Annotated in this window: 58 protein-coding genes and 1 pseudogene (2 of these 59 only partly in view); 31 read left to right on the top strand and 28 right to left on the bottom strand. The window is 61.4% G+C overall.

Going from position 1 to position 55,531, the window contains the following annotated elements; all coding sequences use genetic code 11:
- On the top strand, nt 1–204 hold the end of the coding sequence (locus ACKAMS_RS10550) for a DNA alkylation repair protein (protein WP_408988995.1). It extends 468 nt beyond the left edge of the window; the window shows 204 of its 672 coding nt (coding positions 469–672); its start codon lies beyond the left edge, outside the window; it ends in the stop codon at nt 202–204.
- A 5-nt stretch (nt 205–209) separates the two neighbouring features.
- On the opposite strand, the gene ACKAMS_RS10545 is transcribed toward ACKAMS_RS10550, so the two are convergent.
- The gene (locus ACKAMS_RS10545; protein WP_019745972.1) at nt 210–1,154 is read right to left on the bottom strand and encodes a GlxA family transcriptional regulator; all 945 of its coding nucleotides are present in this window, start codon (nt 1,152–1,154) and stop codon (nt 210–212) included.
- A gap of 205 nt (nt 1,155–1,359) precedes the next feature.
- Between ACKAMS_RS10545 and ACKAMS_RS10540 the strand changes: the two genes are divergently transcribed.
- The 4 genes from ACKAMS_RS10540 (at nt 1,360) to ACKAMS_RS10525 (ending at nt 4,335) form a co-directional block, all read left to right on the top strand.
- Entirely contained in the window at nt 1,360–2,034 is a 675-nt protein-coding gene (locus tag ACKAMS_RS10540; protein ID WP_021346037.1) for a DJ-1/PfpI family protein, read from the top strand.
- 34 nt (nt 2,035–2,068) lie between these two features.
- Nucleotides 2,069–2,539: a DUF2269 family protein gene (locus tag ACKAMS_RS10535; RefSeq protein ID WP_134999361.1), complete on the top strand. Its 471-nt coding sequence runs from the start codon at nt 2,069–2,071 to the stop codon at nt 2,537–2,539.
- An 82-nt stretch (nt 2,540–2,621) separates the two neighbouring features.
- Complete coding sequence (locus ACKAMS_RS10530; protein WP_176450556.1) at nt 2,622–3,287, top strand: HEAT repeat domain-containing protein; 666 nt, start codon at nt 2,622–2,624, stop codon at nt 3,285–3,287.
- A 13-nt stretch (nt 3,288–3,300) separates the two neighbouring features.
- Entirely contained in the window at nt 3,301–4,335 is a 1,035-nt protein-coding gene (locus ACKAMS_RS10525) for a MerR family transcriptional regulator (protein ID WP_408988994.1), read from the top strand.
- 44 nt (nt 4,336–4,379) lie between these two features.
- Here the strand turns inward: ACKAMS_RS10525 and ACKAMS_RS10520 are convergent, their stop codons facing one another.
- Nucleotides 4,380–4,751, bottom strand: coding sequence for an SdpI family protein (locus tag ACKAMS_RS10520; protein ID WP_084324725.1), 372 nt, complete (start codon nt 4,749–4,751; stop codon nt 4,380–4,382).
- A 356-nt stretch (nt 4,752–5,107) separates the two neighbouring features.
- Between ACKAMS_RS10520 and ACKAMS_RS10515 the strand changes: the two genes are divergently transcribed.
- Both ACKAMS_RS10515 and ACKAMS_RS10510 read left to right on the top strand, forming a co-directional pair.
- The gene (locus tag ACKAMS_RS10515; RefSeq protein ID WP_408988993.1) at nt 5,108–5,602 is read left to right on the top strand and encodes a hypothetical protein; all 495 of its coding nucleotides are present in this window, start codon (nt 5,108–5,110) and stop codon (nt 5,600–5,602) included.
- 132 nt (nt 5,603–5,734) lie between these two features.
- Nucleotides 5,735–6,229 (top strand): DinB family protein, encoded by a 495-nt coding sequence (locus tag ACKAMS_RS10510; RefSeq protein WP_047889414.1) that lies wholly within the window; start codon nt 5,735–5,737, stop codon nt 6,227–6,229.
- A 33-nt stretch (nt 6,230–6,262) separates the two neighbouring features.
- On the opposite strand, the gene ACKAMS_RS10505 is transcribed toward ACKAMS_RS10510, so the two are convergent.
- The 4 genes from ACKAMS_RS10505 to ACKAMS_RS10490 form a co-directional block, all read right to left on the bottom strand.
- Nucleotides 6,263–6,724 carry a DUF6389 family protein gene (locus ACKAMS_RS10505; RefSeq protein WP_408988992.1) on the bottom strand — a complete coding sequence of 154 codons (462 nt, stop codon included), beginning with the start codon at nt 6,722–6,724 and terminating at the stop codon, nt 6,263–6,265.
- Nucleotides 6,725–6,954: 230 nt separating this feature from the next.
- Nucleotides 6,955–7,983, bottom strand: a complete 1,029-nt coding sequence (dmpG, locus tag ACKAMS_RS10500) for a 4-hydroxy-2-oxovalerate aldolase (RefSeq protein ID WP_020971280.1) — start codon at nt 7,981–7,983, stop codon at nt 6,955–6,957.
- Nucleotides 7,980–8,924 (bottom strand): acetaldehyde dehydrogenase (acetylating), encoded by a 945-nt coding sequence (locus ACKAMS_RS10495; RefSeq protein ID WP_020909649.1) that lies wholly within the window; start codon nt 8,922–8,924, stop codon nt 7,980–7,982. Before ACKAMS_RS10495 ends, dmpG begins: the two co-directional genes overlap by 4 nt.
- Nucleotides 8,921–9,748 carry a 2-keto-4-pentenoate hydratase gene (locus tag ACKAMS_RS10490; RefSeq protein ID WP_029256641.1) on the bottom strand — a complete coding sequence of 276 codons (828 nt, stop codon included), beginning with the start codon at nt 9,746–9,748 and terminating at the stop codon, nt 8,921–8,923. The genes ACKAMS_RS10495 and ACKAMS_RS10490 overlap by 4 nt, the downstream gene beginning before the upstream one ends.
- Nucleotides 9,749–9,817: 69 nt before the next feature.
- On the opposite strand from ACKAMS_RS10490, the gene ACKAMS_RS10485 reads away from it, so the two are divergent.
- On the top strand, nt 9,818–10,579 hold the full coding sequence (locus ACKAMS_RS10485; protein WP_020909647.1) for an IclR family transcriptional regulator: 762 nt from the start codon (nt 9,818–9,820) through the stop codon (nt 10,577–10,579).
- Here ACKAMS_RS10485 and helR read toward each other — a convergent pair.
- The gene (helR, locus tag ACKAMS_RS10480; protein WP_408988991.1) at nt 10,541–12,763 is read right to left on the bottom strand and encodes an RNA polymerase recycling motor ATPase HelR; all 2,223 of its coding nucleotides are present in this window, start codon (nt 12,761–12,763) and stop codon (nt 10,541–10,543) included. The two genes, ACKAMS_RS10485 and helR, sit on opposite strands and share 39 nt — an antisense overlap.
- Nucleotides 12,764–13,036: 273 nt before the next feature.
- On the opposite strand from helR, the gene ACKAMS_RS10475 reads away from it, so the two are divergent.
- From ACKAMS_RS10475 to ACKAMS_RS10460, 4 genes are all read left to right on the top strand, one after another.
- The gene (locus ACKAMS_RS10475) at nt 13,037–13,501 is read left to right on the top strand and encodes a hypothetical protein (RefSeq protein ID WP_408988990.1); all 465 of its coding nucleotides are present in this window, start codon (nt 13,037–13,039) and stop codon (nt 13,499–13,501) included.
- A gap of 177 nt (nt 13,502–13,678) precedes the next feature.
- Nucleotides 13,679–13,915: a CsbD family protein gene (locus tag ACKAMS_RS10470; protein ID WP_029537228.1), complete on the top strand. Its 237-nt coding sequence runs from the start codon at nt 13,679–13,681 to the stop codon at nt 13,913–13,915.
- 143 nt (nt 13,916–14,058) lie between these two features.
- Nucleotides 14,059–16,227 (top strand): catalase, encoded by a 2,169-nt coding sequence (locus ACKAMS_RS10465; protein WP_029537226.1) that lies wholly within the window; start codon nt 14,059–14,061, stop codon nt 16,225–16,227.
- A gap of 104 nt (nt 16,228–16,331) precedes the next feature.
- Nucleotides 16,332–16,601, top strand: a complete 270-nt coding sequence (locus tag ACKAMS_RS10460) for a Rho termination factor N-terminal domain-containing protein (protein WP_019745956.1) — start codon at nt 16,332–16,334, stop codon at nt 16,599–16,601.
- A gap of 57 nt (nt 16,602–16,658) precedes the next feature.
- Here ACKAMS_RS10460 and ACKAMS_RS10455 read toward each other — a convergent pair whose 3' ends face one another.
- The gene (locus ACKAMS_RS10455) at nt 16,659–16,943 is read right to left on the bottom strand and encodes a hypothetical protein (RefSeq protein ID WP_037120632.1); all 285 of its coding nucleotides are present in this window, start codon (nt 16,941–16,943) and stop codon (nt 16,659–16,661) included.
- A 181-nt stretch (nt 16,944–17,124) separates the two neighbouring features.
- Here ACKAMS_RS10455 and ACKAMS_RS10450 point away from each other — a divergent pair, with 181 nt between their 5' ends.
- Entirely contained in the window at nt 17,125–18,273 is a 1,149-nt protein-coding gene (locus tag ACKAMS_RS10450; protein WP_408988989.1) for a glutamate--cysteine ligase, read from the top strand.
- A gap of 77 nt (nt 18,274–18,350) precedes the next feature.
- Entirely contained in the window at nt 18,351–18,878 is a 528-nt protein-coding gene (locus ACKAMS_RS10445) for a CinA family protein (protein WP_021333286.1), read from the top strand.
- Between the two features lie 8 nt (nt 18,879–18,886).
- On the opposite strand, the gene ACKAMS_RS10440 is transcribed toward ACKAMS_RS10445, so the two are convergent.
- Both ACKAMS_RS10440 and ACKAMS_RS10435 read right to left on the bottom strand, forming a co-directional pair.
- A complete protein-coding gene (locus ACKAMS_RS10440) occupies nt 18,887–19,099 on the bottom strand; it encodes a hypothetical protein (protein WP_021346022.1) in 213 nt (70 codons plus the stop codon).
- Between the two features lie 73 nt (nt 19,100–19,172).
- The gene (locus ACKAMS_RS10435) at nt 19,173–20,024 is read right to left on the bottom strand and encodes a PHP domain-containing protein (RefSeq protein ID WP_408988988.1); all 852 of its coding nucleotides are present in this window, start codon (nt 20,022–20,024) and stop codon (nt 19,173–19,175) included.
- A 551-nt stretch (nt 20,025–20,575) separates the two neighbouring features.
- Between ACKAMS_RS10435 and ACKAMS_RS10430 the strand changes: the two are divergent.
- The 3 genes and pseudogenes from ACKAMS_RS10430 to ACKAMS_RS10420 all read left to right on the top strand — a co-directional run.
- Nucleotides 20,576–21,148 (top strand): annotated as a pseudogene (locus ACKAMS_RS10430) (GTPase); the annotation flags it as partial.
- 117 nt (nt 21,149–21,265) lie between these two features.
- Nucleotides 21,266–24,409 (top strand): LeoA/HP0731 family dynamin-like GTPase, encoded by a 3,144-nt coding sequence (locus ACKAMS_RS10425; RefSeq protein WP_408989048.1) that lies wholly within the window; start codon nt 21,266–21,268, stop codon nt 24,407–24,409.
- Nucleotides 24,406–26,013, top strand: a complete 1,608-nt coding sequence (locus ACKAMS_RS10420) for a GTPase domain-containing protein (protein ID WP_197941512.1) — start codon at nt 24,406–24,408, stop codon at nt 26,011–26,013. The genes ACKAMS_RS10425 and ACKAMS_RS10420 overlap by 4 nt, the downstream gene beginning before the upstream one ends.
- A gap of 65 nt (nt 26,014–26,078) precedes the next feature.
- On the opposite strand, the gene ACKAMS_RS10415 is transcribed toward ACKAMS_RS10420, so the two are convergent.
- Both ACKAMS_RS10415 and ACKAMS_RS10410 read right to left on the bottom strand, forming a co-directional pair.
- Nucleotides 26,079–26,315: a hypothetical protein gene (locus ACKAMS_RS10415; RefSeq protein WP_020971272.1), complete on the bottom strand. Its 237-nt coding sequence runs from the start codon at nt 26,313–26,315 to the stop codon at nt 26,079–26,081.
- Nucleotides 26,316–26,649: 334 nt separating this feature from the next.
- Nucleotides 26,650–27,375, bottom strand: coding sequence for a TetR/AcrR family transcriptional regulator (locus ACKAMS_RS10410; protein WP_408988987.1), 726 nt, complete (start codon nt 27,373–27,375; stop codon nt 26,650–26,652).
- A gap of 97 nt (nt 27,376–27,472) precedes the next feature.
- On the opposite strand from ACKAMS_RS10410, the gene ACKAMS_RS10405 reads away from it, so the two are divergent.
- On the top strand, nt 27,473–27,850 hold the full coding sequence (locus ACKAMS_RS10405) for a VOC family protein (protein WP_408988986.1): 378 nt from the start codon (nt 27,473–27,475) through the stop codon (nt 27,848–27,850).
- Here the strand turns inward: ACKAMS_RS10405 and ACKAMS_RS10400 are convergent.
- Entirely contained in the window at nt 27,838–29,451 is a 1,614-nt protein-coding gene (locus ACKAMS_RS10400) for a helix-turn-helix domain-containing protein (RefSeq protein WP_408988985.1), read from the bottom strand. The two genes, ACKAMS_RS10405 and ACKAMS_RS10400, sit on opposite strands and share 13 nt — an antisense overlap.
- Before the next feature lie 103 nt (nt 29,452–29,554).
- On the opposite strand from ACKAMS_RS10400, the gene fepB reads away from it, so the two are divergent.
- The 5 genes from fepB to ACKAMS_RS10375 are packed head-to-tail and all read left to right on the top strand — an operon-like array spanning nt 29,555 to nt 34,383.
- Nucleotides 29,555–30,568: a Fe2+-enterobactin ABC transporter substrate-binding protein gene (gene fepB, locus ACKAMS_RS10395; protein ID WP_029256619.1), complete on the top strand. Its 1,014-nt coding sequence runs from the start codon at nt 29,555–29,557 to the stop codon at nt 30,566–30,568.
- A gap of 4 nt (nt 30,569–30,572) precedes the next feature.
- Nucleotides 30,573–31,619: an iron ABC transporter permease gene (locus tag ACKAMS_RS10390; RefSeq protein WP_244891438.1), complete on the top strand. Its 1,047-nt coding sequence runs from the start codon at nt 30,573–30,575 to the stop codon at nt 31,617–31,619.
- Between the two features lie 2 nt (nt 31,620–31,621).
- Entirely contained in the window at nt 31,622–32,671 is a 1,050-nt protein-coding gene (locus ACKAMS_RS10385) for a FecCD family ABC transporter permease (RefSeq protein WP_408988984.1), read from the top strand.
- Nucleotides 32,672–32,694: 23 nt separating this feature from the next.
- Nucleotides 32,695–33,519 carry an ABC transporter ATP-binding protein gene (locus tag ACKAMS_RS10380; protein ID WP_408988983.1) on the top strand — a complete coding sequence of 275 codons (825 nt, stop codon included), beginning with the start codon at nt 32,695–32,697 and terminating at the stop codon, nt 33,517–33,519.
- A 21-nt stretch (nt 33,520–33,540) separates the two neighbouring features.
- Nucleotides 33,541–34,383, top strand: coding sequence for a siderophore-interacting protein (locus ACKAMS_RS10375; RefSeq protein WP_408988982.1), 843 nt, complete (start codon nt 33,541–33,543; stop codon nt 34,381–34,383).
- Nucleotides 34,384–34,400: 17 nt separating this feature from the next.
- On the opposite strand, the gene ACKAMS_RS10370 is transcribed toward ACKAMS_RS10375, so the two are convergent.
- Nucleotides 34,401–35,750, bottom strand: coding sequence for a lipase family protein (locus ACKAMS_RS10370; protein WP_408988981.1), 1,350 nt, complete (start codon nt 35,748–35,750; stop codon nt 34,401–34,403).
- Nucleotides 35,751–36,043: 293 nt separating this feature from the next.
- On the opposite strand from ACKAMS_RS10370, the gene ACKAMS_RS10365 reads away from it, so the two are divergent.
- Nucleotides 36,044–36,685, top strand: a complete 642-nt coding sequence (locus tag ACKAMS_RS10365; protein WP_019745937.1) for a TetR/AcrR family transcriptional regulator — start codon at nt 36,044–36,046, stop codon at nt 36,683–36,685.
- A gap of 82 nt (nt 36,686–36,767) precedes the next feature.
- Here the strand turns inward: ACKAMS_RS10365 and ACKAMS_RS10360 are convergent, their stop codons facing one another.
- From ACKAMS_RS10360 to ACKAMS_RS10340, 5 genes are all read right to left on the bottom strand, one after another.
- Complete coding sequence (locus ACKAMS_RS10360; protein WP_020971261.1) at nt 36,768–37,505, bottom strand: SDR family oxidoreductase; 738 nt, start codon at nt 37,503–37,505, stop codon at nt 36,768–36,770.
- Entirely contained in the window at nt 37,502–38,977 is a 1,476-nt protein-coding gene (locus tag ACKAMS_RS10355) for an aldehyde dehydrogenase family protein (protein WP_408988980.1), read from the bottom strand. The genes ACKAMS_RS10360 and ACKAMS_RS10355 overlap by 4 nt, the downstream gene beginning before the upstream one ends.
- Before the next feature lie 133 nt (nt 38,978–39,110).
- Nucleotides 39,111–40,295 (bottom strand): winged helix DNA-binding domain-containing protein, encoded by a 1,185-nt coding sequence (locus tag ACKAMS_RS10350; RefSeq protein ID WP_408988979.1) that lies wholly within the window; start codon nt 40,293–40,295, stop codon nt 39,111–39,113.
- Nucleotides 40,295–40,936 (bottom strand): histidine phosphatase family protein, encoded by a 642-nt coding sequence (locus tag ACKAMS_RS10345; protein WP_141488169.1) that lies wholly within the window; start codon nt 40,934–40,936, stop codon nt 40,295–40,297. Before ACKAMS_RS10345 ends, ACKAMS_RS10350 begins: the two co-directional genes overlap by 1 nt.
- A gap of 13 nt (nt 40,937–40,949) precedes the next feature.
- Complete coding sequence (locus ACKAMS_RS10340) at nt 40,950–42,386, bottom strand: FAD-binding oxidoreductase (protein WP_408988978.1); 1,437 nt, start codon at nt 42,384–42,386, stop codon at nt 40,950–40,952.
- A gap of 141 nt (nt 42,387–42,527) precedes the next feature.
- Here ACKAMS_RS10340 and ACKAMS_RS10335 point away from each other — a divergent pair, with 141 nt between their 5' ends.
- A complete protein-coding gene (locus ACKAMS_RS10335) occupies nt 42,528–43,427 on the top strand; it encodes a LysR family transcriptional regulator (protein ID WP_046379565.1) in 900 nt (299 codons plus the stop codon).
- 22 nt (nt 43,428–43,449) lie between these two features.
- On the opposite strand, the gene ACKAMS_RS10330 is transcribed toward ACKAMS_RS10335, so the two are convergent.
- On the bottom strand, nt 43,450–44,529 hold the full coding sequence (locus tag ACKAMS_RS10330; RefSeq protein WP_317559111.1) for a helix-turn-helix domain-containing protein: 1,080 nt from the start codon (nt 44,527–44,529) through the stop codon (nt 43,450–43,452).
- Nucleotides 44,530–44,538: 9 nt separating this feature from the next.
- The gene (locus tag ACKAMS_RS10325) at nt 44,539–45,510 is read right to left on the bottom strand and encodes an alpha/beta hydrolase (RefSeq protein ID WP_283307856.1); all 972 of its coding nucleotides are present in this window, start codon (nt 45,508–45,510) and stop codon (nt 44,539–44,541) included.
- Nucleotides 45,511–45,603: 93 nt separating this feature from the next.
- Between ACKAMS_RS10325 and ACKAMS_RS10320 the strand changes: the two genes are divergently transcribed.
- From ACKAMS_RS10320 to ACKAMS_RS10310, 3 genes are all read left to right on the top strand, one after another.
- Nucleotides 45,604–46,197, top strand: coding sequence for a hypothetical protein (locus ACKAMS_RS10320; protein ID WP_355332742.1), 594 nt, complete (start codon nt 45,604–45,606; stop codon nt 46,195–46,197).
- Nucleotides 46,198–46,356: 159 nt separating this feature from the next.
- A complete protein-coding gene (locus tag ACKAMS_RS10315; RefSeq protein ID WP_007735729.1) occupies nt 46,357–46,785 on the top strand; it encodes a YciI family protein in 429 nt (142 codons plus the stop codon).
- Nucleotides 46,786–46,788: 3 nt separating this feature from the next.
- The gene (locus tag ACKAMS_RS10310; protein ID WP_211918435.1) at nt 46,789–48,063 is read left to right on the top strand and encodes an RNA polymerase sigma factor; all 1,275 of its coding nucleotides are present in this window, start codon (nt 46,789–46,791) and stop codon (nt 48,061–48,063) included.
- A 15-nt stretch (nt 48,064–48,078) separates the two neighbouring features.
- Here ACKAMS_RS10310 and ACKAMS_RS10305 read toward each other — a convergent pair whose 3' ends face one another.
- Entirely contained in the window at nt 48,079–48,492 is a 414-nt protein-coding gene (locus ACKAMS_RS10305; protein WP_408988977.1) for a hypothetical protein, read from the bottom strand.
- Nucleotides 48,493–48,644: 152 nt separating this feature from the next.
- On the opposite strand from ACKAMS_RS10305, the gene ACKAMS_RS10300 reads away from it, so the two are divergent.
- Complete coding sequence (locus ACKAMS_RS10300) at nt 48,645–48,815, top strand: hypothetical protein (protein WP_021333309.1); 171 nt, start codon at nt 48,645–48,647, stop codon at nt 48,813–48,815.
- 200 nt (nt 48,816–49,015) lie between these two features.
- The gene (locus tag ACKAMS_RS10295; RefSeq protein ID WP_283567293.1) at nt 49,016–49,714 is read left to right on the top strand and encodes a type 1 glutamine amidotransferase domain-containing protein; all 699 of its coding nucleotides are present in this window, start codon (nt 49,016–49,018) and stop codon (nt 49,712–49,714) included.
- A gap of 98 nt (nt 49,715–49,812) precedes the next feature.
- Here ACKAMS_RS10295 and ACKAMS_RS10290 read toward each other — a convergent pair whose 3' ends face one another.
- Genes ACKAMS_RS10290 through ACKAMS_RS10280 form a run of 3 tightly spaced genes read right to left on the bottom strand, consistent with a single transcriptional unit; the run spans nt 49,813 to nt 52,663 of the window.
- Nucleotides 49,813–51,123, bottom strand: a complete 1,311-nt coding sequence (locus ACKAMS_RS10290) for a DUF222 domain-containing protein (RefSeq protein ID WP_408988976.1) — start codon at nt 51,121–51,123, stop codon at nt 49,813–49,815.
- Nucleotides 51,124–51,179: 56 nt separating this feature from the next.
- Nucleotides 51,180–52,034, bottom strand: coding sequence for an alpha/beta fold hydrolase (locus ACKAMS_RS10285; RefSeq protein ID WP_408988975.1), 855 nt, complete (start codon nt 52,032–52,034; stop codon nt 51,180–51,182).
- A complete protein-coding gene (locus ACKAMS_RS10280; protein ID WP_408988974.1) occupies nt 52,031–52,663 on the bottom strand; it encodes a TetR/AcrR family transcriptional regulator in 633 nt (210 codons plus the stop codon). Before ACKAMS_RS10280 ends, ACKAMS_RS10285 begins: the two co-directional genes overlap by 4 nt.
- Before the next feature lie 68 nt (nt 52,664–52,731).
- Between ACKAMS_RS10280 and ACKAMS_RS10275 the strand changes: the two genes are divergently transcribed.
- Nucleotides 52,732–54,165 (top strand): amidase, encoded by a 1,434-nt coding sequence (locus tag ACKAMS_RS10275; RefSeq protein ID WP_070795461.1) that lies wholly within the window; start codon nt 52,732–52,734, stop codon nt 54,163–54,165.
- On the opposite strand, the gene ACKAMS_RS10270 is transcribed toward ACKAMS_RS10275, so the two are convergent.
- The 3 genes in view from ACKAMS_RS10270 to ACKAMS_RS10260 are tightly spaced (at most 10 nt apart) and all read right to left on the bottom strand, a layout consistent with a single transcriptional unit that may run on beyond the window.
- Nucleotides 54,162–54,800, bottom strand: coding sequence for a DUF5701 family protein (locus ACKAMS_RS10270; RefSeq protein WP_141488175.1), 639 nt, complete (start codon nt 54,798–54,800; stop codon nt 54,162–54,164). The genes ACKAMS_RS10275 and ACKAMS_RS10270 overlap by 4 nt on opposite strands.
- A gap of 10 nt (nt 54,801–54,810) precedes the next feature.
- Nucleotides 54,811–55,455: a TetR/AcrR family transcriptional regulator gene (locus tag ACKAMS_RS10265; RefSeq protein WP_020909606.1), complete on the bottom strand. Its 645-nt coding sequence runs from the start codon at nt 55,453–55,455 to the stop codon at nt 54,811–54,813.
- Nucleotides 55,443–55,531, bottom strand: the final stretch of a protein-coding gene (locus ACKAMS_RS10260) for a hypothetical protein (protein WP_019745914.1). The gene runs 175 nt beyond the window's last position; only the last 89 of its 264 coding nucleotides appear in the window; the start codon falls outside the window, past its right edge; it ends in the stop codon at nt 55,443–55,445. Before ACKAMS_RS10260 ends, ACKAMS_RS10265 begins: the two co-directional genes overlap by 13 nt.

The raw sequence follows: 55,531 nt of genomic DNA, 5'->3' as shown, positions 1-55,531 counted from the left end.
AGGGATGCCCCTGATCGCCTGCAATGGGCGATGAACCACTGCCTGGCCCAGATCGGGATCGAACATGCCGAGTACCGGGCCCGCGCAATCGACATCGGTGAACGTCTGCGGGTGCTCGAGGACTACCCGACTCCCCCGAACTGCACCTCGCCGTTTGCGCCGATCTGGATCTCGGAGATGGTGCGTCGACAGAGCGAGAAGTAGGTCAGCTAGCGCGACGTTCGAAACTGCGTCCGGTATCGCTGTGGACTGGTGCCGACCAAGTCTCGGAAGCGTTCGCGGAACGTTGTGACGGCATTGAATCCGACTTGTCCCGCAACACGTTCGATGGAGTGGTCGGTGGTCTCGAGCAGAAATTGTGCTTGACGGAGCCGCGCATGATGGAGCCACTGCAACGGCGTCGTACCGATTTGTTCCTGGAAGCGGCGGTTGAGCGTGCGGGTGCTCATCGTTGCCTTGGCTGCGATTGTCGTGATGTCGAGTTGCTCCCCGAGGTTCTCTTCCATCCAGTTCAGTAGCGGCCGAAGAGTTGTCCCGCTGGGTACGGGAGGCTCGTGGACGATGAATTGTGCTTGCCCTCCGGCACGTTCGAGCGGCATCACACTCAGCCGTGCCGTGTCGGCGGCGACCGCGGACCCGTAGTCCTGACGGACCATGTACAGACACAGGTCGAGTGCGGCCGCGGCGCCGGCGGAAGTCAGGACGTGCCCGTTGTCTACGTAGAGAACGGCGGCATCGACGTCGATGGCCGGGTGCCGGCGGGCCAACTCCGACGCAGCCGCCCAGTGCGTCGTCGCGCGAAGTCCGTCGAGCAAGCCTGTGTCGGCGAGTGTGAATGCACCGACGCACAGTGAGGCGATGCGCGTGCCGCGATCCGCGGCAGTTCTCAGGGCGTCGATGATCTCGGGGTCGATCGGCACGTCGAGATCGGCGGTGCCCGGGATGATGATCGTGCTTGCCTGGGCGAGACGTGAGAGTCCGTGCGGTACTCGCATCGTGAACGTTCCGGTCTCCACCTCCTCGGTGAGCGCGCACACGGAGGTCCGGTAGGCCGGTGCACCCGAGGGGAGCCTGCATCGTCCGAAGACTTCGAGGGGTGCCGCCAGGTCCATCGGCACCACCCCGGGCAACGCGAGAACTGCAACGTCATGCATGTCTGAAACGTAGCGTATGTGGCGCGAGATTCGGTGATCTCGTGTCTTGAAATATCCTCTCAACTGGTATTTCACAGAATGTGTGAGGTTGGCTGAAAGCCGTCGAAGGTTGGCTTTCAGCCGTCGTCATAGAGGTCAACTTCCTCCTACTGTCGTGGGAACAGCGACGTGCACAGGAGCGCGTTGCACAAAATCGGAGGTTGCAGTGCACGCGCAGATCGTGTTGTTCGACGGATTCGATCCCATGGATGTCGTGGGTCCGTACGAGGTGCTTTACGCCGGGGGTCTCGCCAGCGGTGGGGCGTTGAGTGTCGAACTCGTCAGCGCGGAGGGGCCTCGGACCGTCGTGAGCGGAAGTGGTGAACTCGCGATGACCGCCACTGCAACCCTCGATGTCGAACACGCGGATCTGATCATCGTTCCCGGAGCATCGGGTCTCTTCGAACCCAATGCGGACCAGCCGGGTTCCAGCTTGCCGGAAAGGCTCGCGGCCACAACGGAAACCGAACTGCCTGTCATGATGCGCCGTGCACTCGACGATCCTGGTGTTCTCGTTGCGACCGTCTGTGGAGGATCATTGGCACTGGCGATGGCGGGGCTTCTCGAAGGGCGTCGCGCCGTGACGCACCATCTTGCCGTGGACGCATTGGCGGCCGGCGGTGTAATTCCGATCCAGGCGCGAATCGTCGACGACGGTGACCTGATCACCGCCGGTGGTGTGACATCCGGTCTCGACCTGGGCCTGTATCTGCTGGAACGATGCCTCGGGCCCCGGATAAGTCTCGAGGTCGAAGCGCTCTTCGACTACGAGCGTCGTGGAACGGTGTGGTCGGCCAAGGGTGCCGAGCCTGTAATCACCTTCGCCCCGGACGCCGCGTGAATACGCTTGTGCGTACCGAAACGCGAGAAATCCCATGACCGGAATCCTGCTGTCCCTCCATGTGATTGCGGCCATTCTTGCCATCGGCCCCGTCGCTGTGGCGGCGAGTATGTTCCCGGTTGCGAGCCGCGCCGCGCTCGCCGATCCGGACAGCGCCAGTGTTGCGACGACGGGCATGCTGCATCGCATCGTTCGGGTGTATGCCACGATCGGCATTGTCGTTCCGATGCTCGGTGTCGCCACCGCCGTCAATCTCGGAGTGCTCGGTGACCTGTGGATCCTCACCTCGATCGCACTCACCGTCGTTGCCGCCGTGATACTCACCGCGGTCGTGCTTCCCGCCCAACGGCTGACAATGGCGGCGATCGAAGGAACCGGGTCCGTTGTGGACGTCGCAACGCGGCTCACCCATCGACTGGGCACCGCGACGGGAGTCTTCAATCTGCTCTGGGTCGTTGTCGTCGTGCTGATGATCTTTCGGCCAGGATCGACAACCGGCGTGTGAATCGAGACGAATTTTCATGTGTCGGTGACAGTGGAGCTTGACCTTGACACAGTGACAAGGGTTCCACTGGTCGGTGAAGGAGGTGGTTGTCGTGAACACAACCAACCACGGTGGGCAGCATGCTCACCTCGTCGACGCCTTGGCCGCAGCAGATCCCTCGGTTCGACTGCGCGCCGCGCTTGCGGTCGGCACACGCCCGGATCCTCAGTTGACGGATGCCCTGATCGATCGGTGCGCCGTCGAGCCGGACTTCTTCGTCCGCGACATGCTGACCTGGGCGTTGTGCCGCTTGCCGGCCGAAATCACGGTGCCGAGGCTGATCCGTGAGCTCGGGTCCGATGGCTCGCAAGCCCGCAGTCAGGCGCTCCACACTTTGTCCAAGATCGGCGATCCGATCGCGTGGCCCGAGGTCTGTGCGCTGGTCCACGACCAGGACGACGAGGTTGCGCGCAGTGCGTGGCGCGCGGCTGTGGCTCTCGTGCCGGCGGGAGACGAGGGCGCACTCGCGGCCGATCTGGCCACAGAACTCGGTCGGGGTGAACTGCAGATGCAGCTCAGTCTGAGCCGCGCCCTGACCGGGCTCGGCGAGGCTGTGCTCCCGGTGCTCGACGCGGCCGGTACGAGCCCGAATCCGCGTGTCCGAGCGCATGCTGATGCTACAAAGCAACTCTGGCACGATCCCGACGGTGGATTCGCTCTCTCACACGAGTTGGCGAAGCGCGTCGCCGCAATCGGACCGGACGCGTAGGAAGGGGAGACGGATGTTGATCGGCGAGGTCTCGCGGCGTTGTGGTGTCAGCACACGGATGCTGCGTCACTACGACACTTTGGGGCTGGTGAAGCCGACGGGCCGCACGTCCGGTGGCTACCGCGAGTACTCCGCTGACGACATCCGTCGCCTCTTCCACGTCGAGAGCCTGAGGACATTGGGGCTCTCGTTGAACGAGGCCAAGCGTGCACTCGACGAACCAGACTTCGCACCGGCCGATTTGGTGGGTGAACTCATGCAACACACTCGGCAACGGATCGCGGCGGAGGAGGAATTGCTGACCAAACTCGAAAGGGTCGACGCCACCGCCCCTTCGGAGTGGGACGACGTCCTGCGCATGGTCTCACTGTTGCGTGCACTCGAATCCGAGTTCGCCGCCCACCGCCAGCAAGCGATTCTGTCGCAGGACGCGAATGCGGCATTGCCCGTCGACGCACTCGTCGAGGCCATCCTGTCGGAGAGGGATGCCAACGTGGCGGGAGCGTTGCAGTGGGCGTTGGCGAGGACCGAAGGTGCGGGCCTTGCAGGTCTGACGAAGGGGCTCGAATCGGAGGACGTCGAGGTTCGACGCCGCGCGATGTCGGCCATATCCGGGATCAACACCGAGGAAGCAACTCGGTCTCTGAAGCGAGCTCTCGATGATTCGGACGCGATAGTCCGCGCCGACGCCGCTCTCGCCCTCGGATCTCGCGGAGAGGCTGTCTCGATGCCCGCTCTCCTCGAAATGGTCGCCGACGGGCGCCGCGACGTCGAGGCAGGCGAGGTGCTCGGTCTTCTCGCGGAGCACTCACCTACAAGCGGTGAGGTCGTCGATGCCGTGCAGGCAAGACTGGACGGCACTGACGACGCCCCGACGAGGTTGCGAATTACGCAGGCACTCGCCGAGTTTCCCGGCGCTGCAGCACGCGAAGCGCTCGCCCGGATCACCCACGACGACGACAAGACGGTCGCGTCCACGGCAGCAGCGATTCTCGAGATGCGCGATCGAGGACCACGTCGGCGCGAACGACCGCGTATCGGGGACTGAAAGCCGAGATCCAAGGCGCGTCTGACAGCGGCGGGGTCAGGCGGTCAACGCTGCAACGACTTCGCCGCGGCGTTGCCCTTCACTCCTGCAAAGAGCAGGACAAGGAGCACCGCAAGAAACACGACTGTTGAGGTGACAGCCGACACCACAGATCCGAAACCTGTCACGACGCCGATGGCGACCTGCATGCACAGTCCCGCTACGGCAGTCCACATCGTCCGGCGCAGAAGCGGCTGCGCACTCTGATGTGCCAACTGCCACGCCTCTGGACTCGCGATCGTCGCCTTCGTCCGTATGCCGACAACGGGATTCGGTTCATCACCGACGAGTCGCGGCATGAGCCCAGCAACGAACGCGAGGATAAGCGTCGACGACGTCAGTGAGACCGTCAGACCCAGTAAGTCAGGCGATTCCATCCGTCCAGCCCCCAATCGGCAGATGTTGACGCAGCGGACATTCCAGTCTGGGGTGCCGCCGGGACACCCCGACTGTAAGCCAACGAATGCATGTGCAGCTATTCGGGTGACGCATTTTCACGCTTTGTCGGATGGACTGTGAGACTCGATCTCGGACTGACTTTCAGACCGGCCTAGTGCGGATCACCCACGCAGAAAAGGTTTCCCACCGGATCCGCGAGAACGTCCCAGGATGATCCACCTGCCTTATGGTGCTCGAGATCGAAGTCGAGATGAAGTGTATTCCTCACTCGCGCTGCAGAATCGGCCCGACCACCACGTGGCAAGCTATGGTGATCAACGGATAGGGTTCTTACGTGGTGGATCAACGGCGACAGAGTTTGAGACGCAGGTACCTGAGCCTCGGCCTCGGCGAACTGGCGGCAGCGGCCGTATTTGCCGCTGTGGCGGTCGGTGTCGTGATGCCCCGGCTCGAAGGTTCGCAAGACTCCGCGGCGTTGTGGGCGGCGCTGGCCCCACTGCTTGTGATCCTCGTGCAAGCAGGTGTCTATTGGCTGCTTGCGCGGGGCCGGGTCGAGTTGGAGTCGATGCCGGCCCGCCTCGCAGCGCTTTACCGCGTGTTTCGGGTTCTCGATGTTCTCTTGTTGGCGATAGCTCTTCTCGGCGTTGTCATCTGGTTACCAGATCACTCCGGCGTGGCGGTGGGCGTCGTGGCGGTGTGGGTTTTCGGCGTCGTCGAGTACGTCAACTACTTCGTGGCCCGTCTCGCTTATCCACTTCGGCGTTGGCCGTTCGAGGTCGGCAAGTGGCGGAGACCCCAACTTGTGCGCGACCTGAACTCGGCACGCTGACACCGGCAACCAAGTTGTCTTTGCTGTAACGGCAAAATTTGATGCGGGATCGGAGTGAGTTCGGAAGGATCGGTTCTGCCCATCCAGGAATGAAGCCTCTTCATCGTTCTTCGCCGAGGAAGGAGAATGACCATGGCAACGTCGCGTCGCAGCCGCCGAGATGCCCCACCACCCCGGACAGGGAATAGCGAGGCAGCCACACTACGAGCGTTTCTCGACTACCTCCGTGATTCGATTGCCGCCAAGGTCGAAGGTGCTCCGGAACCTCAGGTGCGCAACACAATTGTTCCGTCGGGAACAACCTTGCTCGGGCTGGCCAATCATCTGACCTTTGTCGAACGATCGATGTTCCTTGCAGAAAACGTGACGGATTGGAAAGCGACGTTTCAACCGTCATCGGAAGACAGCGTGGACGGTGTCGTCAGTCGCTATCGCGAGACGGTCGAGCGCGCCAACGCAGTTCTCGACGGATGCACAGATCTTGCCGCGCCCATCCCGCGACCGGGGGCGAAACGACCCGCTCCCAGTGTCCGCTGGGCGCTCGTGCACATGATCGAAGAGACCGGACGCCATGCCGGGCACGCTGACATCCTCCGCGAATTGATCGACGGTTCGACCGGACGCTGACGCTGCAACGTGTTCGCCGATGCTTCCGCGCTTTCACCGAGGCGAATGTCCACGGCTGATCTCTGGGCCCACGAGTACAGCGTCGACAGTTCCGTCGGGAGTCGTTACTTCCCAGGGTAGTTCGGTGGCGGTCGAGGGAATGAGCCCGTCGATCCATTTGACCACGACACCGACGACCACTTTCTCGAGTTCCACACGTGACCACTTTCGCGGTCGATGCGGAACCGGCGGTTCCCAGCCCTCCTCGCCCCAGATCGCGCCGAATAGCTCTCTCTCGTCACCGATCTGCTGATTCAGACTGAATGCGTCGGGACCCTCGTATCGTGCCCAGACGCCGAATGTTCCCTCGCCGTCTTGGTCGAGCGAGACGTCGATGACGATCCCTTCGGTGCGCGGGGTTGCCGCGTTGTGGATCGCAGCCAGTCGATCGCTCACTACCCCCGACGCGGTATCGAGGACAGATCTCAATTCGTCACGGTATTCGGTAGGTTCCACGAGCTCAGCCTATCGAAGGTATCACCCTGCAGGTCTTGCATCGATGAAGCTGGTTTCCTGAATTCGTCTGTAGCGGAGAAGTTTCTACTCTGAGCGTCAGAGATGTCGTGCGACGAACTTTGCCAGCTTTTCGAGTGCCGTGTCGGTGGGCTCTCTCGGCCGAAATGGCAAGTCCCGCCCCCGTCCGGAGACGGGAGCGGGACTCGGGTATCAGCGAACTCGGCAGCGCGTCAGACAGCTTCTTTTGTCGCCTGCGCTGCGAGGGTGAGCGCGATGTCGACGATCATGTCCTCTTGACCACCCACCAGACGGCGGCGGCCGGCTTCGAGAAGCAGTGTGCGAACGTCGATTCCGTAGCGCTCCGAAGCGGCCTCGGCGTGGCGCAGGAAGCTCGAGTACACGCCTGCATAGCCGAGCGTGAGGGTCTCGCGATCGACGCGAACTGGCCGATCCTGCAGCGGACGGACGATGTCGTCGGCGGCATCCTGCAAGGCGAACAGGTCGCAGCCGTGCTCCCACTCCTCGATGTTCGCGACGGCGATGAAGGCTTCGAGGGGGCAGTTACCGGCGCCGGCACCGTGACCGGCAAGCGAAGCATCGACGCGGGTGACGCCGTTCTGCACTGCGACAACGGAATTGGCAACCGAGAGCGACAGGTTCTCATGCGCGTGGATACCGATTTCGGTGCCGTCGTCGAGGATGTCGCGGTATGCGCGAACACGATCCGCGACGTCGTTCATCACCAGACGTCCACCCGAGTCGGTGACGTAGACGCAGTGCGCGCCGTACGACTCCATCAGCTTGGCCTGCTTCGCCAGTTCTTCGGCCGGCGCCATGTGGCTCATCATCAGGAAGCCCGAGACGTCCATGCCGATCTCGCGGGCGGTTTCGATGTGCTGCGCGGAGACGTCGGCCTCGGTGCAGTGCGTGGCAACGCGAACCGAGCGAACACCGAGGTCGTAAGCATGCTTGAGTTCACTGATCGTGCCGACACCCGGAAGCAGCAGCGTGGTGAGACGAGCGTGCTCGAGTACCTCGGCCGCTGCTTCGATCCATTCCCAGTCGGTGTTCGAGCCGGGGCCGTAGTTGAGCGAGCCGCCGGCGAGGCCGTCACCGTGTGCAACTTCGATCGCGTCGACGCCGGCAGCATCGAGAGCTGTGACGATCCGCTTGACGTCGGTGGGTGAAATGCGGTGGCGGACAGCGTGCATGCCGTCGCGAAGGGTGACGTCCTGGACGAAGATCTTGCGGTTGCTCACTTGGTTGCTTCCTTCTGCTGGGCGATGCGCTCCGCGATCTGCATTCCGGCGGACGTCATGATGTCGAGATTGCCGGCGTACGCGGGCAGGTAGTGTGCAGCACCCTCGACCTCGAGGAACACCGACACCTGATGGGTGGGGCGATTGCCGTCGACGAGCAACGTCTCGACGGGCTGGTCGGCCGGGATCTCGGTGATCTGGACTTCCTGCTTGAGGCGGTAGCCCGGAACATAGGCGGAGACGTCGCCGACCATCTTCTCGATGGACTGACGGATCTCCTCGTGAACAGCCGGGTCCGGGGCGTCGACGAGGCAGAACACCGTGTCGCGCATGATGAGCGGCGGCTCGGCGGGGTTGAGGATGATGATGGCCTTGCCGCGGCGGGCGCCGCCGACTGCCACGATCGCCTCGGATGTGGTCTCGGTGAACTCGTCGATGTTGGCGCGCGTTCCGGGACCGGCGGACTTGGAGGCGATGGACGCGACGATCTCCGCATACGCCACCGGGACGACCCGAGAAACAGCCGCAACCATCGGGATCGTGGCCTGGCCACCACACGTCACCATGTTGACGTTGGGTGCGTCCAGGTGCTCGTCGGCGTTGACGGCCGGCACGACGTACGGGCCGATGGCGGCAGGCGTCAGGTCGATCATGCGCTTGCCGAGGGGAGCCAGCCGCGCGTTGTTGGCGACGTGAGCCTTTGCCGAGGTGGCGTCGAAGACGATCTCGATCTCGTCGAAGTTCGGCAGACCGATCAAACCCTCGACACCTTCAGCCGTGATCGGCACGTTCAGACGCGCTGCGCGGGCGAGGCCGTCCGACGCCGGGTCGATGCCGACCATCGCGCCCATCTCCAGGTAGTCGGAGTTGCGCAGCACCTTGATCATCAGATCCGTGCCGATGTTGCCCGATCCGATGATCGCGACCTTGACCTTGCTCATGCGTTGTCCTCTTCGCTGGAAAAACTGGTGGTGACGGAACCGAACCCGGAGACGGTCACGGTGACTTCGTTGCCTGCGGTGACCGGTGCCATGGGGCCGAGTGCGCCGGACAGGATCACCTGGCCTGCCGTCAGCGGCTGCCCCAACTCGCGTGCCGTGCGGGCGAGCCAGACGACTGCTTCGATCGGATCGCCCAGGCAAGCGGTTCCGACGCCGGTGGACACCTCGGTGCCGTCGACGGACATCGACATGACGACGCCGGCGGGTTCCACCTCGTCGAGGGTGCGGCGTTCGGTTCCCAGGACGTACACGCCCGAGGACGCATTGTCGGCGACGGTGTCACCGAATTTGATGTCCCACGACGCGATGCGGCTGTCACAGATCTCGATCGCTGCGACGGAGTAGTCGATCGCTTCGCGCACCTGCGCACTGTCCAGCGGTCCGTCCACGAGGTCGGCACCGAGCACGAAGGCAACTTCCGCTTCGACCTTGGGCTGGATCAAACGACTCATGGGGATGGTGCCGCCGGCGGGGAACTCCATGTCGGCGTACAGAACGCCGAGGTCGGGTTGGTCGACGCCCAGCTGTTGCTGGACTGCCACCGAGGTCAGGCCGATCTTGCGGCCTACGACGACGGCACCCGCCTGCCGACGGATTTCATCGACGCGGCGCTGGACAGCGTAGGCAGCGACGAGGTCGTCGGCGCCGATCAGATCGCGCACCGGTGCGCAGGGAGTACCGCTCGCGATGGCGGCTGCGAGGCGGTCAGCAGCAGCTGAGATGTCCGTCTCGCTCGCTGTACTGGTATTCGTGGGCTGGCTCATGGCCATTACTTTCGCCGTGGCGCCGAGATTGCGCCAGGGAACTGTCTCACTCAGCGATACGCTGGGCAGGTGACTGGCGGCGCAAACCTCGACACCGTGCTCGGCAAGGCGGTGACGATCCTGCGTGCCTTCCGGGCTGACGACCACGTGTTGCCTCTCGCCACCCTGGTCCAACGGACCGGACTGCACAAGGCAACGGTGCACCGCCTGGCCAACGAACTGGTCGCGAACCGTTTACTCGACCGAATCGACGGTGGCTACCGGCTCAGCGGCGGCCTCTTCGAACTCGGCATGCTCGCCTCCCTCGAACGCAGCCTCCTGGAAATGGCGATGCCTTTCCTCCAAGACTTGTACGAGCGGACCCACGAGACAGTTCACCTGGGGGTCCGCGACGGCCACGACGTCGTATACGTCGCGAAAATCGGCGGACACCGGCAAGCCAACTCGCCGTCCCGGACCGGTGGCCGGATACCGCTGTATTGCACCGCAATCGGCAAGGCGCTCCTGGCTTTCTCCGACAACGAATTTCGTCGCGAAGTGTTGTCGGAACCGATGACCAGACGCACCCCGCACACGATCGTTGCGCCCGGCATTCTCAATACCCAACTGAACCGAGTGGTCGAGACCGGTATTGCGTTCGAGCGCGAGGAATCAGCGCCGGGTCTCGCGTGCGTTGCGGCGCCGGTATTCGGGACCAACGACAAACCCGTCGCCGCCATCAGTGTCACCGGTCCCACCAGTCGCTTCGTTCCCGAGAGCCAAGTGCCTTACGTTCGCGCCGCTGCCGAAGGCCTACACAGCACCATCGCTCGCCGCGAACGATTGCGGTGATGTGGCCGTCCCGGCCTGGACGAGCCCGGTCAAGGCCTGCGGCAAAGGCCCCTCGTGTAAGACGCCGAGACGTTGGGTTGCGCGGGTGAGGGCGACATAGAGTTCCGACGCGCCGCGTGGGCCGTCGGCGATGATTCGCTCCGGTTCCACGACGAGCACGGCATCGAACTCCAGCCCCTTCGTTTCCGAAACAGGCACAGCGCCCGGCACATCCGCAGGTCCGATGACGATGCTCGTACCTTCGCGCCCGGCCTCGTCCTGATTGAATTCGTCGATGGCGGAGGCTAGTTCGTCGGCGGAGATTCGTCTGGACCACGGCGCGATCCCGCAGGCGCGGACGGACTCGGGTGGCTGCACGTCCGGCGCGAACTCGGAGAGCAGGGCGGCGGCGACGCTCATGATCTCGGCGGGGGTGCGATAGTTCACCGACAGGGATCGGTAGATCCAGCGGCCGGGAACGTACGGCTCCATCATCGTCGCCCACGAGCGGGCACCTGCGGGTGAACGTCGTTGCGCGAGATCACCTACCACCGTGAAAGATCGGTCCGGGCAGCGGCGCATCAGGACTCGCCAGTCCATCTCGGACAGCTCTTGGGCTTCGTCGACCACGATATGCCGGTACGTCCAGTCTCGGTCAGCAGCAGCGCGTTCGGCGAGTTCCCGGGTATCGCGTTCGACGAAACGATCCGCCAGGTCCTCGGCGTACAGCATGTCCTGGGCGAGAAGGTGATCCTCGTCGTCCATCAGATCCTCGCGGCTGATCATCATGTCCAGCACGCCCGCTGCATACGCGGCTTCGTCGCGGCGTTCACGTTCGGCACTCTGGTCGACGGGCTTGTCCCGGCCGAGCATGTCCACCAACTCGTCGAGTAACGGAACGTCCGAGACAGTCCAGGCGTCACCGTCCTGGCGAAGCAGCTTCTCGTCCGCGCCTGCCGCGCGTAGTCGCGCGGGAGAAGTAAACAGCTGTGTCAGTAGCTCTTTCGGAGTCAGGATCGGCCAGAGCGTGTCGAGCGCCGCCGTAAATGCGCTGTTTTCCACCAGCTCTGCGGTCAGGTCCGTCCGCACTTGCTCCCAGGCTTCACGGTCACTGCGTGTCAACCACCCCTTGCCGATCCGCGCTATCGCCCGTTCGGTCAGCGCCCAGGTGAGGATTTCGGTGAACACAGTGCGTGCGTCGTTGTGGGGGAGTCTGCTCGAACGGGCTTCTTCTCGGGCCCACTCCGCGGTTTCGGGGTCGATCCGCACCGTGACGTCCGCCAATTCGATCATCAGTGGGTTCTCGGGCAATCGTTGGTGATCGGCAATCGCTGCGCCGAGAACGTCCAGGATCTTCAGCGAACCTTTGAGCCCAGCGGCCTCCGGAGTGTCCTCGGCGGTGACGCGTAGACCGGGAACGAGATCACCGGTGGTCATGAACACCACGTCGGACTCGCCCAGCGAGGGCAGTACGCGGCCGATGTGGTTCAGGAACGCCGGGTTCGGCCCGACCACGAGAACGCCGTGACGTTCCATCCGCTCTCGTTGGGTGTAGAGCAGGTAGGCGACGCGGTGCAAGGCGACGACGGTTTTCCCGGTACCTGGGCCACCTTCGATCACCAGCACCCCGGGGTGTTCGAGTCGGACGATGTCGTCCTGTTCGGCCTGGATGGTTGCCACGATGTCCCGCATTCCCTCGCCGCGGGGTGCGTTGACTGCCGCGAGCAGGGCGGAATCGCTGTGCGTGTCGTGTTCTACGCCGTCGGGGCGCCCGAGTACCTCGTCGGTGAAATCGACCACGCGTCGACTCCGGGTGCGGAACTGACGGCGTCGACGCATGTTCTCCGGGTTGGCAGCAGTGGCAACGTAGAACGCGCGAGACGCCGGCGCCCGCCAATCGAGCAGCACCGGTTCGTAGTCGTTGTCCGCATCGAGAAGGCCGATCCGGCCGATGTAGGAGGTCTCGCCCGACAGCGAGTCCAACCGGCCGAAACACAGTCCGTTGTCGGCTACGTCCAGCCTTTTCACCTCTTTGGCAAGCGCGCGCACCTCGGCGTCGCGTTCCACGAGTGCTTCGCCATTTCCGCGCAGAGCGGTGTTGTACCTGCCTTTGACTCGGGCGCGCTCCGCATCGAGGCGTGCGTAGAGCCCCTCCACATAGTTCCGCTCGGAACGCAGTTCTTCTTCGTATCCCTGGGTTGGCACGTGCCCTCACTTCCGCTGGCTGTTCCGATCCCGTAGTCGGTCGTGCGGGATCGGAAGAGCCATTCTGCGGCACTACCCGGGCCTTGCCGCAAGGCCCCCAGTGGGATATATATTGATAATGGAAGGGAGTGTTGATCCTCCCTCGCAGTCCCTGTAACAGATCCCCCCCAGACTGACGTACGGCTCCCAGCCTGGTCGATGTTTGGACCCTGAACGCCACGGGTACAAATCTAGTGGCCGGTGCTCCAAAATCGGTTGCCCTCATGAACTTACGTGGATCGAGGGATTGTGAAGGCGATACTGGCAACGGCCGCAAGCATCCTTCTGGTGGTTGCCTTGGCCGTTGCCATCTTGCTTTTCCTTTCCGGATCTCCGCGCGAAGGCACCTCACACGAGCTTGCCGATACGGTGCACACGATCGGCGGAAAGCCGACCACCTGCAGCGAGTTGTTCGGCGAAACGTGCAGCTTCGCTTTGCAGTCGGACTACAACCAGTGGGGACAAGACCTCGACAGTTTCGTCAATGCGGGAACTCTCGGTCCCTTCGCCCGCAGCATCGGCTTCGTGGCGGAGGCAAAGCTGAGCTTGCAAGCATGCGAGGTCAGCGCCGCAGCTGGTCGGACGATTCTCGATTTCTACACTCTCGCCGAGATCGACCACCCCACGGCAACCACCACCGATCTCTTCCCCTTCTGGAACGAGTCCCGCCAATTCCTGTGCCCGGTAAACAGTTTCTGAGAACGGTTGATCGTTACTCGAGGAACGACCTCGTCGTTCGGCTACGACGAGTCATGGTCTGCGCCTGGTCGGTGCACGGATGTTTATGCGATTTTCGACGGGGTAGGGCCTTCTGTGTGGGAGTCCTGCCTGTGTGGGAGCCCTGAGCGAGAATCCGAAACGTATTGGAGGGTCAACGTGCCAGATGACAAGAGCGGTCCCAGCGAGGGAATCAAAGGCGTCGTAGAGGACGTCAAGGGTAAGGCCAAGGAAGCCGTTGGTGCGGTTTCCGGAAACGACAGTTTGACCCGAGAGGGCCGCGCCCAGCAGGACAAGGCCGAAAGCCAGCGAGAAGTCGCGAAGAAAGAGGCGGAAGCCGAGAAGGCTCGCGCCGATGCGGCCGCAGACGAAGCGCGACAGAAGTCCGAGCAATAGCCCTGACGCACTCGTCACCCTCGGCCTGGGATTGATCCCAGCCCGAGGGTGAGTCGTGGCTCCGCGTTCAGTTTGAAATCTCTACTTACTTAGGGCGTAACAAGATTCGTGCGCCCAGCATGACGATCAAGAGGAGCTGTTCGATGCCTTCATCTCAGTCCGTCCCAGGTGCACCGGCCCCGAAAGCGCCGGACCTGAAAGAACCGGTCAAGCCCCGACAGCCGTTGCCGCCCAAGGACGACCAGCGGCAGCCGGAGGTGCGTACCGTCGCGGGTGCCGAAGAGAAGGTGAAGGGAAATGGACGTGGCCAGCGGGGGGAGTACCTCACCACCGCCACCGGTACACGGCTTTACGAGACCGACCACTCACTGACCGCCGGCGAGCGGGGCCCGACTCTTCTGCAGGATCACCATCTGCGTGAGAAGATCACACACTTCGATCACGAGCGAATTCCGGAGCGTGTCGTCCACGCCCGCGGGGCGGCCGCGCACGGCACGTTCCTGGCGAATGGCGCAGCCGAAAACATCTGTAAAGCCTCGTTGTTCGCTTCAGGTGCCAGAACCCCGGTATTCGTACGCTTCTCGACAGTTCTGGGTTCACGCGGTTCGGCGGATACCGTCCGAGACACACGCGGCTTCGCCACCAAGTTCTACACCGACGAAGGTGTATTCGATTTGGTGGGCAACAACATCCCGGTGTTCTTCATCCAGGACGGAATCAAGTTCCCAGACATCATCCATGCCGCGAAACCCCACCCGGACCGGGAGATTCCGCAGGCGCAGAGCGCGCACGACACGTTCTGGGATTTCGTGTCGCTGCACACCGAAGCCACCGCGCACACATTGTGGAACATGTCCGATCGAGGCATCCCGCGCTCCTATCGCATGATGGAAGGCTTCGGCATTCACACGTTCAGGCTCGTGAATGCCGACGGCGAGACGAATCTGGTGAAATTCCACTGGAAGCCGGCCGCCGGAGTGCATTCACTCGTGTGGGAGGAAGCGCAGATCGCCGGCGGTGTGGATCCGGATTTCCATCGACGCGATCTTGCCGACGCCATCGAGGCGGGCGCATATCCGTCCTGGGATCTGGGCGTGCAGGTGTTCCCTGATACCGAAGACGAAATGTTCGAAGGCATAGATCTATTGGATCCCACCAAGATCGTGCCCGAAGAACTCGCGCCGGTTCAGGTCATCGGAACGATGACACTCGACGCCAATCCGACGAACTTTTTCGCCGAGACCGAGCAGGTCGCATTCCACCCGGGTCACTTGGTTCCGGGTGTCGACATCACCAACGATCGTCTCTTGCAGGCGCGTTTGTTCTCGTACCTCGACACCCAGATCACGCGACTCGGTGGCCCCAACTTCGACCAGATTCCGATCAACCGTCCTCACGCGCCTGTCAACGACATGCTTCGCGACGGCTTCCATCAGGACGGTGTGCATACCGGAGTCGCGCCGTACCATCCCAATTCGTTGGACGGTGGGTGCCCGTTCATGGCCTCGGCGGACAGCGCGGCCTATATCGAGGTGCCCGAGGAAGTTTCAGGGCGAAAGGTGAGGCAGGCGCCGGCATCGTTCGACGATCACTTCTCGCAAGCTCGACTCTTCTATCGCAGTCTCTCCCCTGTCGAACAGGAGCACGTTGCGCAGGCGTATACCTTCGAATTGGGCAAGTGCTACGAGGAGAACATCAAGACCCGGAATCTGGGCATCTTGGCGAACATCGACGCGGGTCTCGTGTCGATCGTCGCAGGGGGGCTTGGCCTTCCGGTTCCCGAACCGACGGAGCCGTTGAGCGATCCGGAGCTCAGCCCTGCACTGTCTCAGGTTGGCGCGGAATGGCCCGTCGACGGAAGGATCATCGCGCTACTGGTCGACGAGAACTCCGATCTCGACACCGTGGTTGCCATTCGAGACAAGATCTTCGACGCCGGCATGGTGCCGCTGATCCTCGGCCCGCACGGCGGAACCATCGGGGACGGTGACGACGCGGTGACGGTGCAGCGAACGTACCTCACGGCTCGTTCGATCGAATTCGATGCAATCCTGCTGAGCGGCGACGTTTCTCGGATCGGCGAGGGCAAGTTGGATCCACGGGTGGAGACACTGCTGAACGAAATGTATCGTCACAGCAAGGCAATTGGCGGTTGGGGTGAGAGCATGAGTGCGCTGGCTGCCGCCGGTATCGACGAGTCTGCATTGGGAGTCGTCGTCGATGCTGACGCGGAAGGAGCCCTCGCCTCACTCGCTCAGCTTCTGAAGACACACCGCGTGTGGGGGCGTTTCGAGGTGCCGCCCACATCCTGAGTGCCGGCGTACGTTCGAACTTGCGGTGTGGCCGAACTGCCAACTCGGCCACACCGCAAGTTCGGCCACACCGTCGGAGTGAAGACGAGTGAAGGGACGAAACAGTGGCTCGCAAGGACTCACAACCTCAACTCAAGGATCAAGAACTCTACGAAGAGCTACGTGAGAAGGGCGATCCCAAGGAGAAGGCGGCTCGAATCTCCAATGCGGCCGCCAATCTAGGGCGGTCGACTGTCGCCAAGTCCGGCGGACAATCTTCGCCGTACGAGGAGTGGACGGTCGACGATCTGAAGAAACGCGCCAAGGAACTCGATCTGCACGGGTACTCGAAACTGAACAAGGGTGAGCTGATCGAGAAACTCCGCGATCACTGAGCCGGATTCTGCTCGAGTTGTATTCTGCTTGTGCAGAATACAACTCGAGCGTTCGGTTCAGTGCCCTTCTTGATCGAAGAGTTCCTGACCTTCCAGTCGCTTGACCCGACGGTGTTCCATCAAGATGGCCAGTGTTCCGACGACGAAGGACACGACGCACACCGCGCCGGCGATGACTGCCCATCCGCGAAATCCGTAACCTGCTGCCACCAAGGTCAATCCGAGTGTTGCCAGACCCAGCCCGATCAGCAGGTATCCGGGATAGTTGCGCCCGTCGCTGATTGCCTCCCCGACGTGCGATCGATTGGTATGTTCGTCATCTACCGGTGAACTCCCGCTCATGTTGGTCACGGCGCACTCCGTCCTTCGCTCATGAAGACTTGCGATTCTTCGCTCGTCGTCGGTTCACAGGGCAACTACCCGATCGATGGGTGAATGAAACAGATGGAGTAGTGCCGAAGTGCGGAGAAAGCCGTACGCTCGAAGTATCGGGTGTGGAGGAAAACCGGTGCGAGGAAGGCCTATGAATGGGAAGCCGACTCCTGACCTATTCTCGGTAGGTACACCGACTCTCGGTGTCGAGGAGGAGTTTTTGCTCTGCGATCCGCAGACTGGGCGTCCCAGTCTGCGCAACTCCGAGGTTGCTGCTGCCGGGCGAGAACTCGGTATCTCGTTGCAACTCGAACTCACACGTTGTCAGGTGGAGACTTCCACTTCGATCGGCAGCCACATTCGTGACCTTCGTGACCAACTCTGTGAGTCTCGTGCCCTCACCGCCGATGCCGCTGCCCGCGTGGGATGTCAACTCATCGCTGTCGGAACGCCTTTCTACGATCCACCGGTCGACGAGATCACGCAGAAGTCGCGGTACCAACGGATGGCCGGTCAATTCGGTGCAATCACCGAAGGTGTGATGTGCGGTTGCCACATTCACGTGGGTGTCGAAGATCGAGAACGATCAGTCCAGATCATCAATCATCTGCGTCCATGGTTACCAACTTTGTTGGCATTGACGGCGAACTCCCCGATCAGCGGGGGACGCGATACCGGTTATGCGAGTTGGCGTTACGTTCTGTTCGGCAGATGGCCCAGTTCGGGTCCGCCGCCCTTCTTCGAGTCCGTGGGGCACTACGAGGATGCTGTTGCAGCGATGCTGGAGACAGGGGTCATTCTCGATCCGCACATGGTCTATTGGGACGTGCGCATGTCGGATCACCTTCCCACCGTGGAGATTCGGATCAGCGACGTGCCCGCCACCGTGGAGGAGACGATGACTCTGGCCACACTGGTGCAGGCACTCGTCGGCACCGCATCCGCTGCGATCACCAAAGGTGAGGTTGCGCCTGCCGTCGATCAGGAGCTACTCCGCGCGGCTTCCTGGCGTGCAGCACGTGACGGACTCGACGGCAGATCGCTGGACGTGGAATCCGTGCGCTTGCTGACTGCACATCAGGCGGTTCGGCGATTGGTGGATCATGTCGAACCTGCTCTGACCGCATTCGGAGAGTTCGAGCAGGTCACGGCTTCCTTGGACAAGGTCTTCAGCAACGGAAACGGAGCGATCATGCAGCGCCGGCAACTCGCGCGCCGGTCACGGGTGGCCGATGTGATCGACGAGTGCGCCCGACGCACTTTCGAAGGGTGCAGTTCACAAGGTGGCAGTGAGCTGTAGGGCACGGTTGGAATTGGCATTCCAAGACTTCCAATTTCTTATCGAGGTCACCGATCGGACAGCAGGAGGAGCAACATATGAATGGCGATCCACGACCCGAGCTTGCGTCGGACAAGGATCTCGACGATATGTGCAGGCAGTTGGCCGCAGTAGTAGAGGAACACGGTCTGTCGGTGGCGACGGCGGAATCGTTGACCGCCGGGAACATCGCCGCACATCTAGGAAAGGCGCCGAGCGCCGGTTCCTGGTTTTGTGGCGGGATCGTCGCATATACCCGAGCGGTCAAGCATTCCGTTCTTCATGTTCCTGACGGCCCAGTCGTCTGCGAGGACGCTGCTCGGGTCATGGCACACAGCACTGCCACACTGTTCGGCGCGACGTTGGCACTGGCCGTCACCGGCGAAGCCGGTCCGGATACCCAGGAGAACGTCCCACCGGGAACTGTGTGGTTCGGAGTCGTCGATCATGGGACCGCTGAAACAGAGAAGCAGGTTTTCTCAGGTGACCCCGAAGCTGTCCTGGGGGCGACCGTCGAGCATGCGATCGGTCTACTTTTGCGTCACGCGTCCGGTCGTCGCACACCAAGCTCGATAGGCGTGGTGTAGTCGAGAATTCAACTGTTCGAACGATTCTTGTGATGTCCCTTGTGTTTCGCAGGAGCCTGAGCAGTAGGAATCAGACGGCCGTCGGCCGTGTATTTCTCGACTACAAGGTGCTTGCTGACGCCTCGATTGGCATCCACGGCGCACGCGATTGCTTGCTTGTCGGAGTCGAAAGGTTCCTCGGTCGAGGAGCCGTCGGGCATCGTGATCTTGTACCGATCCATACATCGACTATTGCGGGTAGATCCGCCTCCGACAACCTTTGCTCACGGAAATGTCGGCCAGGAGAACAGAAGGTCAGCGGGTCCAGTAATCTTCGGGCCTTCGACCTGAACGGAATCCGTAGTGTTCGAGCATCGCTGTCGCTTCCGGGAAGTTCGCCGCCAGAGCCTCGGGCACATGGGCATCGCTTCCGAATGTCACCGCTTTGCCTCCCTCTTCGCTCCACCACTGGGGTATCCAGGACCACAGTCGACGGGTGTTCATCTCGAGCGCCCGACCGCTTTCGGCGATAGCGCGCATCGCATTTCGGAATCCGTCCTCGAATCGGCGGGGATCGAAAGGTCCGGCGATTTCGGTCGGCCATGCACGCACTGCGTAGTCGATATGGGTGAACACCTCGAAGGTCTGAGAGCCAGCCACCATACGCGGGATCTCTTCGAGGTAAGTCCACATCACTTCGTCGGCGCCCCACTTTCGAAACAGGGTGTTCGGTTCACTCCGATCGTCGCCGACTTCGAGCGTGTGCAAGGAACCCAATACCCGGTCGATGACACCGAGATCAAGGAGGTGCGACGCCTGCGCTTCGTGCAGGTGCGGTTGTCCGAACTCGACTCCGGTGAGAATCCGCAATTCAGGAAAACTGTGTCGACATCGTTCGATGCTGTCGAGATAGCCGTCGAGGTCGAGGATGGGTGCGCGGACGTAGCCGTCGGTGCTCAGCAGGTGATGTTGATGGGACATCAGATCTGCGGCGGTTGTGCGCCACCGAGCATCGAAGTCGAGATGCTCGGTGAACACCAAGGCGGGCAATCCGATTGCTTCGGCACGTGCGCAAGTCTGTTGCATTCGCCCGGAAGCGTCGGACTGTGGCCCGCCGGTATCCCACGACCACTCGCTGTGAACATGACTGTCCGCGGGTAGTTGCATGTTCAGTTCGTACCAGCTCAGGAGATATCAGTTCAAACCTTTTTGGTTTGGCCGAGGAATCGAACTCCTCGCGGCAACGTGGGCAGGGAGTTGAGGCCTACCCAGAAGGGCTTGTTGCTACCTTCATGCGCCGTCGACACAGCACACTCGTCGACATGTCTCGCTAGTTGCCTCGAGAGGTTGTTTCGCGAGTTTGTTGCAGGGGGAACAGGTATGGCCGTAGAAAACCTAGGGTTCGTCGGGACGGATCGCGCGTTCCATTTGGACTTCAGAGAGTGCAAACCGAGAAGGACGGAATCCTGTCGGTGGGGTCATCTAGGATGCAATCCAAATACCGATGCTCATGTCGGGAGACGGAATATCGATTCGGGTGGCAGTCGGAATTAGGAATGCATCGTTTGTTGGCGGTTGGTTAGTCATAGTGATTGTCCGTCAGTGCAGAACTTCGGTTCCCGCATTGCGTCAGCTATTCGAACCGAATCCAAGCGAACTGCAATGCGGAGTTCCGGATGCCTTTCCGATAGGAAGAACAACCCGCGAAAGGGTCAGGAATGGTCGATGCTGGAGTGGCGCTGCAACACGCAGTGGAACGAGCCGTCGGTAGTGGCAATCGAGAATTGGAAGAACTCGACGCCTTGATCAGCTCTCTGGTCGAACAGTTTGCACTGCCTGCCGGAGCACATTCCGCGGCCACATCGGGAGCAGTTCTCAGCCCTGAGCTTGCCGAAATCGCAGACGGGTTCGAGCGCAGCCTTCGCACTCACTTAGCTGACCAGCGCCGTGTGTTATCGACATTCAACATTGCATTTTTCGGCAGAACCGGAGCTGGAAAGAGCACGTTGCTCTCAGCGTTCGGTGGGCTCGATGGTGGCTATGTCTCACCTGGTGAAAGCGATTGGACCACCGACGTCACAGAGATCGCATGGAATAGCTGCCGGTTATGGGATACGCCCGGGATAAATGGATGGGGGCGCACTCAGTCGAGGGTTGATCTCGAGGAAACCGCAAGGCGAGCCGTCGAGATTGCAGACGTGGTTCTCTTGTGCTTCGACAGCCAGAGTCAGCAAGATTCGGAGTTCACGAAAGTCGCTCAGTGGGTGCGTGCGTACGGAAAGCCAGCCGTGGCGGTATTGAACGTTCGCAACCTCCGCTGGCGACACCCCGCCAAGGTAGCGAGCCAATCTGCGCGCCAATCGCTGTCTCGCGCAGTTCGAGAGCATGTCGATTCGATCGCAACAGAGTTGGCCAAGATTGATCTTCCATTCGCCCCGATCGTTGCAGTTCAAAGCCGCCGGGCATTGTTCGGTCGCGCGAGTACTCCGTTCAAAGGCCCTGCGGGACGGAATTTTCTGTCGGATCGTGAGCAATTTGGCGTGGAATACCTCACCCACTGGTCGAACTTCGGGGTGCTGGAAGAACTACTCGCTGCGTCGATAGTCGAGGGTGGTGCCGAGCTACGGCAAACCTCGCTGCGCGAGGGCTTCCGTGGTGTGCTTGACCTGACGGCCGACAGGCTCGAGCGAATGATTGCGGGCATAGAACCAAGAGTTGCTGCCGCGGAGCGCCAGATCGACCAACTCCTGGACGTCTTGGGGTATATAGACGGCGATGAGCGAGCAAAGTATCTCGGCCGTGATGATGGTCTGGATCTCCTGTCCGCTTTGGAAGACACGCGTGGACAGACGTTCACAGCAACTCCCGAAGGCGCGCTCGATCGACATATGAGCCATCTGATCAAATCGCACCTGTCGGGACTTCGTGAAGCTTCTATCGCGAAATCAGACGAACTGGCAGCCACTGTTTTCGAGAGTGGCAACTCAATCGACGACGAATTGTTCAGTAATACAGTTTTCGCGATGAACGACATCCAAGCGGCAGTTGTGACGGTTTGGAACTCGAAGGCAGCATTCCTGATGAGGGAACTGAAGCTGGCGAGCATCGACGAGGCGCCCGACATCACCGAATCGTCGACCGATTCGGCGACCTTGGATGGCCATGCAGGTCGGATGAAGTCGAACCTGGCCAGGTCCATGAAGATCGCCGGGATGGCCGCCGGTGGTGCGGCGGGTGCCATCTTCGTTCCAGCCGTCGCGAACGTCTGGAATCCTGTTGGTTGGGCGGGGGCGGCCGTTGCAGTCGGGTTGGGTGGCGCATCCCAAGCCGGTCGCTACATCGGCGAACGGGTCGCCGCAAGCACTGAAAAGCAGGGCGCTCTGGCAAGATTCGATTTCGGGCGGCAATCCAGATCTGCAGTTCATCGGACTTACGATCGGATCGCGCAGGAACTGCGCGAGCATGGACGAGATCTGTCTTGGCAAGTGGCAGAGCCCGTTCTGTCAGAACTGCTGGGCGAAGCACTTGCGTTGCGAAAGGATCGGAAGGACGCAGGTCATCTGGCAGCTCGCCTCCGTCAGGCATCGGAGTCGCTTCCGCTGGCGATAGATGCAAAATCGGTTTTGGAACGTGCGCAAGCACGCGTCCTGGCCGACCATTCGGCGCTGCCGCCGGGCGAGGGTGGGGCTTCCGGAGCAGATGCGAGGGGCTCCGTATCCGGACGTAAAGTCTGGTTGGGTGAAGATTGGTTCGAGTCCGGATCCCTGGACAAGAATGCGGTTGAGACGGAACGACTTCCGGTCTTCGTAGAACGGGACAACGTGGATCTGTCGAACCTGAAGCAGGCACTTTTGAAAGCATGGGACCTACCCTCTGATTCGTCTGTCGCCGAACTGATCCGAGAGATCGAGGACGCGACCGTCCTTGATGCGCAGATGCCGGGTGCTTCGCACAGCCAGGTAGCAATCAAGCCGGCCATCGTCGTGCTGGGTGACTACAGCTCGGGGAAGTCCAGTCTGATCAAACGTTTGTTGGTGGAGATGAGCGGTCAGGTTCCTGCGAACCTCCGTGTACGGGGTGGTGCGGCGACAAGTGCGGTTGAGCGTTACGACCTCGGACATATCCAGTTGCTCGATACGCCAGGGTTTCAGAGTGGCAATCGCGAACACGACGCCTTGGCGTTGAAATCTGCCGGCGAGGCTGCGCTTGTACTCGTCGTATTGCACGTCAACTTGCTCATCGGCGACATGACCCTCCTCCAAGGGATTGTCGAAGGGACACGCGAGACTGTCGCTAAAGATACTCGAATGATCTACCTGATCAATCGATCTGATGAGTTGGGCGTCGATCCCACCGCCGCACCGGAAGACTTCCTTCTGCTGAAGGATCGCAAGAAGGCAGAACTCATTGCGGCGTTGGGTTCATGTGGGATCGAGGTGAACGCGAACCAGGTTCACGTGCTCTCCGGTGATCCGTTTGGAGAGATCGGCGCGCGGACGGACGTGAGTCGCGAAGATTACGCGCAGCACCGCGACTGGGACGGTGTCGAACCACTCGTAAGGATGCTCGACTCTTACTCGAGAAAATCGGGGAGTGCCGGTGTGAGCGGAGCACAGCTCGATACAGCGTTGAATATGATGCTGCAGGGGCGCAATCGAATTGAGCAGAAGGTTGCAGAGGTGCGGGGTGAAGAGACGGCCCGAACCTCGCTGGAACAGTCAATTCGAAACTGCGAGCAGGATTCTGAGCTACTGGAGAAGTCGCTTCGGCAGGATGCGCATCGAGTCGTCGAGCCCTATGCGAATCGGTACACGGTTTATGCGGTTGAACAGGATCGTGGGGGTGTCGAGGACATTCCTGCCGCATTGAACGCGTTGTGGGCGAACAGCGACCTCGACTCTGATATCGATCAGTTCATGATCAAAGCTCAACAAGAAATCGAGACTTGGTTCCGTACGCACGCGTCGACAATCGGGCGTGAAATGGATGCGCTTGCCTTTACGACGGTGAGGCACCGAGCCGAGGATCCCGAATCAGAATTTATGGTGGTGGATGCGGGGAACATAGCTGCGGGGGCGGCCAAGGGCGGTTCTGCATTTGTGAGAGCGATCGCGAATCGCGACACGATTTACGCCATCGGCAAGGGCATCGGGGTGAAGTTCAAGCCTTGGGGAGCTGTGAAAGCCGCCGGCAGGGTCGCGAAGGTTGCCCCGATCCTGGCCGCAGCCGGAGTGGCTGCCGATGCACACGCGATGGTAAAGGGCGAACTCTCAACGAATGCTCGTGAGGAGCAAAGGCGTGAGGCGGCGGGGGTTATCGACGAGGCCGCAGCCGATCTCGTGCATCAAGTACTGAACGGCGTAGAAGAGGACGGGCCGATACCGCTCATTCGTGCCTCTGCAGCGTCTTTATCCGAATATACGAAGTTGCTCGAGAGTCAGCGACTAGTCGCGGCCGACGAAGAACGCGCGCTGATGGATACGCTCTCGAAGGTCGAACGGTTACTGTCCCAGGCTGAAAATCTGCGTGCATGCGAACGGAGCGGTGAATGAACGACATCGATGTGCTGAAGGTCAACGAATGGCTGGCGAGCCTGCCGGGTGGTTCACTCGCAGAGAACTATGCCGAACAATGGCAGCAATTCGCCTCGATCGATGCGCCTGTGATTACGATTTTCGGATCGTATGACACCGGCAAGAGCTCGCTTCTCCGACGTCTGTTGGTGGATAGTGAAGTGAGGGTGCCGGATTGGCTGACAATTAGCGCTCGGCACGAGACATTCGATGTCAATAGTGTAGAGCTGGCAGGCGTCGTTTTGAGGGACACCCCGGGTCTGGCAATTGGGGCGAAAGATGCGCGGGGCGTGATGAACACGCAGCGTGCAACCGAGGCGATAGACTTAACCGATATTGCAATTATCACCGTCACAACGCAATTGGCAACCGGCGAACATCAGGCTCTTCGTGAGATCGTCAGAAGTGGATGGACCTCCGATAGTCTTTGGTTCTCAATCTCCAGGTTCGACGAAGCGGGGATCGATCCGGATGATGATCTCGCGGGGTACAGGCAACTGGCGTCTCGAAAGACCGTGGAACTATCGGAATCGTTGGAGTTGTCGGCCGCGTATCCCATTTTTGTTGTCGCCCAAGATTTTGCTCAGATGGCGGGATCGACGAGGGACGTCGATGCTGAGGTTTGGGACGACTCACGTCAGTGGGACGGCATGGATGCTCTCTCTGCGGCGATCAAGAGAGTCGCGGCATCTGACTTTGCTGCGCTGAGAGCGTCGACGGAGCGACGGTACTGGCGCCAAACGGTTGTCAGAATTGTCGCTGAGCTGAGAACTCAGCTGGATGCTTGTGCCCCGCTTGCTGCTCAGGCCGACGCGACAGCGGGTCGTCGTCGTCAATCACTTGTCGCACTCGAAAGTGCCGACTCCGCAGCCAAAGACGACCTACGCGGTGCGTTGGGTGAAGCTACCCGAAGGGTCGTAGAAAGCGGAGTGCTGGACCAATCGGAAGTGGTTGCGGCCCTAAGGCCCACGCTTGTCGATTGGTTCGGTAAACACCAACGCGAACTGGATCGATTGCGTCAGGACGTCGGGAAATCGGCGGAGCGCCAACGAAATCAGCCGTCTTGGGGAAAGCTTGAAGGGCTCGTGGCGAAGATCGACGACAGCAAGGAACCCGCTGCTGCGATCCAACTCACCGCTTTTGCCCCCCATGTCAGCATGGTTGGAGCGTTGTTGATCAGACGCTTGCGCGACTTCGAGCGAGTCCAAAAGGGAGCATCTTTCGGGAAAGGCACAAATCGTGGCTCGGCCGGTCGACGCTCTGAGCCGAATGCGTGGTCGTTGAGCGACGGCGCCGATATTGCCGCCTTCCTGTTGCCGATAGTTGTTCAAATCGCCGCTTGGATTGACGAAGTTCGCATGAATCGGGCAGTTGCTTCGCAGGAGCAGAAGTCACGGGACGAGCAGCGGAGTAAGTTGACCGCCGCGGTGAGCGCAATTGCACTCGATTCGTGGAGTGAAGCTATTTCCGAAGTTCGGAACGAAATCGACGATGCCGGTGCGCATGCAGAACTATCTGAAGGGCTTCGTGATTCGATCGCAAAGTTGGAGTCCGCGATATCCGAGGGCGAGGGTTTGTTGTAGGCGAATCCACCTCGAGACGAGCAGCTAGCGGGCGCGGCAATCTCTTCGGCGGGTTCTAGGTCGAGCTACATGTTGGGTAGGACCACGACGAAGAACCAACCGCTCAGGGCAAGACCGATGACGCCGGTGAAGAGGCCGACTATTGCATCCCACGGCAGCTGGCGGGCATTCGAGAGCAGATGCCCGCCAGACTTCTTCGGGCGACGTCGGAGCGCAAAGATTCCTGTTGTAATCGCGCCCGCACCCAGAAGGATGCCGAAGCCGAAAGCCCAGAACAGGAGTACTGACAGCGCGCCGAGCATCTCCGACCTCTCACTCCAGCGTGCGACGCGCTGTGTTTCGGTCGGGGGAGGCCATTTGTGAGAAGGCGACAGAGCTGCACCGAAACGGCGGGTGTGATGACGAATTGACTGGTCGCTGAGAAACATTGTCCACCACGCCTGGAGTTGAGTCGATGTGCCGCCGGTATCTACTCGTCTACCCCTTCTCCGTGGATATATGCCGCTGAAGTCGGGGCTAGCTGGTTGCGTCGCGCAGCGGAATCTCGATCAGAAGCTCACTGGAACCCCGTACCTCTCGGGTCGATTGATTCTCATAGGCGTGCAACAGCTCTCGCGGTTTCGAATTGCAGGAATGTCATTCGATGTGAACAAGACCTTCCAGGGCGTCGAGGACCCGGTCCAGCCCGAATTTCCACGCTGCCTCGGGGCTGTACGGGGTGTTCTTGGCTTCGCCGGCCGCTCCTCCGACTCGCTGCGCCAGCGGGAAGTTGTCGCCGAGATAGGCAGCCAGACGCTGGTTCCAGGACGACCACACCTCGGCCATGTCGGCCGCTCGGGGGTCGGGGCGCCGTGCTTGCGCCGAGGACCGGGCGAAGTCGGCGACAAACGTCAGCGCGGAATCCCGCTCGATGTCGCTCAGCCCGGTGCCGTCGAACGCGTGTAGTTCGTGGTCGTACTTCGCGATAGTTCCCGGACCCAACGCGGAGCGCTGATCGGTGATGTCCAGGAGCCACCAGTGCTCCGAGTAGAGGGCAAGTTCCTCCTCGGCTACCCGGCGCACGCGCTTGTGCCACGTCATGTTCCCGTACGACAGGCGCGGACTGTTGCTGCGCACGGTGTCGACCATGAGCACCAGGAGATCGTCACGGGACCCGACGTGGGTGTACACCGCCATGCCCGAGATTCCGAGCTCGGCGGCCAATCGGCGCACCGTCACCGCGTCCAGCCCTTCCATGTCCGCGAGGGCGAGAGCGACGTCGACCGCCTGTGAAGTGGTGACCTTCGCGCGAGGGCCGCGGGCTCCACCCTTCGGTGCGAGGGGGTGATCGCGCCACAGTAGGTCGATCAGTTCGCGTGCCATCAGCCGTCTCCAGAAATCGGGAATACCTCAACAGTGGTATACCTTATACGGTGCATACTGTATGCACTGCACAAGGTTTATGATCATGGAGGCCACGATGAAAATCACCAGCACTGCTCTGTCCTTGAACGTTGCCGACACGGACGCGTCGGCCCACTTCGCGAAAACCCATTTCGGCTTCACCGAGGCCATGGCCGACGATGGATTCGTTTCTCTGAATCATCCGGATGCCGGGGTCAACGTGGTCTTCCTGCGCACCGGTCTCGGTACGTTCAAGCCGGACTTCGTCGCAGGTTCGGCCGGGCAAGGCATGCTCATCGCATTCGTGGTCGATGACATCGACGCCGAGTTCGCCCGCATCGCTGCCGAAGGTGCCTCCGTCGTCACAGAGCCGGAGACCGAACCGTGGGGCGAGCGCTACTGCCAGTTCGTCGATCCCAACGGCATTGTGTGGCAGCTCGTTCAGTGGGTGTGAAGAACCCGAGCGCTCGGCTCGGCGGCGCGCGGCACAGAACGTAACCAGAGGGCGCGTTCGACGGACTGAGCTTGGAAGCGCTGCGGTGAGATCCCGTGCGCAGTGCGAAACGCTCGGCTGAATGCGGGCAAGTGCGCGTAACCCAGGTTCCTCGACACCGTTCCGGGTGCAACCCCGAGTTGGAGTTGGGTGCGTGCCTGGGTCATCCGTGAAAGCGATCGCCATTGCGGATACGTAGTGCCGGTCTCGATACGGAACTCCCGGCGCAGCCTGGCCGCGTCGGTACCGAACTCTTGCGCCCACTCGTCCAGAGTGCGAGGGTCGGCCGGTCGGGCGGCGATTGTCGCTGCCAGTCGTGTGGCAATCGAATCGGTGGCAGACCCGTTCGAAACCGATTGTGCGAGAGGGCCGGTGGCGATGATGTCGAATGCTGTGGCGCTGTCGTGGCCACGCGGGCGCAAGGGTGTGTAGGCGGCGACGAAAGTGTGCAGCAATGCCAATTCGTCATCGGGGGAGAACTGCACGGTCTCGAGGGCGTCGGCAGATACGGTCGACCCGTTCGAGGAGCGGAAGCCGAGCGGTAGCAGCAGTGAACCCGTCGGAACCGTGACGGTATTGAGGACGCCTGCAGGCAGAATCATGGCCTCGCCGGTGCGCAGTTCCCAGCTGCGGTCCGCGACGTCCACCCGGGCTTGGCCTCGGTAAACCCACACTGCGACGTGGGCGCCGTTGACGCGCGGCCACGTCGCGTTGGCCGGTATCGGCGGCGCAGTTTCTCCGGGCTGCCTGGGCTCTGCGAGCATGCGGACCAATGCTTGATCGTTGTCGGTGTCCACGCTGCGATCGGTTGGACCGGAGAGGGCCCGTCGACGGTAGTCGCTCGGGCTCTCTCCCATCTGGGCCCGGAACGCGCGGGTGCATCCGCTTCCTGTTTCGAAGCCGACTTCGTTTGCAATCCAACCGATCTCGCGGTCCTGCTTCAGATACTCCAGCGAGGCGGCGATCCGAGTTCGTAGCCGCCAGCGCGTGAAGGTGAGGCCGGTTTCTTCCACGAAGTACCGCTGGAGCGTTCGAATGCTGATCCCGGCACGCTTCGCGAATTGTCCCTCGGTGTCGTCGGTGCCAGGCGTTCGCAAAAGGGCGTGCGCGATCTCGAACGCTTCCCGTGACTGCGGCAATCGCGGCAGCGAGGTGGCCCCGTCGTCAGCCCGGGCGATCATCTCGAACAAGGACGACGGGTGTGCAGCGTCGCCGCGCAGATAGCCCAGGTTGTGAACGAACTCGTGGATCAGTCTGTCTTCCCATCCGGGCGGAACGCGCAGGCGCGTCACGGTAGCCGGCCCGGCGCTGACGCCGTTCGAAGGCGGAAGCAGGATGGGAAACGCGACGGAATCCGAGTCCGTCTCCATTGCGTATCGCGCACCCGCCGGGATCCACAGCGATTCGCCAGCTGGTATCTCGTGGACCGTCGATCCGACTCTGACGCGTCCGCTGCCTGCAAGAACCCAGAACAACAGCGGCGAGCGGGCGGTGCTGGGCTCGGTGGCGCTCGCACGGACCGGCGCCAAACCGATCGCGTCCGGCTCTGATAGTGGTAACACGTTGGCGCTCCTGGACAACCCTTGCTACTTAAGTATGGCTAACTTTACCTCTGCTGTCTGCGTTCGCAGCGGCGCACTCTCGTACCTTCAGAAAGCCATACTCATGCGCAGATCACTTCGCCCGACGGCGGCAATACTCGCCGCGGTCGTCGCCCTCGCTCTTGCCGGCTGCTCCAGCTCGTCAGATAGCGATACCGGAACCGAGGACACCCAGAAAACCTCAGGTTCTGCCGAGGGATGGCCGCGCACCGTCGATCACGGCGATCGCAGTACCGAGATCACCTCGAAGCCGACCCGAATCGTGTCCACCTCGCCGTCGTTGACCGGCACGCTGCTTGCAATCGGTGCGCCGGTCGTCGCCAGCGCGGCAACAACGCCGTCGGGAATGACCGATGACCAGGGGTTCTTCTCCCAGTGGTCGGAGGTGGCAGCTGATCGTGGAGTCGAGGTTCTCTACCGAAATCTCGAGCTGAACCTCGACGCGATCGAGATGTTCGAACCCGATCTGATCATCGGGTCCGCCAACGGAGGTGACTCGACGCTCGACGCCTACGCGCAGCTGAGCGACATCGCACCCACCGTTCTTCTCGACTACGGCGCCAGCTCCTGGGAGGAGCTCGCAGATCAGCTGGGGACTGTCACCGGACTCGAGAGCGAGGCAGACAAGACCGTCGACGAGTACGACAGCTGGGTGACGACGCAGGCCGGGAAGATCAAACTTCCCGAGCAGCCGGTGACGGCGCTGGTCTACATGGGTGCCGACGGTGTCTGGACGTTCCGGGCCGACAGCCCACAGGGCAATCTGCTGACCTCGCTCGGCTTCACCTATGCCGAGCCCGCTGAGCAGTTTGTCGCCCCGGACAAGCGGGGCGCCTCCGGCGTCGCGATCGTCAGCTCCGAGAACATGTCTGCCGCCCTTGACGGCTCACAGACGCTGTTTGCCGTCTCGATGGGACCCAAGGATGTGGAGAAGCAACTTGCTGCCGATCCGCTTCTCGCCAATCAACCTGCTGTCAAGGGTGATCGGGTCTACGCGATGGGAACGGCGGCTTTCCGCCTCGACTACTTCAGTGCCAAGCAGACAGTCGAGTCGCTGGTGTCCACGTTCGGTGAATGACGGCGTGAGCGCTTCTTCACAGTCCCGGACCGAAGCACCGCTGCGGTCCGGGACAGCCGCGCGTGCGGGGTTGTTGGTCGTGGCCTCCGTGGTCGTGATCGTGCTGGCGTCCGTTGGTGGGCTGGTACTCGGCTCTCGCAACATCCCCGTCGCCACCGTGCTCGACGCGATCCTTTCCTACGACGCCGGCAACAACGAACACCTCGTTGTGATCGGATCACGCTTGCCCCGAACAATTCTCGGGCTGGTGGTCGGGGCTGCGCTCGGACTGGCCGGCGCGCTGATGCAGTCGATCACCCGCAACCCACTGGCCGATCCGGGGCTACTGGGTGTGAACGCCGGAGCATCAGCGGCAGTCGTGATTGCGATTGCCTATCTGGGGGTGACTTCGGTCGGCGGTTATCTGTGGTTCGCGCTCGCCGGCGCGGCCGTTGCCTCGGTCGGTGTGTACATGTTGGGGTCTGCGCATCGCAGCGCCGCGACCCCAGCGCGCATGGCGCTCGCCGGTGCCGCTGTGGCAACGGCGATCACGGCGCTCACCAGCATGGTTCTCATCAGCAATGAGGCTGCCTTCAATCAGTTCCGATTCTGGGCAGTGGGTTCGTTGCAGGGGCGCGGCGGAGACGTGATCGTCACCGTTCTTCCCTTCATCGCGATCGGTATCGTGTTGTCGTTGTTGCTGATTCGTCCACTCAATGCGATTGCTCTTGGTGAGGACGTCGCCAAAGGGCTCGGCGCCCGCACTGGTCCCGCCCGGGCCGGATCCGCTGTAGCAGTCATCCTGCTCGCGGGGGCGGCCACCGCGGCGGCAGGCCCACTCGGATTCGTGGGGCTGGCTGCGCCGCACATCGTGCGCGGCGTGGTCGGACCGGACCTGCGTCTTCTTCTGCCGTGCGTGCTCGTCGTCGCGCCGGCGTTTCTTCTCTTGGCCGACGTGCTCGGTCGCGTTGTCACCGCGCCGGGAGATCTGCAGACGGGGATCGCGGTGGCTGTGCTCGGCGGACCGTTGTTTGTCGCGCTCGTTCGTTCACGGCGGGTGGCGTCACTGTGAACATGATTGCAGCGCAGCCGGTCCCACCGCTCTTTCGCGGTTGGGTGGTTCGAATCGGGTCGTGGTCGTGGCGAATAGTCCCACGAGTGCTGTTCGTTGCCATATCAATCAGCGCGGCATTGGCGGCGCTCTCGTTTGCCACGCTGATGTACGGAACTTTGGACCTGTCCTTGGGTGACGTGTGGCGCGCTCTGAACGGCGAAGGCACCCCAGCGGCGGTTCGGTCCGTCCAGAATCGCCGGCTTCCACGGCTGATCACCGCGATCGGGGTGGGTGGAAGCCTCGGTGTGGCCGGCGCGGTTTTCCAGACGCTTTCGCGCAATGTTCTCGGCTCGCCGGACATCATCGGTTTCACCACCGGTGCTGCGACGGCGGCGGTGGTGCAGATCGTGTTCTTCGGCGGCGGGGTACTCCAGACCGCGGGCGCTGTTGTTCTCGGCGGCATGCTGACTGCATTGCTCGTGTACGCGCTGGCACGCAAAGACGGAGTCAGCGGCGGTCTTCGACTCGTCCTGGTCGGCATCGGAGTTGGGGCGATGCTGAGCGCCGTGATGTCGTTCCTGGTGGTACGCGCGGATATCGACGACGCCACCGTGGTGCAGCAGTGGACGGCCGGTTCGCTGACCGGGCGCGGTTGGCCACACGCGATCAGCGTTGCGATCGCCGTCGGTGTTCTCGTTCCTGCTCTCGTCGTGGTGTCCAGGCGCGTCACCATGATGGAAATGGGCGACGACGCAGCATCTTCGCTCGGAATCTCCGTGGAGCGATACCGATTCGCCGGCATCCTGCTTGCGGTCGCGCTCACCGGAGCAGCGACTGCAGCTACCGGTCCGATCGCCTTTGTGGCGCTCGCAGCTCCCCAGATCGCACGACGGTTGGCTCGGCGCAGCGGTGTTCTTGTCGCGACCTCCTTCCTGCTCGGCGCGGTTCTGTTGGCGGGCGCTGACTTGATTGCCCAAGCGGTCGACGTCGGTCTCCGAACTCCGGTCGGTCTTGTCACCAGTCTGCTCGGCGGTGCCTATCTGATCTGGCTGCTGGCCCGTCAGGCCTGAAAACCTTGCTACGAAAGAGATTCATGACTACAGCTACTCCGTTATCGCGGCTACAGGCCGAGAAGATCGAGCTCCGGTACGCCGATCGAACCATCGTGGACGAGTTGAGTCTCGAGATCCCCGACGGCGGTTTCACCGTGGTCGTCGGACCGAACGGGTGCGGCAAGTCGACGTTGTTGCGTGCGCTCGGCAGAATGCTCGCGCCGCGATCGGGTCGGGTTCTGCTCGACGGTAACGACATTCGGTCCTACCGCACCAAGGAAGTGGCTCGGCGCATCGCTCTGCTGCCGCAGTCTCCGCTCTCACCCGGAGCGATCACCGTGGCAGACCTCGTGGCTCGCGGCCGATATCCGTACCAGAGCATGCTGCGCCAATGGTCACCCGAAGACGAGCGTGTTGTCGCCGAAGCGCTTGCCGAGGTCGGAATGCGCAATGCAGCAGATCAATTGGTGGACGAACTGAGCGGTGGACAACGGCAGCGGGTATGGATCGCCATGACACTCGCGCAGCGCACCCCGGTGTTGTTGCTCGACGAACCGACCACCTTTCTCGACATTGCCCACCAGATCGAGGTTCTCGACCTCTGTTCCCAACTGCACCAGTCTGGTCGAACGTTGGTCGCGGTCCTGCACGACCTGAACCTCGCGGCTCGATATGCCACGCACGTAGTTGCCATGCGGTCCGGAAAAATCGTCATGCAGGGCAGTGCCTCGGACGTCTTCACCCCTGAGTTGCTGCGTGAAGTGTTCGACCTCGAGGCTCTGGTCCTCGAAGACCCCGAAACCGGACGGCCACTTGTTGTTCCGCGTGATCGAAGACCTGCCAGCCAGCTACCCGTCCACAACTGAACCATCGATCAGGAGATATCAATGACTACCGCATCTCGACCTGAAGAAACTGAAACCTCTGCGTCGGCAAAGGCGCCACGCGGCGAAGATCACGACCGCGGTCTCAACGACGTGGTTGCCGTCGTCGAAAGCGTCGAACGTCCGACCGAGAGCATCTTGCGCATCACCGGCCAGCTGACTTCATCGGCGGACGACCCGAATTGGTTGCGTCCCAACGTCGCATTCCGCATCCAGCTAGGTCCGCAGTACGACGACGTCTCGCGTGTCTACACGGTGCGCACATTCGATGCGTCGAGCGGTTCGATGACCTTCGACGTCGTGCTGCACGGTCACACCGGCCCGATGATGCGGTGGGCCGACGACCGTCGTGTGGGTGACACGTTCTCGCTCACCGGCCCTCGCCCGCACTTCCTCGTTCCCGAGATCGCTGGTCGCCGCGTCGCACTGTTTGCCGACGACACTGCGATACCTGCCCTCTATTCGATTCTGCTTCAGTGGCCCGAGGGTGTGACCGGTGTCGGTTGGGTCGCCACCGGTGACGCCGAGGCTTTCGCGGAACTGCCCGTGATCCCCGGCCTCGAATTGCATCATGTCGAAGATCGCCTCGCCGAATATGCCCTCGAGCTCGAGAACCCAGGAGACTATGCGGTGTGGGGTGCCGGGGAACGGGACGAGATGCGAGCCATTCGAGCGCATTTCCGTAAGACTGTCGGCCTGGAGAAGGATGACGTGGTTGTCTTCGGGTACTGGAAGCGCGGAGTCAGCACCACCGAGATAGATCAGAACCGACTTCAGAACTACACGAGCATCCTCGAAAACGGCGGCACGCTCGCGGATATCGACGATCTGGCAATCGGTATCTGACCCGGCGGTTGGATACTTCAACCCGCCGCGTGTTCTTCCGGCACCAGTGAATTGCCTGGTGCGATGTTCGAGCAGTTGTTCGGCGCCGGATTCCCGTTGAAACGGTCGTTGAGCCAGGTGATGGCGCCGGGGAGCCAAAGAGCGCCACCGGGAACGTGACTGATGGTGTCGTACTGGTCGTACTGGATGGACAAACCTGCGTCGCAATAACGAGTGGCGAGTGTGCGGACGTCCCCGGCAACCATGACTCCGTCGCCAGGGCCGACGCCGGGTCCACCTGGCTGGGTGCCCTCGAGGGCTCCGTTTGCGGCTTGAGCGATGAACATAGGGATGGTGGGTATCGGCGCGTTGCCCATGTTGATTTTGTTGGCGACGTGGACGTACTCGGGCACCGAGTTGGGGTTCGCATACTCTGGTTTGGCAAGGTCCTGCCAGGTCACCCCCGGGTACTGCAGGATGACGTTCCCGATCGAGGCATCCTCGATGCGAGGTAGGAGTTCGCGCCCGCGATCGCCGAGATACGGATCGAAATCTATGTCGTAGGCACGGGCAAGTCCGACAACTGCCATCCCGACAACGCCTGCCCAGCCGATGCTTCCGTTTGCGTACCGGAGGTTGTTCGCCGGGTTGACCAACAGTCCACCCTGGGCGGCGCCGATCAGGTCCTCGTTGATGTCCGGGGCGTAGTCCGGAGCGAGGATGGACGCCCAGTTGGTGGCGATTGCTCCGCCCGAGTATCCCATCAGGCCGATCTCGGCTGAGTCGGCAATACCTGTCTCGGGAGTGTTACGGGCGGCGCGAAGAGAGTCGAGAGTCATCATTCCGTATTCGGGTCCCGCCGCGAAGTCTGCGTTCGGCCCTTCGGTGTCGGGAATGACGACGGTGTAGCCCAGTGCCAGTAGGGGACCGAACATGGCAGCTTCGCCGGAAGCGAGAGTCCCGCCGAAGGCGACGTTCCGTCCGCTGGCGGTCAGGCTGCCGATCGGGGTGTCCCCCGCGACAGCTCGTGACGGACCGTCTTCCGGGTTCAGCGAATCGTAGGCCGACTGGAACGAGACAACTTTGTCCGGCTGGGCATTGGGTGGTCGAAGAATCGACGTGACATTCGCAGACGGCCGGCCGAGAGCGTCGGTCGACCGGTACAACACCTGCACGGCTTGCAACGGGGTAGGAATGTTGACGACGTGATAGGGCAAGGTTCTCGTTTTGAGAACGGCCCCAGGCTGATACGACGACAGCGGTGCCGAACCGTCGTACTGATAGAAGGAATCCGCCGACGGTTGCGCGGCGACAGTAGGTGCTGTGATGCCTGTGAGTGCAATGGCTGTCAGCGCCACCACTCCCTGAAAGAGAATCCTCGATGCCACGATCGACCCTTCGGTTTCGTATGTCTCTCGGTACTTGACGGACTGGTGTGATGAAGACCACACGCTATCTTACTTTTGAGTAATAAACGAGAGGCTTGCGCTGGTTGTTTGAATCATGCGCGGACGCAATCGGATTGAGCTCGTCGTTGTAACCAGGCTGATTCGGTCCAGGGCGTCATGTGTACGATACGACTAGTAGCTATCGCGACAAGTTGCTGCCTTGGGCTGTGCCGGGTCCTCCGATGCCGGGAAATGCTCTGTGCTGCAAGGTCTTGAAGGACTAAGGAGTGGACATGGGTAAGCGCGCTCCCGATGACGGCGTGTTTCGGGGATCGGGTGATGCCGAGACGGGATTGCTGACTCCTCCGAGCGGTGCACGTAGTGAGGCGGCTCACGAGAAGGCCCTCAGATCAGCAGAAGCTCTTCTGAAATCCGGTGGAATGAAGGCCGCGACCATCGATGCGATCTCCGAACAATCCGGTGTCAGTAAGGTGACTCTGTATCGACACTGGCCGTCGCGGCAAGCTATCGCTGCTGAAGCATTCGGTGTGCTCATGGCTCGTCATCTGTCATTTCCCGAGACAGATAGTGCGCAAGCCGATTTGAACGACTATCTAGGTGACATCGGAAAGTTCTACCGAGGTCCACTCGGGTCGATCTTTGCCGAACTTGTCGGCGCGTGTGCCAACGATCCGACGACGGCGGCATACTTCCGCACGTTCTTCCTCGACGAACGTCGTCGAGGTTTCGCCCAACTGATTCGGCGGTGTGTGGATTCCGGCTACTTTCGCGAAGACATCGACACCGAGGAAGCGATCGATCTGTTCTTCGGGCCGTTGATCTATCGGATGTTGGTCGGGCACGCGGGTATCGACGACAACACTGTGCGCTCGATCATCGATCACGCAGTTCGTGGACTCCGCAGTGGTGCATAGACGGGTTCTCCGTTGAGAATCTGCAGCGCGGTGGAGGGCGAATTGCCCTCCCCGCACTGCGATGTGCCTCAGCACTCGGGTGTCAGCTGAGCATCTTCAGTACTAGCTGGTACTCACCGTTGATCTCGGCATTGCGAAGCGGCTTGGCGGCGTCGACCACGATTTCCGTGGCGTCGTCGTGCGCCTTCAGCAGGCCGATGGTCTCGGCAATGTAATCATCAAGAGGCAGAGCTGATTCCGAGTTCTCCTGGCCCATCAGTGTGGTGCGGACTCCGGGCGGAATGAGTTCGATGCACTGGATCGAGGTATCGGCGAGTTGTACGCGCATGCTCTCGGTGAAGAGATGAACCGCCGCCTTTGTCGCGTTGTACGTGGGCGTGACGGGCAGTGGGACGAAGCCGACGGCGGATGAGACGGTGACGATGGTGGCATTGGGCTTAGTCATCAGATGCGGGATGAACTGGCCGGCCAAGCGAATTGTTCCGAGAAGGTTTGTCGTGACGGTTCTCTCGGCGATGTCGAGGAAGTCCGGGTTCTTCAAGTCTTCCGGGTACATGATTCCCGACATCGTCACGAGGACGTTCAGATCGGGAAAGTCCTCCGTGACGGATTCATGTGCGGTTCGAATGGATCTCGGGTCGTCCACGTCGATGACGACCGTGCTGATGCCCGGGTACTTGTCCGAGATCTCTTGCAGCAGAGCGGATCGACGCCCTCCGACGATTACCTTGTTCCCCTCGTTCTGCAATCCCACTGCAAGTGCGAGGCCGATACCGGAGGTTCCGCCGGCAATGAAGATGGTATTTCCCGAGATTTTCAATTTGTGCTTCCTTGGTTTGTCGTGGGCGTCGACGTGGCGACAGTGATGGATTTGAGTTGGGTGTATTCGTTGAGCGTCTCGAGGCAGAACTCTCGCCCCAGACCGCTTTCCTTGAATCCCCCGAAGGGGACGCCGCCTCCCAGATTGAAATACTGATTGATCCAGACGCAGCCCGCATCAAGACGATCCGCGGTTTCCATCGCGTTCTTCAGGTTGGAGGTATAGATCCCAGCAGCGAGACCGTACGGAGTGTCATTGGCTTCTGCGATCACGTGCTCGTAGTTGTTCCATCTGAGGACGCACAGGACAGGTCCGAAGATTTCGTCCTGTGCGATTCGCATCGAGTTGGTGACCTCGAGAATCGTCGGCGCGACGAAGTTTCCGGCTTCGAATCCCGGCACTTCTACCAGATCCCCGCCTGTAAGTAGTTGTGCGCTTTCGTCGATCCCGGATTTGATCATGGAGATCACACGTTCGGCGTGTTCCCGGTGGATCAATCCGCTCAGTTCGGTGTCCTCGTTCAGTGGCGGCCCGACTCGCAATGATCGGAATCCTGCGACGAGTTTTTCCACGAAGGTGTCATAGATATCCTCGTGGATGAAGAGACGTGTTCCGGCCAAGCAGGATTGGCCGTTGCACATGAGGACACCTGCGGTGGCATCGGCGACCACTGCATCGATGTCCTCAATATCAGGAAACACGATGCTGGGACTCTTGCCGCCCAGTTCGAGCGTGGTCGAGATCAGCCGTGAGGCTGCGGCGTGTGCCACGAGTCGGCCGACTTCGGTGCTTCCGGTGAAAGCGAGTTTGCTGACCTTCGGATGGTCTATCAGCGCTGCGCCGGCTTCCTCACCAAGACCAGGGACAACATTGAAAACGCCTGCGGGAAACACGTCGGCGGCGATCCTGGCCAGCTCCATGACGGAAACGCAAGCATTTTCATCAGGTTTGAGGACCACAGTGTTTCCCGCAGCGAGAGCAGGTGCAATCTTGAACGCCGTCATTACCACGGGATCGTTCCAGGGAATGATCTGTCCACATACGCCCAATGGCACTCGCTTCGCGACCAGGTATCCCGATGCCAACTCGCGGCCGAAGCCATGGTGGGCCAGCGAGATTGACGCAAAGTATCGCAGGTGTGAGACGGCGGCTCGATAGTCCTCGCGCATCTCCCTGATATGGCGCCCGGTATCCATACATTCGAGCTGGGCAAGCTCTTCGGCCCGATCCTCCACGAGCGCGGCAAACTGCAAGATATTGTCGGATCGTTCTTCAGCGGTCAGGTTCGCCCATGCAGGAAACGCCCGCCTGGCGGCTTCGACCGCGTCGTCGATCTCTGTGGGCCCGCACCGAGACAGTGTGGCGAGTGGAGCGCCGGAAACGGCGTCACGGGCCTCGAATGTGGATGTGCCCAAGGCTCGGAACGCTCCGTTGATGAACGCACCGTATTCACGAACTGCTTGACCTTCCATGGAACCTCCTAGATCGGTCAATCACTGACCGACAAAGTGTACTGTACGTTTCGTACACTTGTCGATGGTCGCCTTGCCTCCCATGGATGGCGTCAGCAGAAAGATCAGCTAGAACAGTGTTCTGGTTGCGTCGTCAAGGCGTAGCTGCAGCAATTCCAACCGCTTGCTTCATAGCCTGCGAGACATAACCGGTGCCGATCTTGACGCCACCCAGCCACTCGGTCAGACGAACTGCCTCGGCGTCGAGCGCCTGTTGCGCATCCGCGGACACGGATTCGAGTACTCGAACGTGGACCACTCCGGCGGCGTCTTGGATCCAGCAGCCCACGACACGACCGTCGACCCAAGCGGTGGTGCCGGCATTACCGCGGGTGTCGAAGAGTTGGTTGCGGTGCGGGCCGAGGTAGAAGTCACGGTTCTTCCACCCCATGATCGTCGGGTCGAGCACCGGTAGGAGTGCCACCCAAGGACCTGGATCAGACACCGTGGCGTCGTCGTCCGGTAGCAACCAGCCGGTGTCGCCACCGTCGAGTGAGACTGCAACGGCTTCGAGTTCGGCGAGGGCAGCCCGGACGACCGTCTTGGTCGAGCCCAGCCACCAGACGATGTCGTCTTCCGTCCCCGGTCCGAAGGAGTGGAGCCAGCGTCGGACTATTTCTCGGTATCCGTCTGCAGATTCGAGATCGATGGGGGCGTCGTCGAGCCAGTGTCGAGTGAGAGTCCACAGTGGGCGTGAGACGGGGAATCGGGCGGTGTTGGCGCCGCGCATGATGTCTGCGGTCGCCCCGAGGTGCGTGAGAACCCTGGGTGCCGACCAGATTTCACCTGCCGAACCCTCGACCTTGACGTCGATCATCGGTACTGCCTGACGGACCTCGAGTGCCGAAAGGCCTTCAGGGGCATCGGTGAGCAGTGTCAGAACCTCCGCCCGCGCGCGATCGAGCCAGTCGTTGCCGTCGACGGCGATTCCGGCCTTGACGACATCCTTGGCCATTCGTGCGCGCTCGGTGTTCGCGACGCGGGCGGACGCACTCGACCACGCGGCCGGCAGCAAGTCTCGGGGAAAGGTGAAGAGCGTGCGGCGCATAGCCAATTGCTTCACGAGACTGCGTTGGTCGTACAAGGCGTTGTCGACGTCAGTGGCGTCCAATGACCGAACCCTCGCCCAGCAAGACAGATAGACAGTCGCTGATTCGGTGGCGTGCAGTACCGTCATCGCCCGCGTTGCAGCTTCCGGAGAATCGACGCGGAACGAAGGCGCCAGCGCATGACGTACTCCTATGCGTGCACGGCGTTCGTCGTCGGAAACATGGCGCATCAGGCCATCGTGCCACAGGCCAAGTGCGTCGTATCGGCTAGTTGCGCGAGAGTTCGATTGCGCCAGTAGTCGTCGTGTTGGAGATGTGTGATGGCCCCGGGCGTGGTCGCGAAGTTCGCAAACCCTGTGGCTTCGACGGGGATCTGCAGCCAGGCGGAGACGACGAATGTGTGTGCAAATCCGTGTGTTACGACGATGTGATCGTGATCGAGTTCGGTCATCAGTTCGCGAATGCACTCGCCGACCCTTGATGCGATGTCGCGGCGGGTTTCGGCACCGGCAACGGGGCCACGGTGATCGAGGCGGTTGTTGTCAGGAGCCGGAACCTGCCGCTGGGTCAGCCACGAGTTCGGGCGCCCTTCGGCTTCTCCGAAGCTGATTTCGCGCAATCGAGAGTCTGTTGTCGCCGGAACATCGAGTGTCCGGGCGATGATCGCGGATGTCTCGGCGCACCGTTCGAGGTCGGAAGAGGTGATGCGGATCGGGCGCGAAGTTCCTGTGCGTCGACGTTTCAACTCTTCGGCGATCAACTCTGCATCGCGCCTGCCGGCGGGCGTGAGAACCGAATTGTGCCAACCTCCGACGATGTCCTGTGCTGTGTGTTCGGCATGAGGATGAGTGACGACGTAAAGATCCTGCACGAGACCCCTTTTGTTACTCGACCGTTTCGGGCAACAGTATTCCAGGATTGAGGATTCCACGCGGATCCCAGGACGATTTGATCAGCTTCATGGCGGCGATGTCGGTTTCCGTGCGCCCCAGCGCTATCCACGGTGACTTCGCGCGACCGATCCCGTGCTCGGCGCTGATACTTCCGTGATGGGCGGAGACGAGTTCGAAGACCGTATCGGTCAGTTCGTGGGCGATGCTCGGTTCGGCGTCAAGAAGATTCACATGGATATTCCCGTCGGCGAAGTGTCCGAACAACATTGGACGCACATGGACGAATCGTTCGGTGAGTACTTCGCGGAGGCTCTCGATGAACATGCCCATCACGGACAAGGGGACGGAGATGTCGAGTTTGACCACCGGAGTCGTCGATGAAGCGCTGATGCTTTCGGTATGGCTTTCTCGCAGAGTCCACAGTTTTCGAGCGGGGCCAGGCTCGACTGTCGCGTCCTCGATGAGATCGGCAGAGGCGGAGAGAACTTCGAGGAGTGACTCTTCCGTCTCGCGCGGCGATGACACCTCGATCAGGGTGTACATCGGTGACGGTGTTCCGAACGGGCGACGGGCATCGGTGTGTGCGCAGACGAGGGAGATGCCGTCGTCGGTCATGATTTCGGCGGCTTCGACGGTCAACCCGCTCTGGCGCACTCGATTACACAGCTGCAGCGCTTGATCGACGTCGCGCACACCCGCGAGCACGACCTGGGTGTCGGTCGCCGGGGTGACCAACTTCATCAGGACCTTGGTGACAATCGCGAGCGTTCCCTCACTGCCCGCAAGAAGCCCTGGGATGTCGTATCCGACATTGTCTTTGACGAGTGGAGTCCATCTACTCAGTACCGAACCATCGGCAAGTACTGCCTCGATCCCGAGTATCTGTGCCCGTGTATTTCCGTATCGGACCATTCGGGTACCGCCGGCGTTGGTTGCGACGATGCCGCCGAGGGTCGCGGATTCCTTTGATGCCAAATCGATTCCGAATCGGAGGCCGTGTGCGGAGGCCGCCAGGTCGGCGCGAGCGACGGTCACGCCCGCACCGGCCGCGATTGTCCGGCCGATGGGGTCGACGGTCTCGATCGAATCCAAGCGCCTGGTGCTCAGCACCACTGATCCAGCCGACGGTATTCCGCCACCGACCAGTCCGGTATTTCCACCTTGTGGGGTGATGGGAATCCCGGCCTCGAAGCAGGTCGTGACGACGGCGGACACTTCGGCGGTGTCGGCCGGACGGACCACAGCTATTGCGTCACCGATCCAACGTCCCGTCCAGTCGCGTGTGTAACCCTCGATCAGCTCTGGATCGGTGAGGACGTGCGCTTCGCCGACGATCTCTGCGAGGGCGCTGACGATCTCTGCGAGGGTGCCGAGGAACCTCGCGTCCGTTGCAGGTTCGCGTGCTTCGACGAGTGTTCGGGGGCTCATGTTCAACCTTGTGATCGTTCGGGGGACAGTTTTTCGGGAGGCGAGCGGTGGAACAACCTGCACTCGATCCTCCGACCTCAGGTGATGCGCTGTCCAAGACCAAGTAGTGACACCACCATCTGTTCTTCTTATAATCGCCGTATGAACCTGCAGCGCGCCCGCTATCTGATTGCTCTGTCGGATCACGGCAGCTTCACTCGCGCCGCCGCGAACGTTCACGTGGCGCAATCTGCACTCAGTCAGCAGATCAAGGTTCTCGAGCGCGAACTCGGAGTTCCTCTGGTGGATCGCCGAGGTCCGCAGTTCACTTTCACCGACGCGGGGCGGGTAGCGGTACGGGAGGCACGCTTCTTGCTCGGGTGCGCAGACCGGGCGGTCGAACGAATTCGATTGGCTGCACGCGGTGTGGACGGGGAACTGCGCATCGCGTACACCCGTTCGTGGGCGGGTGGCGCCGTCGGAGATCTGGTCAGCACTTATCGCAAGCTCTATCCAGGCGTCGAAGTTGTCGTGCACCGGGGCACTTCGGCGCAGACTGTCGACCTCGTCCGAACCGGAGCCGTCGACATCGCGGTTGTGCGACCGCCGCTCGATGACGACGATCGTGAACTTCCCCTGATCGTCCTCGACACCGAACCTATCCTGGTCGCCGTTCCCGTGGATCATCCGTTCGGGGATCGAACGACACTCGAACTCGGAGATTTGGTGGACATCCCCGTCGTATTCTGGCCCGAGGCGAATGCACCCGGGATGTATTCGCGTACGCTCGAACAACTTTGGCCCGACAGCACTCCCAATATCGTTCGATTCGAGGCTGACGACGAGCAGGTTTTGCACGCCGTCTCGGACGGGGTGGGAATTGCGCCGATCCCGCAGGGGCGGGCCCGGATGCTCCGAATCCCGGGTATTCATCTGTGTGAGATCGCCGGTATGCAGCCGACTCTCGAAGTTGCCGTGACCTACCGTCCGGACAACCCGAATCCCGCGCTTGCACCCTTCGTTGCGCTCGCCGAACGCGAAAGATCGTCAACCACTGTGTAGCACAAGTGATGCGCGGTGGGCCCTATCCGCCATCGAGGACCAGCATCATGGCCGTTGCGCGTGCCCGGTTCTCGATGGTGTCGACGTGGAATCCGACGTGCTGGGACAGCTTTGCCAATCGGTGCGCGACGCTGCTGTGATGAAGATGCATGGAATCGGCTGCGGCCCTCAATGTTCCGGATTGCAGGTATGCCCTCAAGGTTTCGAGTAGTTCTAATCCCTGTTTGGTATCGCCGATCTCTACGGCAAGAACCAGATCCGGTATTCGCGAGTGATCGATGTGTGATCCCGGTGCCAGGAGGTTGAGGGCACCGAGATCGTCAGCGTTCACGATCGGTGTTGTTGCTGACGCCTGTGCGCGAGCGAATCGTGCAGTGCTGAGTATTGTATTCACTTCGGAAGCGGAAGCAGCCAAAGATATTCCGGCGCGAATGGATGACGACAGTGCTGACTCGGACAGCTCGGGTGTCGGTGCGAACGAACCCGCCACGAGATTCAGATACTCGCCATCAGCTTCTATCCCAACGGCTTTGCCAGGTGTGCAATCTTGCGAAATAACAAGGTGTGCAGTGCCGTCGGCCGTGTCTGAGACTGCCTTGGTTGCCATGACACGGACTGGGGTTTGGGGTTCGATACCGAGACCGGCGCAGGAGGTGAGCACCGCGAGTTCATCCATCGGGAACAACAGATTTCGAGTGTGCTCGGCTTCGGTAGGCAAGCGCCGGGGTTGCAGGATTATCGCTGCGGTCAGGGCCATTCGGTCGACGAGCATTTCGTCGAGCGGCAAGTGCGCACCAGGACGCTCGATCCATACCTTCCCGAGAACCTCGTCGTCTACAGCGATGTCCCTGGCCATGCTCGGAGGGAACTGGGGTTCGGGTGACCATCGGCCGCGTGGGTCACATCGGCGCAAATTCTTCTTGCTTCTACCGTGTTCCACGATCTCGATACCTACAACGCAGTCCGCCAACTGCGCGCTCGCGCGAAGCAGAGATGCAGTGTCGGAGCCGTGCCGCACGAGCGTGTCGAAGTAATCGATGACACGTACCAGGCCTGCCGAGTCTGCATCGAGCTCGGCAAGCCGGTACATCAGTCCTTGCATCTCGCAACGCTACGAGACAGGCGACAGCGAACGCAACCCTCTCCGGAGCGCAGTGAGGGCTTCGGCGGCACCTCTTTCGCTGACCGCTGCGGTCGCCACTAGTGCCGACCCGTGAAAGGTTCCGGGGAAGGAGTGCAATTCGACGCTGACTCCCGCTTGCAGCAGTCGAAGGGCGTATTCGATTCCTTCGTCGCGGAGCGGGTCGAGTTCCATGGTGGACAGGTAGGTCGGCGGCAGACCGGTGAGGTCGGTCGCCCGGGACGGTGCAGCGTAAATGGAGACGTCAGGATCTTCGGGACCTGAATACGACTCGCCGAGGTAGTACTTCCACGACAGGATGGCGTTGGGGCGGTGCCACAACGGTGTGTCGACGAAGTTCGTCATCGAGACCGTCGCCAGACGGTCGTCGAGTTCAGGAATTTCGAGGAATTGGAATGCCACAGGCACAACGCCCTCGTCGCGGGCTTTGAGGACAGTGCCTGCGGCCAATCCGCCGCCTGCGCTCTGCCCGCCCACTGCGATGCGGCTGGGATCGACCCCCAGTTCCTCGGCATGGGCGTGGATGTAGAGGAGTGCTGCGTAGCAGTCGTTGACGGGGCCGGGAAAGGAGGTTTCGGGGGCGAGGCGGTACTCCACGTTTGCAACGGCGAATCCGAGTTCGCGTGCTACCTCGACACAAAATGGATCGCTGGACTCTGCGGTGCCGATTGCGAATCCGCCGCCGTGGATCCAGAGCAGAACGGGGACAGGGCCGGCGGTGTTGTCCGGGGTGATGAAACGAATCTTGACCTCCGGATCGCCGTTCAGGCCAGGAGCGGACAGTTCACGAAGCGAGACTCCGTCGAATGACAGGTCGGCCAACATGGCGCCGATCAGAGCGTCGTAGGTGGCCCGCGCGTTGGGGAGGTCAGCGAAGTCCACCTTCGGGAGCATGGTGAGCGCTGCGGCGAGTTCGGGGTCGAGAGTGGGGAATGTTGTCATGCACTCATCATCGAGCCTGAATGTGGCCTACGTCACCAGTGGTTTGTAGGAAATCGGAGAGCCTTCCTCCGACGCCCGTCGGATCTCCCTAGGATGACGCCGGTGGACAGAGTACATCTCGGGGTGGGTTCGAGCGATTCGGAAGTTGGGTCCAGGATTGGTGGACGCCCGCCGCAGGTTTTCGCTGGTCAGCCGATTTTGCAGACGCATGAGTATCTCTTGACGCTCGGGGCGCACACGGCTCCGTGGCTCGGTGCGCGAGAGCTTTCCGTCTTCATCCGTCGGGGATTCTCCATCGGCGACGACGACCTCGAATACCCGGACATCGGGGTCAGGGCAGTCCTGCACCCGCCGTCATCACGAAGTGCGGAATCTGCCGGCACTCACGAGGGCCTGGGGAGCGCGGCGTTGGTCAATCTTCCCGCAGACGACGAAGTGATGCCGTTGGTGTTGATCGCGCCGCAACCGGTACTCATACAAAATGAACCGTCCTACGCCGATGCCGTCGAGGCGGACGGGCATCGCTTCCTGTTCCAGATCAATGAAGAGGGATGGCCGGTGGTTGCCGAGCCGCAACCCGAGTTCGTCGAGGAATACCTGTTTGGCTACGGCTCGGTGTATTTCTACGGGAGCGCTGACGCGGCCGGGCACGCCGTTGAAGTCGTGCCAGGATTTCTCGATTTCTGAGCTGCCAGACGACCTTTCTGCCGATACCGTGGGCAACGTATTCGACCGGCGGATTTGTCCTTCGAAAATTAGTTTCGGAAGTTTGTCGATCGGCGTCTTTGTCGTTCGACGTGTAGGCAGAGGGACCGAATGAGCGGTCCACAAACGAAGGAGATTCTCATGAAGTACATGCTGATCATGCGTTCCACCGACGAAGCCATCGAAGCATCCAAGGACATGGACTTCGACGAGATCATCGCCGCGATGGGGCAATACAACGAATCCTTGATCAAGGCCGGTGTCTTGCTGGCAGGTGAGGGATTGGCGATGGAGGAGGGATTCATTGTCGATTTCGAGTCCGATCCGCCGCTGGTCTCCGACGGCCCGTACGGCGAAACGAAGGAGTTGTTCTCGGGATTCTGGATCATTCAGACGTCGACCAAAGACGAAGCCTTGGAATGGGCGAAGCGCTGCCCGCTCGGGCCGGGAAGCAAGCTCGAGGTGCGCCGCGTGAGCGAGATGTCGGACTTCGATCAGGACAACGAGTACATCCAGAAGGAAGCCGGCTGGCGCGAAGAGCTCGGTACCGATCGTCCGGTCGCAGGCTGAACCATGACCGACGAGGCGGTGCGAGAAGAAACGAGAAAGGCTGTCGACGCGGTCTGGCGAATCGAATCCGCGAAGATCGTCGCCACGTTGACTCGCACCGTCGGAGATCTTGATCTCGCCGAAGACCTGGCAGCGCAGGCTCTGCTCGAAGCTGTCGAGCAGTGGCCTGCCACCGGAGTTCCCCGAAATCCCGCTGCCTGGCTGACTTCCGTTGCGACGCGTCGAGCAATCGACGGGTGGCGACGACGTGAGAGGCTGGACGAGCGCTACGCCCACTTTGCGCGTGAACTCGAGAACGACGCTTCGCATTTCGACGACGTCAGCTGGGATCCGGATCGGATCGACGACGACGTCCTCCGGCTGATGTTCATCGCCTGTCACCCGGTGTTGAATCGAAAAGCTCAGGTGGCCTTGACTCTTCGGGTTGTGGGCGGGTTGACCACCGAAGAAATTGCGAAGGCGTTCCTGACGCCGACCGCGACAGTTCAGCAGCGGATCGTCCGTGCGAAGAAGGCGTTGACCGCTTCGAAAGCGGTTTTCGAAGTTCCAGGACGAGAAGAGTTTTCGAGCAGGTTGAGCGCCGTCCTCGGAGTCCTGTACCTGGTGTTCAACGAAGGTTATGCAGCCAGCTCGGGGGACGAGTGGATGCGGGCGGACCTCAGTGCTGAAGCTCTGCGGCTCGCGCGAATACTCGCCGAATTGGTCCCCGGGGAATCCGAGGTACACGGCCTTGTCGCGTTGATGGAGCTGACAGCCTCGAGATTCGGCGCTCGGACAACCTCGACAGGTGAGCCCATCCTGCTGGCGGACCAGGACCGGACTAGGTGGGACCGCCTACAGATCTCGCGCGGGCTTGCGGCGCTGGAACGAGCTGACGCCGTCGGGCGTGGACGTGGCCCGTACGGTTTGCAGGCAGCGATAGCCGAATGTCATGCGCGAGCAGCAACTTTCGATGACACCGATTGGAAGAAGATAGTCATCCTCTACGAGGCGTTGGCGCAACTGGCCCCATCGCCCGTGGTCGACCTCAATCATGCGGCGGCGGTATCCATGGCATACGGTCCTGGCCCTGCGCTCGAATTCGTCGACAAGCTTGTCGCTTCAGGTGAATTGACCGGCTACCACCTGCTTCCCAGTGTTCGGGGGGAGTTGCTCAGTCAGCTCGGCCGATCCGAGGAGGCTAGAACCGAACTCTTCGAAGCAGCGAGGCTGGCCGGGAACGAGCGTGAGCGTGCAGTATTGGTCGCGAAAGCAGATGCGCTGCTGTCGGATCAGTAGTCACACGATTGGTAGTCAGGGCTGAGTCGGATCATCATTCGGCACCATGGGCGGCATCCCGACCCCGTACGGATCGAGCATGCCCGATACACGTCGACCCCACCGTTCATGCGCGGACTGACGGGTCATTCCGGCAGCGCGGCCGATGGTTGCCCATGTTGCGCCGAATCTTCGCAGGCTCATGACGCTTGCCGTCGAATCGATGCCTGCGGCGAGCTGGATCCGGAAACTTGCCAACTGCCAAGCCATCTGACGCTGCGCCGGGATGTCGGTGTCCTGTTCTGCCTCCCATTCGGGGCTGCCAGGTAATGGATCCGTTCCGACAATCTTGTCCGCCTGCGCGCCGGCCTCGGCGATTCCGGCGTTGACCGTCGAAGTTGCGGCGGTCTCGATCTTTGCGGTCAGGGCGGTCTCGATCAGATCTTGCATGAGAAGTTCTCCATTCGTCAGGTATAGCCTGACAGTTTCAATTGAATGTTGTCAAGAATTTCCTGACTTATTCCATTTGATTAATGCGCGATCTATTTGTGTACTATCTAAATGGCCTTCGGTTCTGTTGGCCGACGTCGAAGGGGTTGCTGGTGAAGATCGTGGTTCTGTCATTCCTGATGGCGCTGACCTTGATGACGGTCGGGATCATCGCGGCGCGCAACTGCAGCACTCGACCTGCCGTGACCGGGGCAGTTACTGCGGCGTCGACGGTTCTTGCTGCCGCCTGGACACTTTTTGCCGTGGCCTTCGTACTGACCTGATCGCACGGTTCGACCCAAATATCCGAGCTGGAATGTGGGTATGACGGGTTGCATGCCCCGTTGGTGAGAAGTCGCACTGGAATGGCCGATGCGGAATTCCCTCCGGTTGAGTGCGTTTCATCCAAGGGAGCGTTCGCCGGGGTTCCGTATCTCGGGGTTCCTGGCTACGGCGGTTCCTGACTACGACGAAAGGTTGCGCGATGACAAAGCTGTTGTTTGCAGTCACTTCTGCAGATCACTGGACGCTGAACGACGGGACAGCCCACCCAACCGGATACTGGGCGGAAGAACTGGTCGAGGCGCATCGCGTTTTCGTCGAGGCCGGCTACGACATCGTGATCGCGACGCCTGGCGGTAAAGCCCCCGTTGTGGATGAGGGAAGCCTGGCGCCCGAGGTCAACGGCGGGCAAGAAGGCGCTGATCGTATGCGCAAGTACATCGCCGATCTGCAGCCGGTGCTGGATTCGCCGGAGATTCTGGAGAACGCCGATGCTGCCGACTACGATTTGGTCTTTGTGCCAGGTGGACATGGACCGATGGAAGATCTTGCGGTGTCGGCATCCTTCGGCGAGCTTCTGGTGAAGTTCTTGGACGCCGACAAGGTGGTCTCGGCGGTCTGTCACGCACCGGCGGCACTTCTGCCCGCCCAGAGATCCGATGGAAGCTGGCTGTTCGACGGCTATCAGCTGACGGCGTTCACCAATGAAGAGGAGACGCAGGCTGGTCTGGCGGACAAGGCTCCGTGGCTGCTCGAAACTCGGCTACGCGAGTTGGGCGGCAAATTCTCGAAGGCTGACGCCTGGTCGCCTTATGTCGTGGTGGACCGGAAGCTATACACCGGCCAGAATCCGGCTTCGTCGAAGCCGCTCGCCGAGCGGATCGTCGCCGACTTGGGCTGAACGATCACCGGCTAGGCCTGAGCACGGCTTTCGGCACCGCATCGAGGACTCCTTCGATGCGGTGCCGGGCCGTGTTCTGTTGTGCCTGAGGTTCGTCCTCAGGTTTTGAAGGTGGTGTTCGCCGGCCGCGGGTGCTGCTGCGGGTCGATCGAGGGTGGTGGGATGAACCACGGTTTGTTGTCGACGCCGATGCGGATCATCCACTTCCCGACGAACCCGGATTTCCGGTGCATCAGCCGGTGATGTGAACGGCACAGTAGGACAAGGTTGTTCATCACCGTCGGGCCGCCGTTGGCCCAGTGCCGGATGTGGTGCGCGTCGGTCCAGGCCGGTACACACGTGCAGCCGGGGAACGCGCAGCCTTTGTCTCGGGCGATCAACGCCACTCGCTGCTCCGCGGACACTAATCGCTTTCCGGGTTTCGCATCGAGCGGCGCCCCGTGGTCGTCGAGCAGCACGGTGGACAGGAAACAGTCGCAGCCGAGAAGCCTGGTCTGCGAGACCGAGAGTGGTCCGAGCCAGGGCATGTGCCCGACATCGAGATCCGATACAGTCGCTCCACCACCACCACCATCGGGCGAGGGCGCGGCGGCGCAGTCCCGATGCTCCGCGAGATCGCGGGCGTTGATGTGAACATTCACGTGCGGCCGCTGCCCACCATCCGTGCCGGTCTTGGCGCAGTCCAAATACCGGCGGATCAGTTCGGTGAACCCGTCCGCGGTCCGCTTCGCTGCCGACCGGGTATCCGGGGTTCCATCGGGTGCCGGGGTGGGCGTCGTCAGATTCGACAGGGCGGAGAGCAGCATTTCACCGGTGAGGGCGTCGAAATCTCCGCGCACCACCACCCGGCCGTTCAGTGTCGACGCGATCCGGAGCTCGTTGAGGTCGATGTCTTCGGCGGGCGGAATCTCGTCGGATTCGAACACTCGCTCCAAGGTCGCGATGACGTTGCGGACCTTCGTGGTCGTGGCCTCGACACCGGAAGCGGCAGCCAGCAACAAGTCGATACAGCGAGGGAGCGCTTCCTCCGGCATGCCCTTCGGTGGTGACTCGCAGAACGCCACGATCAACACCGCGTGCTCGAACGAGCAGTCCTCGCCATCGAACCGGGCAGCCACCGCGGGAAACGGCCGTAGTGCAGCACCCAGGGCGGCGATCTTCTTCCCGTCCCGGATTTGCAGCATCGTGTTGGCCGCCAACCACGCACCCACCCCGCGGCTGGCGATCACCTGATCATCGGGCCGCAACGACAACTCGTCCACCACCGCCACACGCACAGCTTCGAGCCGCAGAATCTCCGCACTCGCCTCGATAGCAGCGGTATGCAATTCAGAAGCAGACAACCGCCACAGACGTCCGCGCAACCCCACCGCAGAACCAGACACCACATCCGATAACAAGACACTCATTGAATCCCCCGATCCCCACCCCCAATAATACTCGAACATCAGTTCGAGTCAAGAGGTTATGTGAGGGCGCGAATGAGTGGAGTGGGGTCTGCGACTACGAACAAATGACCGCCCCCGCTGACCTCTTCGAAGCGAGAGTGGGGGATCATCGAGTGGGCCCAGCGGGCAACTTCGATGGGTACGTTCCTGTCATCGGTTCCGTGCAGGAAAACCGTTGGTACCGAGATGGATTGAAACAACCCTGGCATCTCGTGGCGGTACCGAGCCAAGTCGACAACCCCTGCGGATCCGCCCTGTGCGATCCCTTCGGATGAATCCAATTGGAGAGCAGGGCGATGCGACTCGTCGGTCATGACGGCCTGATCGGCGGCCGGCCAGATCGAGACGGAGTCGCTGCGCAACTTGGAGAACACTCCGGTTCCCGCAAGCATTGCGCCAGCCATGCGGGGAGCCCAATTGGCGGCAAAGTACAGCGCCGATACCAGTTTTATCCTGCGCCGCAAAGTATCTCGTGGGGCTCCGGGAATCATGGCGCATGCCAGCACCAATTTCGAGACTCGTTCGGGTACGGCCGCGGCGACTGCGAGCGCGTAACCGCCTCCTCCGGAGAAGCCCATCAGTGTGGCCGAGTCCAACTCGAGATGATCGATCAGAGTGACGTAGTCGTCGTCCCAGGAATGAAATCCCTTGTCCGTGTGTGGATCTGTGCGCCCGAAGCCGGGGCGATCGGGGACGATCAGCCGTAGACCCGCCGTCGCAGCCGCGTTGTCGAGTGAGAGCCCCTCGTATCGGCTGCCAGGTGATCCATGAACCACGACTACCGGCCGGCCAGTCGGATCGCCGTACTCGCAGAACGCGATACGGCGCCCCGAGGTGCCACGAATTTCGGTTGTCGCCACGCTACTTGTCATTTTGTGCTTCCTCGCTGCGCGATCGACGCCACGCCATCCAGAATGAACGTGACTCCGAATTCGAACCTTCGGGCGGGATCGTGATGAAGCGCGAACACCGATGCCTCGCGTCGATCGGCGGGTGCACTGTCGAAAGCTCCGCGTCCCAATTGAATTGCGGCGTGTCCGGTCACGAAATCATGCACGGCGCCGTACGCGTAAGTGGCCTGTTCGTCATCGAGGCCGGCCTGCGAAAGCGCTCGCACGACTCGGTGGGCGGTATCGTCGGCACCGGGTGCTTCCAGTGATGCCTGCCGATGGGCTTCCAGAACGAGAGGATGCCTCATCAGAAGGTCATGTAGACCGTAGGCGAACGTGCGGGCAACCCCGCGCCAGTCGGTCGGCCAGTCGATCGACGAGACGGCTTCTCCCACGAGGGTGGAAATCAGGTCTCGCCTCAACGCGTCGATGCCGCCGGTAGTGCGGTGGACGGACATCGGCGATATGCCCAGTCGCTCGGCGAGCACTCGAAATGAGACCGCGTCCAGGCCGTCCGTATCGGCGATCTCGGCCGCAGCATCGAGTATCTGTCTGTGACTCAATGCTTTTGGTCGACCGGCCCTTGCAGAGCCGGCGGATTCGGATACCATGCTGACAACAATAGCGATACGCGTATCGAAATTACAAGTGTCGATTGACCTACAAGGAGTGCTGCCCGATGACTGATCTCCATCAATTGTCCGCTGTCGAACTCGCCGGTGTGATCGCCGCGAAGCAGGTCTCGATCCCCGAGGTGGCCCGGTACTTCGTCGATCGTGCGACCACTTCCGATGACGTGGGTGCATTCACGACGATCGCCGGGGAACATGCGATCGAACTCGCCGAGCAGGCCCAGCGAAGGTTGGACGAGCGGGACGCCGGACCGCTTCCGCGCCTGTTCGGCGTCCCGACGGCCATCAAGGACCTCGACGCGACTCGCGGCATCCGTACGACCTTCGGATCGGCGCTCTTTCGGGACTTCGTGCCGGACGCCGATGACGAGATCGTCGAGGCGATCCGAGAAGGTGGGCTGATCGACATCGGCAAGACGACGGTGCCCGAGTTCGGGGCGGCGTGTTACACCGAGCCGGAAGTTGCTCCGCCCGCCCGCAGTCCGTTCGATCGCACACGAAGTGCTGCCGGTAGCAGTGGTGGCGCCGCGGCCGCGGTCGGCGCTGGTCTGGTGCCGTTTGCTCAGGGAAGTGACACCGCCGGGTCGTTGCGTTCACCGGCAAGTACGTGCGGAGTCGTGGGCCTCAAGCCGAGTCGCGGTCTGATCACGATGGGGGTGGCAGGTCACGACAACTTCGGTTTTGCGAGCAAGGGGCCGATCGCCCGAACGGTTCGCGATACCGCTGCACTGCTGGATGTTCTGGCGACGCGGCCTGGCGCCGGGACGATTCACCCGCCCCGGCCGAAGTCGTTCGAAGAGTTTGTCGTCCAGGCAGAAGGGTCGCACTCTCGCCCCCTGACGGTCGCCCTCGCTCATGGCTCGGTATCCGGCGGCACGGTGGACCCACGAGTCTCCGAGGCGGTATCGAGGGTGGGCGTCGTTCTCGAGAGCCTGGGACACAACGTGTTCGAACGTCCTCAGGTCCGAGACGACGCCTTCGTCGATGCCTTCACCACGATGTTCTCGTCCTTGGCCGGCACCAAGCCCATTCCAGAAGAGTACGAACACCTTCTCCGTCCGATAGTGCAGCACTTACGTGTTCGAGCAAACGAAGTGCCGTCGGGCGATCTGGCCGCGGCAATCGGAGTTGTTCAGGCATGGGCGCGGCGGTGGAGCCTGGATTACGCCGACGCCGATCTTGTTGTCACTCCGACGGTGACAACACCGCCGTTGGCAGTCGGTGAGCTACGTAATGACGAAGACCCCGCGACCGAATTGATCGACATGGTCGCTTTCACGGGAAACACCATCGTCGCCAACGCAACTGGATTCCCGTCGATCAGCTTGCCGCTCGGTTGGACGGAAGACGGTGTTCCACTCGGCGTGATGATCTCGGCGAAATGGGGTTGCGACGCAGAATTGCTCTCTGCCGCTGCAATGCTGGAGAACGCGATGCCGTGGAAGGATCGATACCGATTCGACCGCGCAACCGTGCTCTAACCCGGGAGCGACGTCCGCCCGCCGGCCGATGCAAACCCCAACCACGTGTGGCGGTTACCCCACCAACACCACCCGACTTTCGGGGCGTTGCGGTTGTCTTTGCCGTCCCGGCCGGTTCCGTTGCTGATCCACACAGCCGGGGTTCTGGTGTCGAAAGTTCCGTCAGGCTTACGCAATCGGGAGCCGATCGTCATGAAGCACTTTCCGCGTTCGAGGACGTCGGGGCGCTGCAACAGCCAGTGAATGCCTTCGGTGAGGGTCAGCGGCGTACGGTCGGCATCAACGATCGCGGGAAGTGCTTCGTCCGGGCTCCAATTGGCCAGGTGATCCCCGCGGTCGACTTCACCGAGCAGATACATCGCGGTATCAGGCAACGCGGCCGGCTCGGTAGGAGCGAACAGATCGACGTCGGCCATGTCGACGACAATGAAGCCCCGCTTGTTCTTGTGCTCGAGCAGGGGAGTCAAAATGGAAGCTGGAGCGAGTTTTTCGTGCACGGTAAGCAGTCCCACCTCACCTTGTCCGGCTGCGGCGGCTGCCCTGACGTCGCCGGCAGAAAGCCCGGCCATCTCGTGTACCCCGAGTTCGATCAATCGTTCGGCCTGCTGATCGATGGGCGGGAGGTCGAAGTGCATACCTGCGATCCTACCGATCGTGAGCAGGCCGATCGGTGGGATCGGCGGTGAGGGAAGTCGGCCACGAGACGCCCAACGCGCGCATGATGAACGGGACGGTGGTCGCCACGACAGTGTCCACTCGGTCGCCGGCCATGAGCATCGGGCGACGGCTTTCCACGCAGGCGAGGATGAGTTGCGCGGACGCGGCAGCATCGGAATCGACAAAGACGCCGGCGTCGACACCTTCCTGGACGAGCTGTTCTACCAGAACCGACAGCGGGACAATATGTTCGAGGAAACTTTCGCGATCTTGCGCAGACAGCAATTCGACCAACGCGATTCCCGTGAATCGCTGCAGTGAGAACTCGACGAGCGTCAGTTTGACGAGGATTTCGATTCGGTCGACAGGATTCTCGCGATCCGCGAGTTCACGCTCGGCCAGGAGCAGGAATCTGTCCATCTCCCGGGTGGACCAGGCAAGCAGTAACGCAGATTTGTCGGGGAAGTAGTTGTACACCGCGGTCCGTGAGACACCGGCTGCCTGGGCCACAGTCTGCAGCTTCACGTTTTGCCAGCCCTGCTCGTGAAGTTCGCGAATGAACGCGTCCAACATGGCTTCTCGGGTCGCGATCTTGTGTTCTGCGGTTGTCGCGCCACCGGTCAGCTTCGGCATGGTCGATCCTCCTGTGTCTGATTCATGGTCACGGGGAGGTCGAACAGATCCGCAACAAGGCGTGGATCACCCTGCC

Origin of the sequence: Rhodococcus sp. 5A-K4 (assembly GCF_046097995.1) — a bacterium.
GTDB classification, from domain to species: Bacteria; Actinomycetota; Actinomycetes; order Mycobacteriales; family Mycobacteriaceae; genus Rhodococcus_F; species Rhodococcus_F erythropolis.
This window is presented reverse-complemented; position numbering and strand designations above follow the sequence as displayed.

What these genes read in the sequence shown, in the direction of transcription:
- ACKAMS_RS10330 (WP_317559111.1), bottom strand. Translation starts at nt 44,529, where the DNA reads ATGCAAGGACTGATGTACCGGCTTGCCGAGCTCGATGCAGACTCGGCA.
- ACKAMS_RS10410 (WP_408988987.1), bottom strand. Translation starts at nt 27,375, where the DNA reads ATGGCACGCGAACTGATCGACCTACTGTGGCGCGATCACCCCCTCGCA.
- ACKAMS_RS10455 (WP_037120632.1), bottom strand. Translation starts at nt 16,943, where the DNA reads ATGAGCGGGAGTTCACCGGTAGATGACGAACATACCAATCGATCGCAC.
- ACKAMS_RS10285 (WP_408988975.1), bottom strand. Translation starts at nt 52,034, where the DNA reads ATGACAAGTAGCGTGGCGACAACCGAAATTCGTGGCACCTCGGGGCGC.
- ACKAMS_RS10525 (WP_408988994.1), top strand. Translation starts at nt 3,301, where the DNA reads ATGTTGATCGGCGAGGTCTCGCGGCGTTGTGGTGTCAGCACACGGATG.
- ACKAMS_RS10335 (WP_046379565.1), top strand. Translation starts at nt 42,528, where the DNA reads ATGAACCTGCAGCGCGCCCGCTATCTGATTGCTCTGTCGGATCACGGC.
- ACKAMS_RS10520 (WP_084324725.1), bottom strand. Translation starts at nt 4,751, where the DNA reads ATGGAATCGCCTGACTTACTGGGTCTGACGGTCTCACTGACGTCGTCG.
- ACKAMS_RS10490 (WP_029256641.1), bottom strand. Translation starts at nt 9,748, where the DNA reads ATGAGCCAGCCCACGAATACCAGTACAGCGAGCGAGACGGACATCTCA.
- ACKAMS_RS10280 (WP_408988974.1), bottom strand. Translation starts at nt 52,663, where the DNA reads ATGGTATCCGAATCCGCCGGCTCTGCAAGGGCCGGTCGACCAAAAGCA.
- ACKAMS_RS10325 (WP_283307856.1), bottom strand. Translation starts at nt 45,510, where the DNA reads ATGACAACATTCCCCACTCTCGACCCCGAACTCGCCGCAGCGCTCACC.
- fepB (WP_029256619.1), top strand. Translation starts at nt 29,555, where the DNA reads ATGCGCAGATCACTTCGCCCGACGGCGGCAATACTCGCCGCGGTCGTC.
- ACKAMS_RS10495 (WP_020909649.1), bottom strand. Translation starts at nt 8,924, where the DNA reads ATGAGCAAGGTCAAGGTCGCGATCATCGGATCGGGCAACATCGGCACG.
- ACKAMS_RS10445 (WP_021333286.1), top strand. Translation starts at nt 18,351, where the DNA reads ATGAATGGCGATCCACGACCCGAGCTTGCGTCGGACAAGGATCTCGAC.
- ACKAMS_RS10350 (WP_408988979.1), bottom strand. Translation starts at nt 40,295, where the DNA reads ATGCGCCATGTTTCCGACGACGAACGCCGTGCACGCATAGGAGTACGT.
- ACKAMS_RS10405 (WP_408988986.1), top strand. Translation starts at nt 27,473, where the DNA reads ATGAAAATCACCAGCACTGCTCTGTCCTTGAACGTTGCCGACACGGAC.
- ACKAMS_RS10340 (WP_408988978.1), bottom strand. Translation starts at nt 42,386, where the DNA reads ATGAGCCCCCGAACACTCGTCGAAGCACGCGAACCTGCAACGGACGCG.
- ACKAMS_RS10270 (WP_141488175.1), bottom strand. Translation starts at nt 54,800, where the DNA reads ATGCACTTCGACCTCCCGCCCATCGATCAGCAGGCCGAACGATTGATC.
- ACKAMS_RS10320 (WP_355332742.1), top strand. Translation starts at nt 45,604, where the DNA reads ATGACGCCGGTGGACAGAGTACATCTCGGGGTGGGTTCGAGCGATTCG.
- ACKAMS_RS10420 (WP_197941512.1), top strand. Translation starts at nt 24,406, where the DNA reads ATGAACGACATCGATGTGCTGAAGGTCAACGAATGGCTGGCGAGCCTG.
- ACKAMS_RS10375 (WP_408988982.1), top strand. Translation starts at nt 33,541, where the DNA reads ATGACTACCGCATCTCGACCTGAAGAAACTGAAACCTCTGCGTCGGCA.
- ACKAMS_RS10535 (WP_134999361.1), top strand. Translation starts at nt 2,069, where the DNA reads ATGACCGGAATCCTGCTGTCCCTCCATGTGATTGCGGCCATTCTTGCC.
- ACKAMS_RS10355 (WP_408988980.1), bottom strand. Translation starts at nt 38,977, where the DNA reads ATGGAAGGTCAAGCAGTTCGTGAATACGGTGCGTTCATCAACGGAGCG.
- ACKAMS_RS10435 (WP_408988988.1), bottom strand. Translation starts at nt 20,024, where the DNA reads ATGCAACTACCCGCGGACAGTCATGTTCACAGCGAGTGGTCGTGGGAT.
- ACKAMS_RS10545 (WP_019745972.1), bottom strand. Translation starts at nt 1,154, where the DNA reads ATGCATGACGTTGCAGTTCTCGCGTTGCCCGGGGTGGTGCCGATGGAC.
- ACKAMS_RS10315 (WP_007735729.1), top strand. Translation starts at nt 46,357, where the DNA reads ATGAAGTACATGCTGATCATGCGTTCCACCGACGAAGCCATCGAAGCA.
- ACKAMS_RS10290 (WP_408988976.1), bottom strand. Translation starts at nt 51,123, where the DNA reads ATGAGTGTCTTGTTATCGGATGTGGTGTCTGGTTCTGCGGTGGGGTTG.
- ACKAMS_RS10440 (WP_021346022.1), bottom strand. Translation starts at nt 19,099, where the DNA reads ATGGATCGGTACAAGATCACGATGCCCGACGGCTCCTCGACCGAGGAA.
- ACKAMS_RS10310 (WP_211918435.1), top strand. Translation starts at nt 46,789, where the DNA reads ATGACCGACGAGGCGGTGCGAGAAGAAACGAGAAAGGCTGTCGACGCG.
- ACKAMS_RS10295 (WP_283567293.1), top strand. Translation starts at nt 49,016, where the DNA reads ATGACAAAGCTGTTGTTTGCAGTCACTTCTGCAGATCACTGGACGCTG.
- ACKAMS_RS10380 (WP_408988983.1), top strand. Translation starts at nt 32,695, where the DNA reads ATGACTACAGCTACTCCGTTATCGCGGCTACAGGCCGAGAAGATCGAG.
- ACKAMS_RS10385 (WP_408988984.1), top strand. Translation starts at nt 31,622, where the DNA reads ATGATTGCAGCGCAGCCGGTCCCACCGCTCTTTCGCGGTTGGGTGGTT.
- ACKAMS_RS10450 (WP_408988989.1), top strand. Translation starts at nt 17,125, where the DNA reads ATGAATGGGAAGCCGACTCCTGACCTATTCTCGGTAGGTACACCGACT.
- ACKAMS_RS10510 (WP_047889414.1), top strand. Translation starts at nt 5,735, where the DNA reads ATGGCAACGTCGCGTCGCAGCCGCCGAGATGCCCCACCACCCCGGACA.
- ACKAMS_RS10305 (WP_408988977.1), bottom strand. Translation starts at nt 48,492, where the DNA reads ATGCAAGATCTGATCGAGACCGCCCTGACCGCAAAGATCGAGACCGCC.
- ACKAMS_RS10415 (WP_020971272.1), bottom strand. Translation starts at nt 26,315, where the DNA reads ATGCTCGGCGCGCTGTCAGTACTCCTGTTCTGGGCTTTCGGCTTCGGC.
- ACKAMS_RS10265 (WP_020909606.1), bottom strand. Translation starts at nt 55,455, where the DNA reads ATGCCGAAGCTGACCGGTGGCGCGACAACCGCAGAACACAAGATCGCG.
- ACKAMS_RS10465 (WP_029537226.1), top strand. Translation starts at nt 14,059, where the DNA reads ATGCCTTCATCTCAGTCCGTCCCAGGTGCACCGGCCCCGAAAGCGCCG.
- ACKAMS_RS10365 (WP_019745937.1), top strand. Translation starts at nt 36,044, where the DNA reads ATGGGTAAGCGCGCTCCCGATGACGGCGTGTTTCGGGGATCGGGTGAT.
- ACKAMS_RS10275 (WP_070795461.1), top strand. Translation starts at nt 52,732, where the DNA reads ATGACTGATCTCCATCAATTGTCCGCTGTCGAACTCGCCGGTGTGATC.